The 57,671-nt window shown below is 73.2% G+C and carries 41 protein-coding genes (2 of these 41 cut by a window edge); 15 read left to right on the top strand and 26 right to left on the bottom strand.

Features of this window, described 5'->3' with window-relative positions:
• The 4 genes from WME89_RS18525 to WME89_RS18510 form a co-directional block, all read left to right on the top strand.
• On the top strand, positions 1-179 hold the 3' end of the coding sequence (locus WME89_RS18525) for a polysaccharide biosynthesis/export family protein (protein ID WP_438010442.1). The gene continues 427 nt to the left of window position 1, outside the view; 179 of the gene's 606 nt are visible here — the last part of the coding sequence; the start codon falls outside the window, past its left edge; it ends in the stop codon at positions 177-179.
• Between the two features lie 36 nt (positions 180-215).
• Positions 216-1,430 (top strand): hypothetical protein, encoded by a 1,215-nt coding sequence (locus tag WME89_RS18520; protein WP_438010441.1) that lies wholly within the window; start codon positions 216-218, stop codon positions 1,428-1,430.
• Between the two features lie 244 nt (positions 1,431-1,674).
• Positions 1,675-2,511: a hypothetical protein gene (locus WME89_RS18515; protein WP_438010440.1), complete on the top strand. Its 837-nt coding sequence runs from the start codon at positions 1,675-1,677 to the stop codon at positions 2,509-2,511.
• Positions 2,512-2,834: 323 nt separating this feature from the next.
• Complete coding sequence (locus WME89_RS18510; RefSeq protein WP_438010439.1) at positions 2,835-3,917, top strand: AraC family transcriptional regulator ligand-binding domain-containing protein; 1,083 nt, start codon at positions 2,835-2,837, stop codon at positions 3,915-3,917.
• Between the two features lie 76 nt (positions 3,918-3,993).
• Here WME89_RS18510 and dmpG read toward each other — a convergent pair whose 3' ends face one another.
• Genes dmpG through WME89_RS18485 form a run of 5 tightly spaced genes read right to left on the bottom strand, consistent with a single transcriptional unit; the run spans position 3,994 to position 8,675 of the window.
• Complete coding sequence (gene dmpG, locus WME89_RS18505) at positions 3,994-5,034, bottom strand: 4-hydroxy-2-oxovalerate aldolase (RefSeq protein ID WP_438010438.1); 1,041 nt, start codon at positions 5,032-5,034, stop codon at positions 3,994-3,996.
• 28 nt (positions 5,035-5,062) lie between these two features.
• Complete coding sequence (locus WME89_RS18500) at positions 5,063-5,962, bottom strand: acetaldehyde dehydrogenase (acetylating) (protein WP_438010437.1); 900 nt, start codon at positions 5,960-5,962, stop codon at positions 5,063-5,065.
• 28 nt (positions 5,963-5,990) lie between these two features.
• Positions 5,991-6,776, bottom strand: coding sequence for a 2-oxopent-4-enoate hydratase (dmpE, locus tag WME89_RS18495; RefSeq protein WP_438010436.1), 786 nt, complete (start codon positions 6,774-6,776; stop codon positions 5,991-5,993).
• A 50-nt stretch (positions 6,777-6,826) separates the two neighbouring features.
• A complete protein-coding gene (locus WME89_RS18490) occupies positions 6,827-7,687 on the bottom strand; it encodes an alpha/beta fold hydrolase (RefSeq protein ID WP_438010435.1) in 861 nt (286 codons plus the stop codon).
• Between the two features lie 58 nt (positions 7,688-7,745).
• Positions 7,746-8,675, bottom strand: coding sequence for a catechol 2,3-dioxygenase (locus WME89_RS18485; RefSeq protein WP_438010434.1), 930 nt, complete (start codon positions 8,673-8,675; stop codon positions 7,746-7,748).
• Between the two features lie 120 nt (positions 8,676-8,795).
• Here WME89_RS18485 and WME89_RS18480 point away from each other — a divergent pair, with 120 nt between their 5' ends.
• The gene (locus tag WME89_RS18480; RefSeq protein ID WP_438010433.1) at positions 8,796-9,728 is read left to right on the top strand and encodes a LysR family transcriptional regulator; all 933 of its coding nucleotides are present in this window, start codon (positions 8,796-8,798) and stop codon (positions 9,726-9,728) included.
• A gap of 189 nt (positions 9,729-9,917) precedes the next feature.
• Here WME89_RS18480 and WME89_RS18475 read toward each other — a convergent pair whose 3' ends face one another.
• Together WME89_RS18475 and WME89_RS18470 are read right to left on the bottom strand one after the other, a co-directional pair.
• Positions 9,918-10,637 carry a CPBP family intramembrane glutamic endopeptidase gene (locus WME89_RS18475; RefSeq protein ID WP_438010432.1) on the bottom strand — a complete coding sequence of 240 codons (720 nt, stop codon included), beginning with the start codon at positions 10,635-10,637 and terminating at the stop codon, positions 9,918-9,920.
• A 287-nt stretch (positions 10,638-10,924) separates the two neighbouring features.
• Positions 10,925-11,923, bottom strand: a complete 999-nt coding sequence (locus WME89_RS18470) for a hypothetical protein (RefSeq protein ID WP_438010431.1) — start codon at positions 11,921-11,923, stop codon at positions 10,925-10,927.
• An 868-nt stretch (positions 11,924-12,791) separates the two neighbouring features.
• Here WME89_RS18470 and WME89_RS18465 point away from each other — a divergent pair.
• On the top strand, positions 12,792-14,123 hold the full coding sequence (locus WME89_RS18465; protein ID WP_438010430.1) for a cytochrome P450: 1,332 nt from the start codon (positions 12,792-12,794) through the stop codon (positions 14,121-14,123).
• Positions 14,124-14,266: 143 nt separating this feature from the next.
• Here the strand turns inward: WME89_RS18465 and WME89_RS18460 are convergent, their stop codons facing one another.
• From WME89_RS18460 to WME89_RS18420, 9 genes are all read right to left on the bottom strand, one after another.
• Entirely contained in the window at positions 14,267-16,378 is a 2,112-nt protein-coding gene (locus tag WME89_RS18460) for an ATP-binding cassette domain-containing protein (RefSeq protein WP_438010429.1), read from the bottom strand.
• Positions 16,359-19,076 (bottom strand): ATP-binding cassette domain-containing protein, encoded by a 2,718-nt coding sequence (locus tag WME89_RS18455; RefSeq protein WP_438010428.1) that lies wholly within the window; start codon positions 19,074-19,076, stop codon positions 16,359-16,361. The genes WME89_RS18460 and WME89_RS18455 overlap by 20 nt, the downstream gene beginning before the upstream one ends.
• 7 nt (positions 19,077-19,083) lie before the next feature.
• Positions 19,084-20,970: a YcaO-like family protein gene (locus tag WME89_RS18450; RefSeq protein ID WP_438010427.1), complete on the bottom strand. Its 1,887-nt coding sequence runs from the start codon at positions 20,968-20,970 to the stop codon at positions 19,084-19,086.
• Entirely contained in the window at positions 20,967-22,157 is a 1,191-nt protein-coding gene (locus WME89_RS18445; protein WP_438010426.1) for an HlyD family efflux transporter periplasmic adaptor subunit, read from the bottom strand. The genes WME89_RS18450 and WME89_RS18445 overlap by 4 nt, the downstream gene beginning before the upstream one ends.
• A 2-nt stretch (positions 22,158-22,159) precedes the next feature.
• Positions 22,160-22,942, bottom strand: a complete 783-nt coding sequence (locus WME89_RS18440; protein WP_438010425.1) for a TfuA-like protein — start codon at positions 22,940-22,942, stop codon at positions 22,160-22,162.
• Complete coding sequence (locus WME89_RS18435; RefSeq protein ID WP_438010424.1) at positions 22,939-24,144, bottom strand: YcaO-like family protein; 1,206 nt, start codon at positions 24,142-24,144, stop codon at positions 22,939-22,941. Before WME89_RS18435 ends, WME89_RS18440 begins: the two co-directional genes overlap by 4 nt.
• Positions 24,145-24,163: 19 nt before the next feature.
• Complete coding sequence (locus WME89_RS18430; protein WP_438010423.1) at positions 24,164-25,390, bottom strand: JmjC domain-containing protein; 1,227 nt, start codon at positions 25,388-25,390, stop codon at positions 24,164-24,166.
• Positions 25,391-25,400: 10 nt separating this feature from the next.
• On the bottom strand, positions 25,401-26,600 hold the full coding sequence (locus WME89_RS18425; RefSeq protein WP_438010422.1) for a JmjC domain-containing protein: 1,200 nt from the start codon (positions 26,598-26,600) through the stop codon (positions 25,401-25,403).
• A gap of 81 nt (positions 26,601-26,681) precedes the next feature.
• Positions 26,682-26,837 carry a hypothetical protein gene (locus tag WME89_RS18420; protein WP_438010421.1) on the bottom strand — a complete coding sequence of 52 codons (156 nt, stop codon included), beginning with the start codon at positions 26,835-26,837 and terminating at the stop codon, positions 26,682-26,684.
• A gap of 569 nt (positions 26,838-27,406) precedes the next feature.
• Here WME89_RS18420 and WME89_RS18415 point away from each other — a divergent pair.
• Both WME89_RS18415 and WME89_RS18410 read left to right on the top strand, forming a co-directional pair.
• Positions 27,407-29,494, top strand: coding sequence for an alpha-amylase family glycosyl hydrolase (locus WME89_RS18415; protein ID WP_438010420.1), 2,088 nt, complete (start codon positions 27,407-27,409; stop codon positions 29,492-29,494).
• A 200-nt stretch (positions 29,495-29,694) separates the two neighbouring features.
• The gene (locus WME89_RS18410; protein WP_438010419.1) at positions 29,695-30,369 is read left to right on the top strand and encodes an O-methyltransferase; all 675 of its coding nucleotides are present in this window, start codon (positions 29,695-29,697) and stop codon (positions 30,367-30,369) included.
• A gap of 372 nt (positions 30,370-30,741) precedes the next feature.
• Here the strand turns inward: WME89_RS18410 and WME89_RS18405 are convergent, their stop codons facing one another.
• Positions 30,742-32,310, bottom strand: coding sequence for an FAD-dependent oxidoreductase (locus tag WME89_RS18405; protein ID WP_438010418.1), 1,569 nt, complete (start codon positions 32,308-32,310; stop codon positions 30,742-30,744).
• 82 nt (positions 32,311-32,392) lie between these two features.
• Here WME89_RS18405 and WME89_RS18400 point away from each other — a divergent pair, with 82 nt between their 5' ends.
• The gene (locus WME89_RS18400; protein ID WP_438010417.1) at positions 32,393-33,040 is read left to right on the top strand and encodes a TetR/AcrR family transcriptional regulator; all 648 of its coding nucleotides are present in this window, start codon (positions 32,393-32,395) and stop codon (positions 33,038-33,040) included.
• A 61-nt stretch (positions 33,041-33,101) separates the two neighbouring features.
• Here WME89_RS18400 and WME89_RS18395 read toward each other — a convergent pair whose 3' ends face one another.
• From WME89_RS18395 to WME89_RS18380, 4 genes are all read right to left on the bottom strand, one after another.
• On the bottom strand, positions 33,102-34,283 hold the full coding sequence (locus WME89_RS18395) for a PAS domain-containing protein (protein WP_438010416.1): 1,182 nt from the start codon (positions 34,281-34,283) through the stop codon (positions 33,102-33,104).
• Positions 34,284-34,790: 507 nt separating this feature from the next.
• The gene (locus WME89_RS18390; RefSeq protein WP_438010415.1) at positions 34,791-35,711 is read right to left on the bottom strand and encodes a hypothetical protein; all 921 of its coding nucleotides are present in this window, start codon (positions 35,709-35,711) and stop codon (positions 34,791-34,793) included.
• Complete coding sequence (locus WME89_RS18385) at positions 35,702-37,552, bottom strand: protein kinase domain-containing protein (protein WP_438010414.1); 1,851 nt, start codon at positions 37,550-37,552, stop codon at positions 35,702-35,704. Before WME89_RS18385 ends, WME89_RS18390 begins: the two co-directional genes overlap by 10 nt.
• 4 nt (positions 37,553-37,556) lie before the next feature.
• Positions 37,557-38,615, bottom strand: a complete 1,059-nt coding sequence (locus WME89_RS18380) for a formylglycine-generating enzyme family protein (protein ID WP_438010413.1) — start codon at positions 38,613-38,615, stop codon at positions 37,557-37,559.
• 174 nt (positions 38,616-38,789) lie between these two features.
• Here WME89_RS18380 and WME89_RS18375 point away from each other — a divergent pair, with 174 nt between their 5' ends.
• Positions 38,790-40,181: a sigma 54-interacting transcriptional regulator gene (locus tag WME89_RS18375; protein WP_438010412.1), complete on the top strand. Its 1,392-nt coding sequence runs from the start codon at positions 38,790-38,792 to the stop codon at positions 40,179-40,181.
• 107 nt (positions 40,182-40,288) lie between these two features.
• Here the strand turns inward: WME89_RS18375 and WME89_RS18370 are convergent, their stop codons facing one another.
• The 4 genes from WME89_RS18370 to WME89_RS18355 form a co-directional block, all read right to left on the bottom strand.
• Positions 40,289-41,116, bottom strand: a complete 828-nt coding sequence (locus WME89_RS18370) for a hypothetical protein (RefSeq protein ID WP_438010411.1) — start codon at positions 41,114-41,116, stop codon at positions 40,289-40,291.
• A gap of 206 nt (positions 41,117-41,322) precedes the next feature.
• Positions 41,323-43,575 (bottom strand): macro domain-containing protein, encoded by a 2,253-nt coding sequence (locus WME89_RS18365; RefSeq protein WP_438010410.1) that lies wholly within the window; start codon positions 43,573-43,575, stop codon positions 41,323-41,325.
• A gap of 269 nt (positions 43,576-43,844) precedes the next feature.
• A complete protein-coding gene (locus WME89_RS18360; protein WP_438010409.1) occupies positions 43,845-44,255 on the bottom strand; it encodes a VOC family protein in 411 nt (136 codons plus the stop codon).
• A 121-nt stretch (positions 44,256-44,376) separates the two neighbouring features.
• Positions 44,377-45,555 (bottom strand): PAS domain-containing protein, encoded by a 1,179-nt coding sequence (locus tag WME89_RS18355; protein ID WP_438010408.1) that lies wholly within the window; start codon positions 45,553-45,555, stop codon positions 44,377-44,379.
• A 441-nt stretch (positions 45,556-45,996) separates the two neighbouring features.
• Here WME89_RS18355 and WME89_RS18350 point away from each other — a divergent pair, with 441 nt between their 5' ends.
• The 5 genes from WME89_RS18350 to WME89_RS18330 all read left to right on the top strand — a co-directional run bounded on the left by WME89_RS18350 (position 45,997) and on the right by WME89_RS18330 (position 56,463).
• Positions 45,997-47,811 (top strand): TolB family protein, encoded by a 1,815-nt coding sequence (locus WME89_RS18350; protein ID WP_438010407.1) that lies wholly within the window; start codon positions 45,997-45,999, stop codon positions 47,809-47,811.
• Positions 47,808-49,961 (top strand): hypothetical protein, encoded by a 2,154-nt coding sequence (locus WME89_RS18345; RefSeq protein WP_438010406.1) that lies wholly within the window; start codon positions 47,808-47,810, stop codon positions 49,959-49,961. The genes WME89_RS18350 and WME89_RS18345 overlap by 4 nt, the downstream gene beginning before the upstream one ends.
• Before the next feature lie 206 nt (positions 49,962-50,167).
• Positions 50,168-50,977 carry a hypothetical protein gene (locus tag WME89_RS18340; protein ID WP_438010405.1) on the top strand — a complete coding sequence of 270 codons (810 nt, stop codon included), beginning with the start codon at positions 50,168-50,170 and terminating at the stop codon, positions 50,975-50,977.
• 81 nt (positions 50,978-51,058) lie between these two features.
• Positions 51,059-52,180 (top strand): hypothetical protein, encoded by a 1,122-nt coding sequence (locus WME89_RS18335; protein ID WP_438010404.1) that lies wholly within the window; start codon positions 51,059-51,061, stop codon positions 52,178-52,180.
• A 308-nt stretch (positions 52,181-52,488) separates the two neighbouring features.
• A complete protein-coding gene (locus WME89_RS18330) occupies positions 52,489-56,463 on the top strand; it encodes a protein kinase domain-containing protein (protein WP_438010403.1) in 3,975 nt (1,324 codons plus the stop codon).
• A gap of 254 nt (positions 56,464-56,717) precedes the next feature.
• Here the strand turns inward: WME89_RS18330 and WME89_RS18325 are convergent, their stop codons facing one another.
• A protein-coding gene (locus WME89_RS18325; protein ID WP_438010402.1) for a LysR family transcriptional regulator crosses the window boundary here: on the bottom strand, positions 56,718-57,671 show its 3' portion. Its footprint extends 117 nt past the window's final position; only the last 954 of its 1,071 coding nucleotides appear in the window; its start codon lies off the right edge, out of view; its stop codon occupies positions 56,718-56,720.

Below are 57,671 nucleotides of genomic sequence, written 5' to 3'. Positions count from 1 at the left end.
AGGCGCTCGCCCTCGCGGGCGGGTTCACGCGCTTCGCCGATCCCGACGAGGTGGTGATCGTCCGGCGCGACGCGCTCGGAGAGCGCCGGATTCCGTTCGCCTTCGAGCAGGTCGTCGGGAAAGGCGACCTCCGCGGCGACCTGCCGCTGCAGACGAACGATACGGTGGTCGTGCCGTAGATCGGCGCACCGTGTTCTGGCATCCTGGTGAGCAGGATGCGCCTGGACGCCGCGCTGTCGCGCCTCGCCGCGTTGACCCTCGCGTTGCCGGCGCTCGCCGCCGCGTGTGCCCCCTCCAGCCCGGGCAGCGCGCCGCCCGCCGGCAAGGCCGCGGCGCCCCCCGGCTCGCTGGCGCCCGCGGCGGCCGGCGCGCCGCTCGCGCGTCCTGGCCCGGGCGCTCCTCCACCTGCCGGCCCGGCCTCCGCAGGCGCAGCGCCGGCGGGCGGCGCCGGCGGCGAGGCCCCCTCCCCGGCCGCGGCCGAGCCGGCGCCCGTGATCGCGGCCGACGAGGCCGAGGCGATCCTGTTCCCGGAAGACGCCGCCGCGCACCAGGCCGGCATCGACGCCTGCCGGCGAGGGCTCGCCGGGACCGCCGGCGCCCCCTCGCCAGGCCCGGAGCGCGTCCGCTGCCTGCTCGCGCTCCGCTACGAGGGCGACCAGCAGGCCGCGGCGAGCGCGACAGCGCTCTTCGACCGGAGCGGCAGCGTCGCCGGGCTGGAGCGGGAGCACCTCATGGACGGCGGCTACCGCGGCACGCTCCACCTCGTCCCGGAGCTGCCGGTGCGCGCCGAGCGCCGCCACCTCGAGTGGACGGCCGCGGCCCTGGCCGACTTCGACGCCTTCGCCACGGAGCTCGCCGCCGCGGCCAGCTCGCCCGTGCGCTACCGCCACCGCGCCCTCGCCCTGCGGTACTTCCGGTCCGTGCGGGCGCGGACGCCCTCGGCGTACGCCTCCGGCTGGACGGTCGCGTACAACCTGGCCGGCTCGCTCCACCGCTCCGCGGACGAGGTGCGGGAGACGCTGTTCCACGAGATCTTCCACCTGAACGACAGCGCCCACGGCGCGTGGTCGCCGGCGGCGCTCTCGCCGATCTACGACGCGATCGTCGCGCGCTGCGGGACGCGGATCCCGTGCCTCACGCCGTACACGCCGAACGGGACGATCGTGAAGGGCGGGACGTATTACTCGTTCCAGCCGGGCAACGGCGTGGGCGAGTACGCCGCCGAGCTCGCGATCCGCTACTACCGGGAGCAGCGGGCGGCGCTCCGCGGCGAGCGGCTCGGGAAGCCGCCGTTCAAGTGCGGCCCGCCGGAGAACGCGCGGGCGTGGTCGCTGCTCGCGGGCGAGTTCTTCGGGGGCGCGGATCGGGTGGCGCCCTGCCCCTCGGCCCCGGCCGGGCGCAGCGCGCCGGGGCCCCTCACGGTCCCGTGACGAGCCGCGAGCCGTGGTTCCTCACCAGCGGCTCCGACTCCTCGGTGTAGACGACCTCGCTCGCGCCGCCGATCTCGCGGCGCACGACGAGAGCCTTGTCGTGGCATCGCACTCCGGCGCTCCGCCGCGCTCCCCGCTGCCCCTCGCCTTTACCCCTCTCCCCGATCGCCCTTCCTGCTCGCGAGGGCAGCGCTCTGTTTCGCGTTGGCGGCCGGCCCGGATATCGGCAGACTACGCCCCCTGCATGGCCTACGACCGATCCACGCAGCGCAGGAGAGGCTCCCGCGCTCACCTGATCTCCACGGCAACGAGGCGCCGTGGCGCCGCCGCGGCGGCGCTCTGGGCGGCGCTCGCGGCCTCCCCGGCCGCACGCGCCGACGAGGGCGCCGCGCGGCTCGGCGTCCCGGTCGAAGTGCCTCCGGCAGCGTGGCTCGATCCGGCGGGGCCGGCGCCCAACGCCGCCCTCGCGGGCACGTGGGACATGGCCGCGCCGCCGCTCTCGGTCCTGCTCCCATCGAAGTCCAGCGGCGGGCCGCGGGAGGAGCGATGGCGGTTCGCGCTCGGGATCCACGGGTCCGCCGACGGCGCGTCGGCCCCCGCGCTGAGCCCCGCGGTATCGCTGTTCGCCGACGTCTGGTACCGCACTGGCGAGGTCTTCTCTCCCTCGCTGCGTGTCTGGTTCTCGCATGCCCGGAGCAGCACGAGCCTTATCGGCGTCGCGCGCGCCAGCTTCCAGCTCACGAAGGGACGACTCGACGTGTGCCCGGTGGACCTGCCGCTCTTCGGCAGCGCAGGCATCACGCCCTGCGCCACGTACGAGCTCGGCGTGCTGCACGCCGAGGCCGACTACGACCCCGGCGCAGGGAGCGATTTCACCGAGCGCTCCCGTCCCTGGTCCACCCCGGGGCTCCTCGGCCGGTTCCACATCGAGCCCACCGATTGGCTCCGTATCGAGGTCCAGGGAGGAGCGATGTTCCCGACGGTGCGCGACGTCTACGAGTACATCCCGGCGGACGCGACGTTCAAGATCCCCGCGGTGGGCGGCTTCTTCGGCGCGGGCGCAGGCGTCTCGTTCCCTTGATGGCGGAGCGCAGCCGGGGCCGCGCGCGCCCGAGCACACCGGAGGCGCGCTGCATGTCCGCGCGCGCCCCGAGCATTCGAGTCCGGCTCACGGGATCGCGGCGTCTGTCGACGCGCTCGCATCGTGCGCAGTCGACGCAAGCGCGCGCATACGGACGTCGATGAGGAGCTCCAGGGGGCGCGACGAGATCGGGTGATCCCGGCATCTGCGGGGCCAGCCTCTCCGGCTCCGGCATCTGCGGGGCCAGCCTCTCCGGCTCCGGTCGTCTCCGGCCCCGGAGACCTCCGGCCCCTCACGCCCGTGCGCTATGCTCCGCGGTCGCCATGCCCGACGGCGAGCTCGTGTTCGCATCCATCCCCGCCGCGCTCATCGCCTTCGCGTCCTCGCGCGGCGTCCCGCACGGCGATCTCGTCCGCGCCGCGGGCGTGGCGCCCGAGGCGCTCGCCGCGCCCGACGAGCTCGTGCCGTACGCCTCGCTCCTCTCGCTGTGGGAGCTCCTGCTGCAGCGCCTCCCCGGCGAGCCGCTCGGGCTCCAGTACTCGCGCTGGATCCCCGTGTCGGTCGTGGGCGTCGTCGGGCACGTCCTCCGCCACAGCGAGACGTTGCGCCAGGGGATCGCCGCCTATGGCCGCTTCTGCCGGCTCATGGACCCGTACCTCCGCATCACCGTCGACGAGCGCGGCGGGGCCGCCCACCTCGCGCTCGAGCACGAGCCGCGCGTCGTCGCCATGGCCGAGCCGATCGAGCTGATGGTCGCGGCGCTCGCGCGCTTCATCGCGCTCTACCTCGACGGCGCCGCGCGGCCGATCGAGGCCGGCGCCGCGCGGCCGATCGAAGCGGTGTTCCGCCATGCCCGGCGGCACCCGCCGGCGCTCTACGAGGAGGTGCTCGGCGCCCCGGCCCGCTTCGAGGCGCCCGCCACGGGCCTCGTCTACGACGCGCGCGTGCTCGACGCGCCGGTCGTCGGCGCGGATCCCTCGGTCCGCGACTACCTCGTGCGCCACGCCGAGCAGCTCCTCGCCGCGCGCGCCGCGCCCCCCGGCAGCGACGCGCTCGCTGGCGGCGCCGCGCCCTCCGGCGGCGCCGCGCCCCTCGACGCGCGCGTGCGCGCCCGCATCGACGAGCGGCTCGACCGCGGCGAGGTGGACCAGGAGGGGATCGCGCGCTCGCTGGGCATGAGCACGCGCTCGCTCCAGCGCGCCCTCAAGGACCTCGGCACGTCGTTCACGGCGCAGCTCGACGAGGCGCGGCGGGGCAAGGCGCTCGACCTCGTCCGCCAGCGCGATCTCGCGCTCCAGGAGATCGCCTTCCTGCTCGGCTACGTCGAGACGCGCCACTTCTACCGCAGCTTCCGCCGCTGGACCGGCACCACGCCGGGCGAGTACCGGCGCACCTGGGCCCGCTAGCTCCGCGCGTCTGACGCTATGACGTTCAGCGCGCGCGTCGATGCTCATCTCTCGCGTTGCCCCGCCACATCAGGGCTCATATCAACCCGCGCTCTCGGGCCATCGTCAGCGCTGCGTCTTCGACCATGTCTTCTTGTCCGCCGACCGTGCCGCGCCTGCCCATCTCGGTCAACAGATCGCGCGCAGGGATACCGTATTTCGCCTCCGCGCGCTTCGCGAACAGAAGAAAGGACGAATAGACCCCGGCAAAGCCCAGCGTGAGAGCATCGCGATCGCAACGCACGGGGTGGTCCATCATCGGCACCACCAGGTCTTCTGCCACGTCCTGGATCTTGTAAAGGTCCACGCCTGTCTCGATGCCCATGCGCTCGCAAACGGCGATGAGCACCTCCATCGGCGTGTCGCCAGCGCCAGCGCCGAGGCCCGCGGCGGACCCGTCGATGCGGCCGGCCCCCGCCGCCACCGCAGCGATGGAGTTGGCCACGCCCATGGCCAGGTTGTGGTGCCCGTGAAAGCCAACCTCGGTCTCCGGTCGCAGCTCCCCTCGCACGGCCTTCAACTTCGAGGTGACCTCGTCCGGCAACATGTACCCGGCCGAGTCGGTGACGTAGACGCAGTTGGCGCCATGGGCCTCCATCAGCTTGGCCTGCGACGCCAGCGTCGCTGCGTCGGCGCGGTGAGCCATCATGAGGAAGCCCACCGTGTCGAGCTCCAGCTTGCGTGCCAGGCCGAGGTGCTGCTCTGAAACGTCGGCCTCGGTGCAGTGGGTAGCCACCCGGATGGTATGTACGCCCAGGTCCTTGGCCATCCTCAGGTGGTCCGTGGTCCCGATGCCCGGCAGCAGCAAAGCGGAGATCTTCGCTCGCTTCATGCGCGGGATGACGGCCGAGAGGTATTCCTCGTCGGTATGGGCTGGAAAGCCATAGTTGACGGACGACCCGCCCAGCCCATCACCGTGGGTGACTTCGATCAGGGGTACGCCCGCGGCATCCAGGCCGCTGGCAATGGCCCGCATCTGGTCGAGGGTCATCTGGTGACGCTTCGGGTGCATGCCGTCGCGCAACGTCATGTCATGGACGAGGATGCGGGCGGACGTGGCTTCCTTGATTGTATGCATGCGATCCACCTCGGACGGCGCCTTTGGGTCAGGGCTGCCGCGCGTTCAGCAGCATGTCCTCTGCGATCATCTCGGCCGCGCGCGTCGCGGCGGCGGTCATGATGTCGAGATTTCCGGAGTATTTTGGCAGGTAGTCGCCCAGCCCTTCCACCTCGAGGTAGATCGACACCCGGTGGCCGTCGAACACCGGCCCGTTGACCAGCCTGTAGCCAGGCACGTAGCGTCGGACCTCCTGCAGCATGGAGCGCACGGAGGCGGTGATGGCGGCCTCGTCGGGCGGTGTCTTCGTCAGGCAGTGCACGGTGTCCCGCATGATCAGCGGCGGGTCGGCAGGGTTGATGATGATGATGGCTTTGCCCTTGTCCGCGCCCCCCACCTCTTCGATCGCGCGGGCCGTCGTCCGCGTGAGCTCGTCGATGTTCTTCCGGGTGCCAGGGCCGGCCGAGCGCGAGCTGATGGTGGCCACGATCTCGGCGTAGCCCACGGGCTCTACGCGGCGCACGGCGGCGATCATCGGGATCGTGGCCTGGCCGCCGCAGGTCACCATGTTGACGTTGTTCGCGCGGCGGCTCAGGTGTTCCGTCAGGTTGACGGCCGGCACGCAGAACGGGCCGATGGCCGCCGGTGTGAGGTCGATCATGGTGACGCCGAGCGCGGTCAACGTGTCGGAGTTGGATCTGTGCACATGGGCGCTGGTCGCGTCGAAGGCGATGCGGATGTCGTCGGCTCGGACGTGCGGCACGAGGCCCTCGACGCCTCGGTCGGCGGTCTTGAGGCCGACATCACGGGCACGCCGCAGACCTTCCGACGATGGGTCGACGCCGACCATCCAGACCGGGTCGAGCACCGGGCTTCGCATGAGCTTGTAGAGCAGGTCGGTCCCTATGTTTCCAGGGCCGAGCACCGCGCAGCGCACCTTATCGAACATGAGAGCACTCCATGGATGGCTCGTGAGTTCAAGCGGAGAACCGGACGGAGCACGCGCCGATGCCCCCGATGCGAAGGTGGAAGACGTCGCCGGGGCGCACGGTCACCATCGCGCCCAGCGCTCCCGAGAGGATCACCTCGCCGGCTCCGAGGCAGCCGCCCCATCTGCCGAGCGTGTTGGCCAGCCAGACGACGGCATTGACGGGGGAGCTCATGGTGGCGGCGCCGGCGCCGGTCACGGCCACCTCGCCGTTGTGCTCGAGCACCATTCCGCACGTGACGAGATCGATCCCGCGGGGATCGACGAGCCGGCTCCCGAGGACGAAGGCGCCGCAGGAAGCGTTGTCTGCTACCGTATCCTGGATCTTGATCTTCCAGTCCTTGATGCGCGAGTCGACGATCTCGAAGCAGGCCATCACGCCCTCGGTGGCGCTCAGCACGTCGGCTGCCGTGATCCCCGGCCCGCGAAGATCACGCTTGAGGACAAACGCTATCTCTCCCTCGATCCTGGGCTGGATGAAGCGGCTCATGGGCAAGCATTCGCCTTCGCCATGGACCATGTCGTCCAGCAGGAGGCCGAAGTCCGGCTGCGCGACGCCCAGCATGTTCATGACAGCCCTGCTGGTGACGCCGATCTTCTTCCCGACCGTGCGCGCGCCGCAGGCGTGGCGCCTGTCGATCAACCGGCGCTGCACGGCGTAGGCCGCCTCTACGCCGATGTCAGGGTGCCTCTGGGTCAGCGGGTCGATAGCGTGACCGCCTCGTAGAGCGTCGAAGAGCTCGTCACCGAGCTGGGAGATCAGTCTGTCGTCCATGGCTTCCTTGATTGCGGGTTGGCGGGCGGTCGCGAGGCCGGCGCTGGCTGTCAGAGCGTTCGAGGCTCCTCGAGGTCGTCTTCGAGCAGGAAGTCGGCCACCAGGCGCGCGAACCTGTCCGCGTGCTCGATCTGAGTCCAGTGCCCGCACTGGCCGAGGACATGGAGCTGCGAGCGAGCGATGAGGCCGGCCAGGCGAAGGGAGCTCTGCAGCGGGATCACCCGGTCTTCCCGGCCATGCAGCACCAGCGCCTGGTGTGGGATGGCCCGGATGTCGTCCTCGCTGCTGGCCATCGCGTCGATCCAGCGTTGCCGCGGGGCGGGGAACATCGCGGAGAACGCCTCCTGGAAGCCGGGGCGGACGCTGGCCTGGTAGCGCATCCGGGTGAGCTCGTCGCCGACCAGCTTGCGGTCATAGGTGAACAGGTCGAGCAGCTCGCGCATGGCCTCGATCGACGGCGTGTAGCCCCACACCGCGTCCAGGCCGGGGGTGAGCTCGAAGCGAACGCCCACGCTGCCCATCAGCACGAGGCGGCGCACCCGCCGCGGATGGCGGATGGTGGCCGCGAGCGCCAGCGCGCCGCCGAAGGAGTTGCCAACCAGGTCCACCTGCGGCAGATCGAGCTCATCCATCAGCCCGAGCAGCTGGCTGACCCACACATCCATACCGTACTGGATGCCGGCAGGCCGGTCGGTGAAGCCGAAGCCCACCATATCTGGGGCGATGCCCCTGAACCGTGTCGCCAGGCTGGGGAGCGCCAGGCGCCAGTTGGCCCACGCGCTGACGCCGGGGCCGGAGCCGTGGATGAAGACGACCGGTCGGCCCTGGCCGAGGTCGTGGTAGTTCGTGCGGATCCCGCTCGCGACGACGCTCTTGCCGATTTCTGGGTTGGTATCCGGATTGCTGAACATGGCTTCACCTGTGCTGGGCCGGGGAGGCGCGGGCTGCGGATGATGTCGTTGGCTCGCCTCACGTCACCACGGACAGGAAGCGCTCGTTCAGCGTGCGGTCGTGGTAGTACACGGCCGCGCCGGCCTCCTCGGACGACCACGTGATGGGTCGGATGTCCGGGTAGGTTTGGTAGCCGCCGCTGAAGGTCTCGAAGCGGTTGCCGGAAGGGTCGAAGGCGTAGATCGTGGTGCCCCGAGTGGCGCCGTGGCGGCTCGGGCCGAAGTCGAGCTTGACTCGATTCATGGAGCAGATATCCGCGGCGCGCAGCACCTTCTCCCAGCTCTCGAGCAGGAAGGACACGTGGTGCAGCTTGCCGGGCTCCGGGTGCCGCACGAAGGCGATGTCGTGCGCCTTGTTCGAGCACGAGAGCCAGATGCCCAGGTCGCTCTCGCCATCTTCGAGCAGGACGTGCTCCACCAGGTAGAAGCCGAGCACTTCGCAGAAGATCTTGCGCGCGCCGTCGATGTCCGGCCCGTACAGCAGGCAATGGTCGTAGCGGATCGGGGCGATGCCTTTTTCGGCGGCGGGCGCCCAGGGGTCCGGGTTGACATAGGAGATGCCGTTGCCCACGTGGGATTTGTACGCGTAGAGCTCCACCAGGTGTCCGGTCGGGATCTCGAAGCGCACCCGCTCTCCGGTCTCCAGCAGCTCGCCGGCGCTGATGCGCTCGGTCTTCACGCCGTAGGCGTTGAGATCGGCCTCGAGCCGGTCGAGGGTCTGCGTGTCGGTGACCTTGAAGCCGATGAAGTCCACGCCGGCCTGGGCGGCGCCGCGCAGGATCAAGCTGTGGTGATCTCTCTCGTCCCAGGCCTTGAAATACACCCGGCCCTGCCTGTCCCTCCCCGTCTCGATGAGGCCGAGGACTTCTGTGTAAAAGCGGACGCTTGCTTCCAGGTCCAGGACGCGCATCTGGAAGTGACCGGGGCGCATGACTCCTTGGATTGCCATGTGAGTATCTCCTTGCGTGCTGCTGTCGATGGTGGTTCAGAGGCCCACGAAGAAGTAGCCAGGCTCCGGCGGTCGCGATAGATAGGCCGGCGGAACCGCTTCGTTTCCGTGGAGAGAACGATGTCCCTGCCCCTCGACGATCTCCCTTCGATGGCGCTGTTCGCGCAGGTGGTGCAGCTCCGCTCTTTTTCGGCGGCCGCGCGCGAGGCCGGCCTCGTCAAGTCGGCCGTCTCCAAGCGCATCGCCGCGCTCGAGGCGCGCGTCGGCGTGCGCCTCCTCGTCCGCACGTCCCGCAAGCTCGCGCTCACGACCGAGGGGCTCGCTTTTTACGAGCACTGCGCGGCCCTCTGCGCGGCCGCGCGCGCGGCCGTCGACTCGGTCGGCGAGGCGCGGTCGGCGCGCGGCGTCGTGCGCGTCAACGCCGCGGGCGTCTTCGCGGCGCTCTATCTCGCGCGCGCGGTCGGCCTCTTCCTCGCGGGCCACCCGGGGATCGACGTACACTTCGTGACGGACGACCGGCTGGTCGACCTGGCCGAGAGCGGCGCTGACATCGTGGTGCGCGTGAGCCGGAAGCTCCGCGGCTCGGCGGTGGTGCGGAGGATCGCCACCGACCGCATGCACCTGGTCGCTTCGCCCGCGTACCTGGCGCGGGCGGGCGCGCCGGAGTCCCCGGCCGATCTCGTGCGGCACAGCTGCCTGCGTTACGGGCTCATGCCCGCGGACGAAGAGTGGCAGTTCGAGGAGGACGGCCGGCGCATCGGGGTGCCTATCGCGAGCAACCTGGTCGCGTCCGACGCCGCGGTCCTGCGCGGAGCGGCCCTCGCCGGCGTTGGGCTCTCGATCTTGCCAGGCTTCCTGGTCGCGCGAGACATCGCCGCAGGAAGGCTAGTCAGCGTGCTCAAACGGCATCTCCATATCCCGCTCGGCGTCTACGTGCTCATGTCGCACCGCACTCAGCTGCCCGAGCGCACGCGGCTCCTCGTCGATTTCCTGGCGCGCCATTTCGCCACGGCAGACTGGGCCGCGCTCGCCGACCCTTCGGATGCGGGTTGAAGCGTCGAGCGCATGGCGGTAGGCATTCCAGCTCTTGCCGAGCCGCGTTTCGATCGGTAGACAGGATGGCTCGGGCCGCGGGGCGCCCTTGCGCCGCGCTGCGCCGAGCAGCAACGGGGGCGCCGACCATGGCTGTGCCGTTCGTTCCCGGACCGTGTCTGGACGCCGTGGAAGAGCGCAGGGGAAGCCTCAAACGAAGCGCAGCGCGGTCAACCCGATCAGGTTGATGCTCGCGTGCGCCACGACGCACGGCCACACGCTGTCCCGTCGCACCGCGAGCGCCCCGAGCACCAGGCCGATGGCGAAGGTCTGCACGACGCCGAGCATCGATTGATAGAAGTGCCCGGCCGCGAACAGCGCCGACGACAGCACGACGGCCAAGGCCGCGGCGGCGCGGTGCCGGGGGTCGGCGGACAGGGCGGCGCGCAGGCGTGAGAGGAAGAAGCCGCGGAACACCAGCTCTTCGTAGATGCCTGTGAAGAGCGCCAGCGGAAGGATGAGGGACGGCGGAAGCGCGGAGAAGCCGCCGAGCGCGGCGGTCTTCTCGGCGGCGAGCCGTTCAGGGGCGAGGCCGGCCGCCAGCGCGTAGACGACCGTGCCCGTACCGGCGACAAGGTAGCTGGCGATGAGCCCGAGCAGGCCCCAGGAGAGGACGGTCGTGGGAGCCTCGCGCCGGAGACCGAGCGTGCTCCAGGGCTCCCGGAACACGGCGAGCAGGACGGCGACGCTGCCGAGCAAGATGCAACCGCCGAGGCCGACGCCCTGGGCGACGTCCCGCGGCGAAAGGGCGCGCGCGCCGGAGCCGGTCGCCTCGCCGAGCCCGATGAACACCAGCACCACGGCGGCGACGAGGAGCACCTGCAGCGCCGCCCGGGGGCGGTTCGTTCCGGAGCGGGCGGTGGTGGACATCGGAGCGTCTCGGGCTCGAGGACATCGTAGTGCACCAGGCCCGCGCCGTCTCGAGCGAACCCGGACGAACGCAGCGCAACGCCGCGCCGCCGCGCCGCCGCGCCGCCGCGCCGCCGCGCCGCCGCGCCGCCGCGCCGGGCCCATCCTTGCGTCGATCCCGGCGAGGCGCCGCGACCCGCCGCGATCGAGCTCGCTGGCCACCGCCTTGGCTCAGTGCGGGGTGGCGTGGCTGTAGAGGAAGCGTTCGGAGCTGCTCGGCGCTGTGAGGGCAGGCCTCAGCGCAGGGTCTACGGAAACTCGCGCACCTTGACCGCGCGTGTCGTGCCCGGGTAGGCGTCGTTATAGTGCTCCACCCCATAAAGCAGGATCTCGCCGTCGGGATCCACATAGATCCCGGCCCCTGCATCGAACGCGCAGTAGCGCTTGTTACCCGTGGCCGAGCTGCTGCAGGACATGTGTCGGCTAGCCACCTCGGTGAAGCTCGGCACGAAGGCCTCGCTGAGGTCCACGCGCCACAGGTCGACCCAGTCCTCGTCAAACCATTTGTTCCTGTGCGTGCCAGCGACGAAGAGCTGCCCGTCGCACTGGGTCACGAGCTGCAGGCCCTGGTATTCCGCACCGCCGAAGGGCGTTGAGACGCTCGCCTGAGATACCCAGGTGGAGCTCGAGCTGCCGAAATAGGGCATCGCCGCCTCCGAGGACACGAACACCTCGACGTCGTCCGAGTTGTGGCCAAAGACGAACGCGAGGTAGCGGCCAGAGGAGAGCAGCGTGAGGCTCACCGCTCCCGCGTTGACCGTCTGACCTCGCGATCGCAGGACGAGCGGGCTCCACTGGGGGTTCAAGGGGTTCGACAGCCTGGCGACGCGAAAGCCCGCCGTCGCCTGATCGTCGTTCTTCTCGAAAGGCACGATGACGTACTCGCCGTTCACCTGAAGGCCGCCCGAGTGATCGTACGGCATCCCTGAGTCGTCGGACTTGTAGCTCACGATCGCGTCGCTGCAGGACGGGAGCCGGGAGGGATAAGCATTCCGACCGAGCAGCCACGGGTTGTTGCTCAGCGATCCGAGGCGCACGACCTCGAAGCCCGGGCGTGCGCCCCCCTGGACCGAGGTCGTCACCAGGAGATAGTTGTAGTCACGCGCGAGCCGTTGGATGCCCTGGTGGTGAATGAGCCCGGTGCCCGTCGTGGGCGCGTACGCGCTGCAGGAGTCACTACCGCTGCGGTAGGCCATGACATAGCTCGGGTCGTAGAGCGCGTTGATGCTGCTGGCGGCATCGTTCACGCAGCGGTTCGTATAGGGGTTCGCGTGGTCCGTGTGGGCCCAGCCCCAATGGGAGCTCAGCCCCTGGTAGGCCACGCCCACTTCGTCGAGCGCTGGCTCGGCTGTGCTCTCATCCGTCCCACCACAGGCGACGAGAGACAGTGCGCCGACTGCTGCTGCAGCGAGCGGCCAGATCCTGGATTGGAGATTGAGTCCATCGTTCTTCATCGCGTCCTCGGAAAGAGAGGTGTGCTGGGCATGCGAGCAGAAGGTCGGGCCACGTGGAGCCGCCGAAGTGGCTCACCGGTCGCTGCGCGTCGCCGTGAGCGCCGCGAAGGACCGGTCGGTGACGCTCACCCGTGTTTGCAGCGCTCATGCCAGGGTGGCAGCGCGCGGCGTCCGCCTGCGATTTGTGAGGCGTTGAGCCCGCTCACCCCCGGCGGGCATGCCGACGACGCGCCCCCGCCAAGCTCCACGGCTCCATCGGCTGCCCGCAACGAGCCACACCTGCGCCGATTGAGCAACAACAGCGCAACGCGCTTGCGACCATCCGCCGGCCATCGCGGCTCCGCTGGATGCATGGCGATGGCGCGTGACCGCGAGCCGTCCCGCGGTGGGACCGCGGGGCCGGAGGGGCCACGAGAGCCAGATGCGATCCGAGAATCAAGCTCCTCGTGGCGGCCGTCCCACCGTACAGCCACGCTGCACGGTGGGACCGGGCTGCCCCGGGCCGCGCGCCCGCGTGCGCCGGCCTCGCGCCCGCCTGGCGCGATCCGTCGCAACGTTGGCGCCCGGCGCCGCTGCCGCGCCGCCGCGCCGGACCCATCCTTGCGTCGATCCCGGCGAGGCGCCGCGCCCCGCCGCGATCGAGCTGCTGCCGAGGTACGCCATGAGCCACCTACCCCGAGGCCCGCAGGGCCGACTTCTCACGACCTACCAGTTCCTCACGCGCCCGCTCGAGTTCCTGTCTCGCTGCGCCGCCACCTACGGCGACGTCTTCAACATGCCGATGTACAACGGCGACGTCGTGATCGCCGGCAGCCCCGCGTCGGTGCAGGACGTGATGACCGCGCCGCCGGAGACGTTCGTCCCCTACGCGGTCAAGTCGATCGCTCCCCTCCTGGGGGAGCACTCGCTCCTCATGCTCTCCGGCGAGCGCCACCGGCGCGAGCGCAAGCTGCTGACGCCGCCCTTCCACGGCGATCGCATGCGCGCCTATGCGGCGGCCATGGCGGACGTCGCCGCCCGCCGCTTCGCCGAGGCGGCGCGCGCGCCCCGCGCCGTCGCCCAGGAGGTCACGCAGGCGATCTCGCTCGACGTCATCATCCGCGCCGTCTTCGGGGTGGAGGAGCCGCACCGCACCCGCGCTTTCGCCCGCGCGGTCGTCGCCATGGGCGACGCGGTGACCCCGGCGCTGGCCTTCCTGCCGATCCTCCAGCGCGAGCTCGGCGGCTTCGGCCCCTACGCGCGCTTCCGCCGGCGCGTCGGCGATCTGGAGGCGCTCCTCCGCGGGCAGATCGAGCGGGCGCGCGCGGCGCCGGGGGACGACATCCTGAGCCTCCTCGTCTCGGCCCGCTACGACGACGGGTCGGCCATGAGCGAGCGGGCCATCTTCGACGAGCTCCGGACGCTGCTGTTCGCCGGGCACGAGACGACGGCGCTCGCCCTCGCGTGGGCCCTGGATCACGCGCACCGCGACCCCGCCGTCCTCGCCCGGCTGCGCGACGAGATCGACGCCCTCGGCCCGGAGCCCGACCCGGAGCGCCTCGCCGCGCTCCCCTACCTGGAGGCGGTGTGCAAGGAGGCGCTGCGCCTCTACCCGATCGCCACCGAGGTCCCGCGCCTCGTGGCGCGGCCGTTCCGCCTCGGCGAGCACGAGCTCCAGCCGGGGACGGGGGTGGCGCCGTGCATCCTGCTCGTGCACCACCGCCCCGATCTCTACCCGGAGCCGCTCCGGTTCAGGCCCGAGCGCTTCCTGGAGCGCAAGTTCTCCCCGTTCGAGTACCTGCCGTTCGGCGGCGGCAACCGCCGCTGCATCGGCGCCGCCTTCGCGCTGTTCGAGATGAAGATCGTGCTCGGCGTGGCGCTCTCCGCGTGGCAGTTCCAGCTGCTCGACCAGAGGCCACCCCGCCCCGTGCGGCGCAACGTAACGCTGGGCCCCTCGGGCGGCGTCCCGGTCGCCCTGCGCCCCCGCGCCCGCAGCGCCCTCCGCGCCGCGTAGCGCGGCGTCCGCCCAGGCGCGTCACGGGCTCCCCGACGCGCGCGGCAGCTGTCCCTCGATCGGCCGCGCGGCTGACCCCGGTGAGCGGCCAGCTACATGGAAGAAGCGGGCGCTTCCACCGCAGCTGACGCGATGAAGAGAGATCACGGGTGCGCCACCGTCACCACGGTCCGCGCCCTGCGCTGCACGCATCGCATCACCACGTTGACCGTCTCCGGATCCAGCGCGGCGAAGCTCTCGTCGAAGATCGCGATGCTCGACCCGCGGAGGAGCGTGCGCGCGATGAAGATGCGGCTCCGCTCGCCGTGCGACAGCCGCCAGCCGGACTCGCCCACCATCTCCTGGAGGCCGAGCGGCATCGCGCGGAGCAGCGGGCCGAGGTTGAGCTCGTGGCACACGTCCTCGGCGAGCTCGAGATCGCGCGGCGTCGGCGGCCAGCGGCGCGACATGAGCAGGTTGAACGCGAGCGTGTCGGAGAACAGGAAGTTCTCGTGGAACTGCGGGCAGTAGCCGATCGAGCGCCGCCACTCGGAGAGCGGCAAGCTGCGGCGATCGACGCCGCCGTACAGGAGGACGCCGCGCCCGGGCACCCGAAGGCCGGCCATGACGCTCGCCAGCGTCGACTTGCCCCCGCCCGACGGCCCCTCGAGCAGCACCCAGTCGCCCGGCGCGACCCGCAGGCTCACGCCCGACAGCGCGCTCGCCGCCCGGCCCTCGTAGCGGAAGCCCACGTCGACGATCTCGAGCGCGGCGCCGCCGCCGTCGGCGCCGCCGCCGCCGGCGAGCAGGCGCTGATCGGCGGCGGCGCCGTCGAGGCGGATCAGCGGCCGCAGCTTCTCCCAGGCCACGAGCGCCGTGCCGATGCTCCGCAGCGAGTCGAGCACCTCGCTCAGCGCGGAGAACCCGACGAGCAGGCCGGCGACGCACGCGAGGTCGTCCGCCGGCGAGCGCGGACCGGCCCCCGCGGACGTGAGGACGAGCAGCGCGATGCCGCCCAGCATGAAGACGCACGCGATGGTGGAGCTCGCGATCGAGAGCGCGTCCACGCGCCGGAGCTCGCCGCCGTAGACCTCGAGCCCCGCCGCCTCCCGGTCGTGCCACCGCTCGGGGCGCTGCTGCACGAGGCGGGTGCGGTGCCCCACCATGGCGGAGACGAGCTCGCTCGTGACGTCGAGCCGCGCGTCGGTCCAGCCGCGGATGCGCCGGGTGTACTCGCGCCCCACGAGCACCACGACCGCCATCGAGAGCAGGAGCCACCCGACGAGCCACGGGTGCGGCGCGAGCAGGACGACCGCGGCGAGGAGCTCGAGCGCGCCGACCACCGCGCGCAGGCCGCCCGCGAGCGCGGCGCCCTCGAGGCGGTCGACGTCGATCGCGCGCGCGAGGAACGTGCCCGAGCCCTGCCGGCGCGCGGCGTCGATGTCGAGCGAGAGCGCGCCGTCGAGCACCGCCCGCCGGAGCCACAGCCCCGCGCGGATCGCGATCGAGTAACGCAGCGAGCCCGACGCGACGTCGAGCACCGTCTCGGTCGCGAACGCGAGCGCCCAGGCGGCGAGCAGGCCCGCCGACATGGAGTCGCGATCGACCGCGGACGCGAGGAGCGACCACTTCGCGATCGCGAGGCCGATCACGACCGCGCGCAGCGCGAGGAAGCCGATGGCGGGCGACAGCAGCCGGGCGCGGGAGAGCTGCGCCCGGAGCCCGCCGCCGCGGGCGTCCCGCAGCAGCCAGCCGTGGCCGACCCGCATGTCCGACGTGGCCTCGGACCGGAGCAGCCGCTCGACCGCCCGGCCCCGCGCGGGCTCGGCGCCGCAGCCGAGCTCCTCGAGCATCCCCTCCACCGCCGCGACCCACGGCGACAGCGGCGCGGCCAGCGCGCGCCGGACCACCTCGTCCGGCACCTCGCGCCGCTCGCCCCGCGCGTCGATCGCGACGAGCGCCCCCTCGCCCCGGCGCGCCACGACGAGGAACCGCTCGCGCGCGGGGTGGCCAAGCGGCAGCACACACGGGGCTCCGCGCGCCATCAAGGCGTCGAGCTCGGCGTACTCCGCGTCCACCTCGATCACCTCGCGCCCCATGACCGACGCGGCGCGGCTCAGCCACACGTCGAACGCGTCCGCGTCGCCCGGGGCGCCGCCGAGCAGCTCCAGCGCTGGCGCGCTCGCCGCCGCGCCGAGGTGGAGCGACAGGTGCGCGAGCGCGGCGTGGAGCTCCACGCGCGGGACCGCGGCCCGATCAAGCGCCGAGCTGCTCATCGACCAGCGCCCCGCCTTTCTCGTCGACCAGCGCGCCCCCGTCGAGGCGCGCCCGCCGCCAGCGCGCCGCGCCCCAGACAGCGCGCGTCGCGAGCTCCTCGGCGGCGAGGAGCTGCGCGAACCGGGAGCCGCTCAGGGCGGCCAGCGCGCGCGGATCGCCGTCCTCGACGAGGCGCCCCTCGTGCACCACGAGCACGCGCGAGAACGAGAGCGTCTCGTCGATGTCGTGCGTGACGCAGAGGAGCGTGGCGCGGCGCCAGCGCTCGCGCGCCCGGCGGAGCAGCCGGCTGCGCTGCGCGCGGTCGAGGCCGCGGAACGGCTCGTCGAGCAGCACGAGCGAGGGCTCGCCCCGCCCGAGCGCGCGCGCGAGCCGGATGCGCTGCCCCTGCCCTCCCGAGACGCTGCCGCCCGACTCGCCCGCGACCGTCTCCATCCCGTCGGGGAGGTGCCGCAGGAGGTCGACGAGGTCCGCCGCGCTGATGGCCGCGGAGAGATCGCGCTGCTCCTCGGGCGTGAGGCCGTACGTGACGTTGGCCATCACCGTGTCGTTCCAGAGGTGGACCGTGGGATCGACCCACGCCGTCCGCTGCCGCAGGAGCGCGAAGCGCCGGGCATCCATGGGCGCGCCGTCGATCGCGATCTCGCCCCGCGCCGGCGGCTGGAGGCCGAGCAGGAGCGCGAGGAGCGTCGACTTCCCTGCCCCCGAAGACCCGACCACGGCGACGTGCTCGCCCGGGGCGACGTCGAGCGCGCCCACGTGGAGCATCGTGTTGCCGCGCTCGGCCGCGTCGACGTCGCGCAGCGACACGGCGACCGGCCGCCGGAAGGTGTCCGCCTCCGCCGCGGGCGGCGCCGCCGGCTCGGCCTCCCGCGCGCGCAGCGGCTCGAGGACGCGCAGGATCGAGGTCTTCACGGCCGGCAGATCGAGCCAGGTCTGCGTGAGGTAACGGACCGCGCCCGTCAGCCGCATCAGCCAGAAGGCGACGACGGCGGCGTGGAGCGCGCTGCCGGTCGAGGCCCAGGCGCCGCGCACGACCGCCGCAGTGCCCGCGAGGCCGAGGAGCGACTGGGCGGCGTAGAGGCCGAGGCTGGAGGTCCGGTGGCCGGCCATCGCCTGCGCCCACGCCACGAGCACCGACTCGTGCTGCGACGCGAGCGCGCGCTCGGCGCCGTGCGTGCGCAGGGGCATGCGGCCGAGGAGCGCGTCGAGGAAGGTGCGCCCCATGGCCGCCGCCTGCGTCCGCACGCGCCCCTCGCGCTCGGCGAGCCGGCCGCTCGCGAGCAGGGAGAGCGCCGCGGCGGACGCGGCCATGGCGGCGGCGACGAGCCCGTAGGAGGCGTCGAGGCGCGCCAGCATGGCGAGGACGAGCAGCGCTTCGGCGACGCGGAGGACCACCTCGAAGGCGAGCGCGGGCAGCTCCCGGATGAGGTGGATCTGGTGGGCGCGCTCGGCCATGTCGGAGGCCAGCCGGGTCTTGAAGTACCGGTCGCCGAGCCGCGGGATCTTCATCGCGAGCGCGACGCGGAAGCGCATCTCGAGCACGCGGCCGAGGCGGCGCAGCGCGACCACGGCCGCCGTCTCGACGCCGAGGAGGCCGAGGATGAGCACCCCCGCGGACGCGAGCGCCGACAGCCGCTGCCGCGGAACGCTGAGCGCGGAGAGCACGGTGACCGACGAGCTGATGACGAACGCCTCCACGAAGACGATGGCGCCGAGCAGCAGCGCGAGGGCCGCGAGCGCCGGGACCCCCCGGCGCGCGTGCTCGCCCAGGAGGTCCCAGAGGACGCGCGCGATGCCCTTGCCCGTCCCGGACGAGGACGATGACACGAGCGCCAGCCAGCCCTCCGGCGCCGCCGCGGCGTCGCCCCCGCCGCCCTCGTCGCGCGGCGCTGCCACGGCGGGCCCGGTCATGCGCAGGATGACCGCGCCGCGCAGCGCGACCGTCCCTTCCGCCTCGTCCACGAGGGCGTAGCGGAAGGCCCGCGGGATCGCGGCCGCGGCCTCCTCGCTCGCGGCGAGGCGCCGGACGAGCGCGCACACCCGGGCGGGCAGCGGGCCCCCGGCGGCCTCGGCGAGGGCGCGCGCGAAGCGGGTCGCGGCGTCGAGGCGCGCCACCGCCGCCGCCGAGGGGTCGGCCAGCGCCTCGGCCAGCAGCGCCTCGCCGCCCGGGCCGAGGCGGAGCTTGCGGAGCCGCTCGCGGAGCGGCAGCAGCACGAGATCGGTGCGCGCGAGCGCGCGCCACGACGCGAGGTCGATGGTGTGCTCGTGCGTGCTGCAGACCGACCGGAGCTCGGCCGCGCGGAGCCACGCGCGGCCGTCGGCCGGGTCCATGACCTGGGCGAGCCGCGCGGTGCGGCCCCAGAACACCGCGAAGTGCTGGTTGCCGTTCGCCAGGCGGCGCACGAACAGGCACGGGCAGAACAGCCGCCAGTGCTCGACCAGGGTGTCGGCGGGGAGCACCAGCTGGCCCATCGGGCAGCCCAGATCCGAGGCGACCTGCTCCAGGTCGTCGATCGAGGTGCCGTCGACGTCCGTGCGGCAGAGGTCGCGCAGGAACGTCGTGTCCGCCGGGATGCCCACGCCCTGGAGCAGGCAGCTCAGCGCGGCGGGGCCGCAGTCCATGGCCGACGTCTGCAGCACGTCCGGGGCGAGCCAGGCGCGGTGCGGGCGGCGTCGGTCGCGCGCGGGTGAGCTCACGGCAGCCTCATACGGGCACCGGGTGGCGGAACGCGGCGCCGAGGAGCCGCCGTCCGCCGGCGCTGTCGGACGCGCTGCCGTGGCACGTGGCGCCGGGGATGAGGACGCGCACCGCGCTGAAGCCCACGACCGGGCAGGGGAAATCCTTGACGAGCAGCGCGCCCACGCGCGCCCGGAGCCGCGCGTAGAGCGCGTCGTCGTCCGGGAGATCGTCGAGGCGGCCCGCGGGCCCGAGCCGCTCCAGGTAGGCGCGGATCTCGCCGATGACCTCCGGCGTCGACCAGGCCTCGTAGCCCGCGTCCGCGGGGCTCGACGGGCCCTCCTCGGCGAGGAGCGCAAACTGCTCGCGCAGCTGCACGGCCTCCAGGAGCGCCTTCACCGCCGCCGTCGCCCAGCTGTGGGCCGAGCCCACGCCGCGGCTCATGGCGGCCCCCGCCGCGTCGAGCAGGAACGCGTGGACGATCGGCAGCTCGCGCTCGTCCGGGTACCGCACGAGCCACCACGTCATGCCGAGGCCGCGCAGCGCGCCGGCGAGGTCGCGGAGATCGCCGGACCGGGGGGCCCCGGGGAGGTCGTCGAGCGCGATCCGCTCCCCCGGGCGCAGGTGGAGGAAATTCGGGTAGAAGTTGTCGCGCTCGAGCGTCTCCAGCGCGCCGCGCAGCACCGCGCCGCGGCGGCTCGTGTACGCGGCGAGCCCGCAGCTCGTCGATCCGGTGGTCGCCGCAAACGGCGGGGCCGGGGTGTACGGCTCGTGCACGAGGGCGGCCGGGGCCCAGACGTCGCGGCCGGAGATCTCGTCGCGCACCTGCGTCATCGCGTCGGCGGGCTCGCCGCGGGCGCAGTACGCGTCGTACGCGGGCCCGAACGGGTGGAAGCAGCGCAGCGGGTACTGCTCCGCGCCCGCGGGCGCCTCGCCCACGGCCTCGCTCCGCACGCCGAGGAACGCGCCGAAGCGCTCGATGGCCTCGCCGACGGCCGTGGTGCGCGCCTCCTCCGGGGACGTGCCCTTACCGAAGTTGCCCTCGAGGTAGGCGTCGGCGCCCGCCGGCGAGCGGCACGACGCGACCCACACCGGGCCGACGTCGACCGACCTCTCGAGCCGGAGATCCGCGAGCATGCCCTTCGACCACGTCTGCGCGGACAGGAGCGCCTCGCGCGCCTCCGGGGCGGACTCGAGGGCGGTCCAGAGCCGCACCTCCCGCATGCCGTCCACGAGCACGCAGGTGCCAGCGGGGGCGCGGAGCACACGCGCCGCCGCGGCCGCCGCGGCCGCCGCGTCGCGGCGGATCGCGGGCACCAGGGAGAGCGGCCAGCCCTCCGCGAAGCCCATGCGCTGGAGCTCCACCGCGAACGCCCAGCCGTGCGTCGCCTCGAGGTAGGCGTCGAGGTCGCGCGGCGAGCGCAGCAGCGGGCCGACGTGCAGCCCCTCGCTGCACTCGCCGGCCCAGAGGATCGCGACCCCGGCGGAGAGCAGCGCCCGCGCGGCGTCGGGGCGCCGCGGCTCGACGGCCTGGAGCACCAGCGCGAGCGCGCCGGGCGCGCGCGGCGGCTCGTCGACGACCTCCCACGCGCGCTCGGGCGCGAGCGCGTCGAGCTGCCGGGCGAGGGCGTGCGCCTCGCCGGCGAACTCGCGCGCGACGAGGGCGCCGGTCGCCGTGCCCGGCGCGATCCGCGCGAACGACGCGGTCGGCGCCGGGCGCTCGTCGCGCGGGCCCTCGCGCGGGGGCTCGTCGGCGAACCCCATGGCGCGGAGCTCGTCCCACGCCCCGGGGGCGATCGTGTCGAGCCGCATCGAGGAGAGCTGGACGACGCTCAGCCGCGGCCCGAGCACGAGGGTGCCGTCCGCCGCGGCGCGCGCGACGGTCCACGGCGCGAGGCGCCTCGCTGTGCTCATCGCTCACCTCCGCGCCGCGGCTCGGCCGGGCCCGCGCCGGGCTTCGACAGGCCCGCGTACGCCTGGCCGGCGAGCCGCAGGGCGAGCTCGACCGGCGAGGTCCGCGCGACCTCGACCTCGACCACGCCGGTCTGCCCGTGGACGAGCGCGAGCGCGCCCCGGTCGCCGTCGAGCTCGACGCGCAGCCGGCCTTCGCGGGCCACCTCGGCGACGCTCGTCACCTGGAGCGGGACCGTGGCCCGGCCCGCCGCCGCGGCGCTGTCGAGGCGCATGACCGCCGGCTGGCCCGGGCGCACGACGCCCGCCGCGCCCTCGGCCGCGAACTCCGCCACGACGCGCAGCGGCCCCTCCGGGACCACCGTCCCGAGCCGCTGGGCCGCGGTCACGTAGTCGCCCGCGGGCGCGGGCACGACGTCCCCGAGCACGCCCGAGGCGGGGGCGCGCACCGTGTGCCGGTCCACGTCGTGCTCGAGCCGCGCGATGAGGGCGCGCGCGAGCTCGAGCCGGCCGTCGAGATCGACGATCTCCCGCTCGAGCTCCTGCACCCTCGCCTTGCCGCCCCGATCGGCCGCCTTGATCTCGGCCGCCGCCCGCTGGGCCGCCGCGGCCTCGCGCGCGACGCTCGCGGCACGCTCGACGTGGCTCATCTCGCGCTCGATGCGCTGGAGCGTGGGCAGGAGCGCGGCGTCGTTGAGCGACCGGACGCGGGAGAGCTCGTCGTCGCTGAGCGACAGCAGGCTCTTCGCCGCGTCCCGCTGCACGCTCGCCGTCCTCGCGTTCGCGGCGGCGACGGCGACGTTCGCGTTCGTCAGCTCCTCCTCGAGGCGGAGCGCGAGGCGCGCCGAGCCGAGCGCGCTGGCCACGGCGTCCCGGCGCGCCTTCTCCTCGGCGAGCTGGAGGCGCGCGGACGTGGGGTCGAGCTCGAGGAGCACGTCGCCTTCGGCCACGCTCCGGCCGAGGACGAGGCCGCTCGTCACCACGCGCCCGGCCGCCTCTGCGACGAGGGGCCGCGGCACCACCGACACCTCCACGCGGGCGGCGTCGCTCCCGCGGAACACGGCCACCTCGCCGCCGAAGAACCAGGCGGCCCACCCGGCCAGGAGCGCGCCGGCCAGCGCCGACGACAGGTGGCGCGCGCGGCCGCGCGGCTCGATCGACTCGAGGCAGCGGGCGAAGGCGGCGGGCACGGCTACCCTCCCCTCGCGGCGCGCTCCGCGCGCTCCAGGAGGGCTCGCCGGCGCAGCGGCACCTCCCGCTCCATCATGCGCTCGAAGAGCGTGGTCCTCTCGAACGCGAAGTCGACGGCCGGCGCCGGCAGCTCGGGGAGCGCCGCGACGGTCCGCAGCAGCGCGCGCGCGTCGCGCGCCTTGAGATCGACGTCCTCGCCCGCGACGAAGGCCGCGAGCGCCCGGCGCGCGCCCTCGCCGAGGCCCGCCCGCGCGGCGCGCTCGAGGATCGCCGGCCAGATCCGGTCGGGGTAGAAGAGGCGGCGGGCGGCCTCGAGCGTCGCCGCCGCGGCGGGCGGTCCGACGACCCCGCGCTCGACGGCGAGATCGAGCGCGAAGCGCACGTTCACGAGGGCCTGGGAGAGGGGGCGGTAGCCGAGCTCCGCGGGGGCGTGCGCCACCGCGACCTCGTCGTCGTCGTTCAGCGCGCCGGCGGCGAAGCGCTCGTAGATGCTGCCGACGCCGACCATGCCGAAGCGGCGCAGCTCCACGGCGCGCAGCGCGCCCATGCTGGCCGCGCCCCACACGGGGATACCGCGGCTCAGGGCGAAGAGGATCTCCTTGTGCCAGACGGCGGGGCGCGAGTCGAAGTACCCGTCGATGATCAGGATGCCCCGCGGCGGCTCGGGGAGCGTGGCCAGCGCGCAGACGTCGCCCATCTCGGCGGGCGGGAGGACCTGCGCGTCGAGCAGCGCGCGCGCGTCGTGGGCGCGCAGCGTCGGTCCGAGGAACATGTAGAGCGTCATGCCGCCCCCGTCGCGCGGAGGAGCCGCTCGCCCGGCGCGGCGACGTCCGCGCCGGCCTCGAGCCCGGGCACGACGACCCGCACGACGGGGATCCCGAGCTCCGGCTTGCTGAGGTCGACGGCGACCGCCTGCGCGATCCCGGCGGCGCGGAGGGCCCCGAGCAGCACGTCGAGGTCCTGCTCGAAGGTCTCGTGGCGCCGCGTCGGCGCGGTGGGCCACGCGAGCCGCCCGGCGGGCGCGCGGCACGCAGCCCAGGTCTCCTCGAGGACCGCGAGGTCCCGGGCCTCGTCGTACCCCGCCCGGAACAGGTCGTCGCGGCTGCCGGCGATGAACGTGAGCCGCGTCTGCACGGCCTCGGTGATCGCCCGCGAGAGGGCGATCGCCGGATCGAGGTGCGCGCCTGCGCCCCCGTGGATGCCGGGCACGCGCAGGCCCTCGGACGGCGGATCCATGACGAGGGCGGTGAAGGTCGGCACGCCGACGTCCGAGGTGATGTCGAAGGCGAAGCAGCCGACCTCCGCGCGCTCGAGGGCGCCGAGCACCTCGCGCAGGTACGGCTCGCGCACCGTGGACAGGTCGATCTGCCGCACCTCGCCCGCGGCGTCCCAGAGCGCCTCGGCGTCCCGCTCGATCGCCTCGCAGAGCGCGTGGACGACGGCCTCGACGGGCTCGTTGCCCGAGGCGAGCCCGATGCTCGACTGCGCGTAGGGGCTCCTCTGGTCCGACGCGACGTAGAGCGACGTCACCACGTCGAACGGGACCCAGCAGGCGGCGTCGCGGAACAGGTCCACGCCGGAGACCCAGAGCTGCGGCGCGTCGAGGCGGAGCGCGGCCCCGGGGCGCCGCGGGAGCCTCGTCATGTCGGCCACCGCCGCGCGCCGCCGCAGCGACTCGTACGTGTCCCAGCGGAGGGGCAGATCGATCCACTCGGCGTGCCAGCTCTCGATGGCCTCCATCATGGCGGACGCGCGCGCCGTCGCGTGATCGATGCCCTTGCCCTGCGCGGTGGAGATCGAGCGCGCGGCCGGCCGGATGGCGGTGTAGACGGGGATGCCGATGTGATCGAGCCCGGTGATGTTCGCGATCCGGGTGATGCCCATCCGCTCGAGGTGCGGGGCGTGCCGCGCCAGCGTCTGCTCGGGCGGCAGCGCCCGGTGGGTGCCGGCAAAGAACTGCTTCGGGGTGTGTCGCGTGCGGTCCATGGCTCTCCTCGCGATCTCGCTAGGCCTGCGGCTCCCGCGGGGCAGCCTCGGCCCGGGGCGCGCGCGCGGGCGCGAGCACGCCGACGTCGAGCAGGGTCGAGAGCAACGTGCCCACGTCGACCCGCTGGAGCCCCGCCGCGTGCCGGAGCACCTCGCGCTCGCTCACGGCGCCGCGCTGGGCGAGCAGCCACCCGCAGAGCGGCTCGAAATCGGGGGAGAGGTCGAGCTCGACCTCTCCGTGCGGCGCGGCCGCGACGCGGACGCGGTAGACGGCGTGCTCGCCCGTCCCGGCGCGCGCGCCCTCGGCCCGCGCGCCGGTCCTCTCGAAGCGGCGCCCCGCGCGGGGCACGAGGCTCGGGTTGATCGACGCGACGGCCCGCTCGGGGCTCGCGCGCAGCGCGTCGACGATGCGCGCGAGGTCGTCGATCATCGCGGCGAGCTCGCGCGCCGGCGCGGCCGGGTCGTCGCCGCCGAGGCCCGGCGCGAGGCGTCGCCAGCGCGCGTGCTGGTTCAGCTCGCGCGCCACGTGGGCGCGGACCACGTCGCACCACGTGGGCATGACGAAGTCGAACGTGATGGCGAACGAGTGCGCGTGGGACTCCGTCTGGTGCAGGAAGCCGCGGGGCACGAACAGCACCGACCCGGGCGCCGCCGTGATCTCCCGCGCGTCCTCCGGCATGGCCTGCGGCAGCGGGCCGTCGTAGTACGCCGCGAGCTGCACGCGGTGCGAGCCGCAGGCGTAGTTGTGCAGCGGCTCCGGCACGGCGGGTGAGCGGGCGAGGCGCCACGTCTTCTCGCCGCGCAGCTGCACGGTGAAGGCGGGGTCGTTGTCCCAGTGCGGCACCGCCCCGGCGCCCACGGTCGACGCGAACAGCTGGCACGTGGCCGTCCCGGCGGGCAGGGCGAGCTCCTCCTCCAGCGACCGGAGCAGCGGGTCGAGCGCCGGGACCCAGCGCTCGACGCTGTTGAACTGGAGGAGCGCGCCCGCCTCGTACCCCGCCAGGCTCTCCGGCGCGCGGACCAGCTCCCCGGTGGAGCTCTGCCCGGACGGGTCGTTCCGGAAGTAGACGGTCACCGGATCGTGGAAGACCCGGGCGAGCGCGTGCACGCTCGCGAGCTCGGGCATCTCGAGCAGCGGCGCGAACCGCGAGAGATCGCCGTGCGTCACGCGCGCCTCTCCGGGGAAGGTCGCGAGGAAGTCCGGGCGGGACAGCGGCGCGATGAGCGCGTCGAGCAGCGAGGCCACGCGATCCTCCTCAGGCGACCAGGGCCGGCGCGCCGGCCGCGTTCGACTCCAGCGCTCCGCTCTCGAGGAACGCCTCCACGATGGCCTGCACGTCGAGCCGCTGCAGGCCCGCGGCGTTCGCGAGCAGGTCGCGGTCCTCGAACGGCGCGCGCTGCGCGGCGATCCACCGGCAGAGCGGGACGAGCTCGGGCGGGACCTCGATCTCGGTGCGGCCTCGCCGCGGGTCGGTCACCGCGACGTGCCAGCCCGGATCCGCGCCGGAGGCGCGCGACCGCACGTCCACGGCGGCCTCGCCCCGCCGGTAACGCCGCCGAGGGCCGGGCAGGAGCGGCGGCTCGAGCACCTCGAGGATCGCCGCCGGATCGCGCGCGAGCCGGTCGATCACGCGGCGGGCGTCGGCGAGCAGGCTGTCCAGGTCCTCGGCGCGCGCGCGCTGGCCGAGGAGCGGTCGCCGGAAGCGGGGGCTCCGGTGGAGCTCCGCGGAGAGGAGCTGCGCGAGCCCCTGCGCGTACGACGAGAACTGCAGATCGAAGGTGACGGCGAGCGAGTCGGCGTGCGACCGCGTCGCGTGCAGGGTGCCGCGCGGGAGGAAGAGCACCGATCCCGGCCGCATCTCGATCTCCTGCGCGTCCGCGGGCATCCCCTCGGGCAGCGGCCCGTCGTGGTAAGCCCCGATGAGGCTCGCGGGGGTCCCGCAGACGAAGTTGTGCAGCGGCTGCTCGACCTGGGTCTGGGGCGCCACCCACCAGCGCTTGCTCCCCCGGAGCTGCACGCTGAAGGCGGGGTCGGTGTCGAAGTGCGGCAGCACGCGCCCGCCCACGGTGGACGCGAACAGGCTGCATGTCGCGGCGCCGCTCGGGATCCCGAGCTCCCGCTCGAGGGTGCGGAGGACGGGCTCGAGCGCGGAGACCCAGCGCTCGACCTTGTTGAACTGCAGCAGCGCGCCGCGCTCGTAGTAGTCAATCGTGTCGGGCGCCCGGAGCAGCTTGCCGTAGGTGCGCTGCTCGAGCGCCTCGTCGTCCGGATACCACACGCTCACGGGGTCGTTGAACGCGCGGACGAGCGCGCGCACGTCGCCGAGCTCGGGGATGTCCGCGAGCTCGCCGAGCCGGCCGAGGGGCCCGTGATGCACGAAGAATTGGTCAGGGAAGCTCTTCAGGAAGCTGTCGCTCTGCAGGGGTGGCACGAGCGCCGCGAGCACCGAGTCCATACCGTCTCCTTGCGCAGTCCTATCTCGACGAACGACGGAGAAAAACGGCGCCACGAGGTGACCCTCGTGGCGCCGCTCAGCTCACGTGGCCGTGGCGTACCTGTTCTTGCCCTGGCCCGCGCGGATCGCGGTCTTGATCACGATCTTGCGGACCTCGGCGGCCTCCTGCTTCGGCTCGCTCTGGACGGCGGGCTCGCTCGGCTGCTGCGCGACACAAGCGTTGTTGATGTCCGACATGAGATACCTCCTTGAATGGATGTTGCTGACTCGCCACGTCCAAACGGATGCGGCATCACCATATATGGCGACGCCCGGTCGACCCGCCATCGATTTCCGAGATCCCTGATGCCGTGCTCAACCGGTCGAGGCGACCGATGCCCGGGATCCCTGATGCCGTGTTCAACCGGTCGAGGCGACCGATGCCCGGGATCCCTGATGCCGTGTTCAACCGGTCGAGGCGGTCGTTCGCCCGCGCCATCCGCGCAAGTTGCGCCGACAGCTATCGAGTCGAAATGCGGCGCTCCGCCCCGCGCCTTCCGGGCTTCGGCAGCACCCCGGGCTCGGGGCGGTTGGCGAGCTGGCGCGGCTGACGGCGATGGTCCTCGTGGAGCGCAGTCCTCGCTGACGAGGCACGGAGCAGCGCAGGGGCGGCGTTCGACACGACAGAACGGAGTCGATCTCCTTGCTCCGGCGATAGCCGGCGGATGGAGAAAATCGCGACATAAAACCACCACGCCTCCCGCGCCGCGGCGATCCGGCGGGGCGGTTCCGGAATACAAGGGCTCCCCCGCTCCCCGGGCTGACCCATGCTGAGACGCCTCGCCGATCGATCGACCGCCTTCTCCCCGTGCAACCCCCCATCCACGCCGGTCGTCCTGCTCGACGCGAGGACGGGTATCCGGCCCCAGCCCCCCCGCGGCTCGACCCTGCGCCCGCGGCCGCTCGCCTGGCTCGCCTGGACTGCCGCGCTGCTCTCGGCGGCGTCGTCCTGCGAATCGGTCTCGACCTCTGCGCCCCCGCGCCCGGCCCGGGCGACGCAAGCCCGGCTGGAGCTGCACGCGGCCGACGCCGACGTCTGGGCCTGGAGCGCGCGCATCCAGGGCGCCCTCGCCGGACCGGGGACGCTGGTGGACTGCGTGGTCCGGGTGGGCAGCGACGAGATCCCCGCCGCGATCGAGCAACAGCAGCGGTTCTTCGCGGACGTCCCCCTGCGCGAAGGCGAGAACGAGATCGCCGCGCGCTGCCGGGAGACGACCTCGGGCGACCTCTACCCTCCGCCCGTCACCTACCACGTCCGGCTGCGGGACACGCCGAGGGCCCGCGCCCGCTCGACGTGGGCCGGCGGCAAGCTCGTCCTCGACGCGTCGAGCAGCGAGCCCAGCGAGCGCTCGCGCGCCGAGATCGTCGCCTTCGAGTGGCTCCGGCTGCGCGACCGCGCGACGCCCGAGCGGCTCGGGCTGGGCCGTCACCTCGAGCTGCCCGCGCCGGACGCCGGCGACGACGCGCTGTACGAGCTCCGGGTGCGCGACGAGCACGGCCGCAGCGACACCGCGCGCGTCGCGCCGCCAGACGAGGCTCATCCGGAGGCGACCGCGCGGGCCTGGGTCGACGACGCCGTCGTCTACGGCGTCGTGCCGCCCTTCTTCGGCGCTCCGCCGCTCGACAGCGTCCGCGCCGCCCTCCCCGCCCTCGAGGAGCTCGGCGTCACCGCGCTCTGGCTATCCCCGCTCTTCGGCGCGCCCCCGGGCGACTTCGGGTATGCCGTCACGGACTACTTCGCCGTGCGGCCCGACTACGGAACAGCACGGGATCTCCGCGAGCTCGTCGACGAGGCGCACCGGCGCGACATCCGGGTGCTGCTCGATCTCGTGCCGAACCACACCTCGGCCGAGCACCCTTATTTCCATGAGGCCGAGCAGCGCAAAGGCAGCTCCCACTCGTTCGCGTTCTACGATCGCGACGCCGACGGGGAGCCCACTCATTACTTCGACTGGGAGCACCTGCCGAACCTGAACTACGACAACGCCGAGGTCGAGCGATGGATGCTCGAGGTGTCGCTCCACTGGGTCCGGCAGTTCCACATCGACGGCTATCGCGTCGACGCCGCGTGGGGCATCAAGGACCGGCGGAGCGCGCTCTGGTCCACCTGGGCTGCAGAGCTCCGGCGCGTCAATCCGGAGCTTGCGCTGATCGCCGAGGCCTCCGCGCGCGATCCGTACTATCTGCAGCACGGGTTCGACGCGGCCTACGACTGGACCGAGGAGCTCGGGCACTGGGCCTGGGAGGGGGTGTTCGGCGCGCCGCGCGGCATCGCGGCGCGGCTCGCCGCGGCGCTCTCCGCGACCGCGGCGCGCGCCGCGCGCCCCGAGCGCACGCTCAGGTTCATCAACAACAACGACACAGGCGCTCGCTTCATCACGCGACACGGGCCAGGGCTGACGCGCGTCGCGGCGGCGGCGCTGCTGACGCTGCCGGGCATCCCGTGCATCTATTCGTTCGACGAGATCGGCGCCGAGTACGAGCCCTACGGCGGGCTCGGGCCGGTCTCGCGCCCCGCGCGCGAGCCGCTCGCCCGGCATTACGAGCGGCTGATCCGGCTCAGGCGCTCCACTGCGGCGCTCCGGGCGCCGGGGCTCCTCACGCTGCACGCCGGGCCGGACGACGAGGTGCTGGCCTACCTCAGGCACGGCGACGACGCGTCGCGCTTCGCCCTCGTGGTCCTCAATTTCAGCGATCGACCGGCGACGAGGACGCTCGCCGTCCCGGGGCCGTTCGCCGCCCACGCGCGAGGCGGCCTGCGCGACGGCCTGAGCGGCGCCGTCACGCGCCTGCAGGCCGGCTCTCTCGCGCTGGACCTCGCGCCCTGGGACGTCCGGGTCCTCGTGCCGCGGTAGGACGATCCCAGACCGCAGCGGACGGTAGGCCACACCGCGTTCGTCTGTTATAACGGAAGCACGTCCAACGAACAGCCAGGCGGGGAGCCGTCCGTCCGGACGCTCGCGGCCCACCGCAGGACGCGCTCTCCCTGTCACGCCAGGCGTTCAGCTCACCCGTACGAGGCGGCCGTGGTCGCCGCTGTGAAGGAGAACGATTCATGGCTCAGGAGCAATGGTCCGCCGTCGATCGTTACATCACCGATCTGCTCGTGCCTTCCGACGCCGCGCTGGACGCGGCGCTCGGGGCCAGCGCCGCGGCCGACCTGCCGCCGATCAACGTCGCGCCGAACCAGGGCAAGCTGCTGCACCTCCTGGCGCGGATCCAGGGGGCGCGCTCCATCCTGGAGATCGGCACGCTCGGCGGGTACAGCACGATATGGCTCGCGCGGGCGCTGCCCCCCGGCGGCCGCCTGGTCACGCTGGAGCTGGACCCGAAGCACGCCGAGGTCGCCCGCGCGAACATCGCGCGCGCCGGCCTGGCCGACGTCGTCGAGCTGCGGCTGGGTCGAGCGCTGGACACGCTGCCCGCGCTCGCCGCCGAGGGCCGCGGTCCGTTCGACTTCATCTTCATCGACGCTGACAAGCCGAGCAATCCCGACTACTTCGCGTGGGCGCTCAAGCTCTCCCGCCGCGGCAGCGTGATCGTCGTCGACAACGTCGTGCGCAAGGGCGCGGTGGCCGACCCCGAGAGCGCCGATCCCAACGTGCAGGGGGTGCAGCGCCTCAACAAGCTGCTCGCCGCCGAGCCGCGCGTGAGCGCCACGGCGGTCCAGACCGTGGGCAGCAAGGGGTACGACGGCTTCGCCATCGCCCTCGTCACCGCGGACCCGTAGCCGCCTGTCGGGGGACCAGCCGGGGGCTCCCCGGCGCCCGCTTGCCGGAGGCATGCCGGGAGCCAGCCGGGCTCCCCGGCGCCTGCCTTGCCGGAGGCATGCCGGGAGCCAGCCGGGCTCCCCGGCGCCTGCCTTGCCGGACCACAAAAAAAAGAGCGCCCATTCGACGGCGGGGGGGGGAAGCCGTCACGGGCGCTCGGCTATACGACTTTGCAGGACGCGGGCCAGGCACTTTCTCTACTGCATTCGCGGGGTTACCCGTCAGGATCGCCCCGAGGCTTTCGATCCTGAGATCGCTACTTGCAAACCTGACAGCTGCTCAGGCTCCAGCTGGACCGCGGCGAGCCAGACGGCCGAGCGCGACCGGCCTCGTCACGCTTCCCCCGCGGGCGACAGCGTCCCCGCGACAAGCGGGCGGAGGTAGTCGTCGAGCTGTCCGGGCGTGCCCGGCGCGGCGAGCCATCCGATGTGGCCGTCCGGGCGGACCAGCACGAGCGCGTCGCCATCGACGTCGTACCCGGCGCGCGCGTGCCCGCCGGCGTCGACGAGGGAGCGCTGCGCGACCGGCTCCCCCGGCCGCACCACGGCGCGCGCGCGCACCGCCTGCCCGTACCGGGCGTTCACCCGGGCGACCGTGTCCGCGTGGGCCGCGCCGAAGGCCAGCAGCGTGAAGTGCGGGCCCCGGAACACATCGAACAGGCGGACCGGGGCGCCCTCGCGGTCCTGGCAGGGCGCGTCGGGCGCGCGATCTCCCGGGAGGACGCGCGCCGCCGCCCCGCCCCCGCGCTCGTCGCGGGCGAGCGAGCTGCCCCGGTAGGTGATGTCGAGCTGCTGCGTCTCGGCGCCGCGCCGCAGCGCCCCCGGCTTCGCGTCCGCGGCCTGGTGGTGCAGCTTCGCCGTCAGCCCGAGCACCGCCCGGGCGACGGGCAGCCGCTCCTCCTCGTAGGTGTCGAGCAGCGCCTCGGGGGCTCCGGCCAGCACCTGGCCGAGCTTCCAGCCGAGGTTGTAGGCGTCCTGGATGCCCGTGTTGAGGCCCTGCCCGCCCGTCGCGGGGTGCACGTGCGCGGCGTCGCCGGCCAGGAACACCCGGCCGACCCGGTACCGATCGGCCATCCGCACGTTGGGCCGGTACAGCGAGAGCCAGCTCGCGTCGCGCAGCCGGACGTCGGAGCGCCCGGTGCGCGCCTCGAACAGCCGCTGGACGGCCTCGACCGTGAGCTCGACCGCCTCCTCGCCGGGGAGCGGCACCATGATCTGGAAGCGGTCCGTGCCGGGCAGCGGGCACAGCGCCACCGGCCCACCGCTCGCCTTCGGCCACACGTGCCACCGATCGCGGTCGAGCCCGTCGGCGCGGACGTCCCCCACCAGCGCCCGGTGCGCCTCCAGCGTCTCCCCCTCGAAGCCGACGCCGAGCGCGCGGCGCACGAAGCTGCGCCCCCCGTCCGCGCCGATCAGGTACGCGGCGCGGACCCGCTCGGCCCCGCCCGCGCGCGCCAGCGTGGCGGTCACGCCGTCGCGGTCCTGCTCGAAGCCGATCAGCTCGGTCGCGAGCTCGACGCGGACGCCGTGCTCGGCCAGCCGGGCGCGCAGGAGCTCCTCCGCCCGCCACTGCCCGAGGAGCAGGATGTTGGGATACGGCACGTCCGGCGTCGGGTCGCGGCGCTCGAACATGACGTGATCGCCCAGCACCGTCGCGCCGTCATACGCGCGCATGGGTGGGTAGGACGCGCCGGCGGCCATCACCGCGTCCAGCACGCCGAGATCGTCGAGCACCTCCAGGGTGCGCGGCTGCAGCCCCTTGCCCCGGGAGCCGGCGAAATGGGCAGGTGTCCTGTCGATGATCCGGCACCCCACGCCCCGGCGGGCGAGGTCGCACGCGAGGGTCAGGCCGGTGGGCCCCGCGCCCACGATGAGGACTTGCGTGCTCAGCGACTGATTCATGGCTGTCTCCTGTCAGGTGAAGTCACCTGATCTTGGAGGCTGTCGCTTGCCTCGTCAGCTCGCGTTCTGCGAGCATGGTTCCATGCGCAAGCGGGCCGCCATCGCGCCTCGGAAACAGCCCACGCAGGACCGCTCGCGCGCGACGGTCGAGGCGATCCTCCAGGCGACCGCTTACATTCTGGTCCGCGACGGGTACGGGCGGCTGACGACGAACCGCGTGGCCCAGCGGGCCGGGGTGAACGTCGCCTCGCTGTACCAGTTCTTTCCGGGCAAGGAGGCGCTGGTCGCCGAGCTCCACCGCCGGCACGTCGAGCAGGGGCGCGAGGCCGCGCGCGCGGTGCTCGTCGCGCACCAGGGGACCTCGCTCGATCGGCTGCTCCGGACCCTGGTGGAGGCAGGCATCGCCGCCCACGCCGTCCAGCCCGAGCTCCATCGCGTGTTCTCGGAGCAGATGCCGCGGCTCAAGGAGCACCGGTCCGCGGCGAGCGAGGGGTTCCTGCTCGAGGAGGCCAGGCAGCTCCTCTCGGGCTGGGGGTGCGCCCCGCCGGACGTGGAGCTCGCGTGGTGGCTGATGCAGACCGTCGCGCACGCGGTCGTGCACCAGGCGATCGTCGAGCGGCCCGGCGACCTGCGCTCCGGGGCGCTGGCCGAGGAGCTCGTGCTGCTGCTCGAGCGCTACCTGCTCGCGAAGAAGGAGGCGGGCGCGGGCGCCGGGCGCGAGATCGCGTGATCTCGGCGCCGTACTCGCCGGCCCGCGGCGCATCGCCCCGGCGCCCGCGCCGGCGCCGGCGTCAGGACATGGATGTGCCGCGCTCGGCGCGGGTCGCATAGGCGATGCCGGACTGGAGCGTCCCGCGCATCACGATGTTGCCCCAGGGGACATCCAGCTTCACCAGGGTCCTGGCCACCTCGGGGCGAAGGCCCGTGAGGACGATCTGGGCCCCGAGGAGCCCTACCGCCTTCGCCGCGTTGACGAGGACCGACGCGACATGCGAGTCGATGAGGCTCACCCCGGTGACGTCGAGGATCGCCACGCTCGCCTGGGCCCGGCCGAGGCCCTCCAGCAGCGTGGCGAGCACCTGGTCCGCGCGCTGCGCGTCGACGATCCCGACGAGCGGCATCACCACGACCTTGTCGGTGATCGGGATCAGCGGGGTCGACAGATCCCTGAGCCGCCTGGACTGCTCCTCGATCACGAGCTCGGCCTCCCGCCGCGCGGTGATGTCGATCTCCATCCCGACCATGCGCGTCGGCTTTCCGCTCGCGTCCCGGGCGACGATCCTGCCGCGATCGATGTTCCAACGGTATTTCCCGTCCTTCATCCTGAGCCGGGTCTCGCAATGGTAGCTCGGGGATCTCCCCTCGAGATAGGCGTTCACGGCCTCCATCACGCGCGACACGTCGTCCGGATGGAGCAGCTTCACCCATCCGCCCACGTTCGGCTCGAGCTCGCCCCGAGCGTACCCGAGCGACTCGCACCACCGGCCGCTGTAATAGACCTCATCGGTCGCGATGTCCCAGTCCCAGTAGCCCTCGGGCAGCATCTCGAGCACGTACTTCAGGTGCTCTTCGGCCTTGCGACACGCCGCCGCGATCCGCTCCCGGTCGGAGACATCGCGATGCAGGAGCAGCGCGCCGATCCCCTCGTCGGCCGGGAGCGCGCTCGCGACGAGCTCGAAATGACGCGGAGGCGCCGCGCGGTCGCAGGCGTATTCCAGCATGAACGACTGCGACCGTCCGGCGAGGACGTCGCGCACCCCTCGCGCGAGCACCTCGACGAGCTCCACGCCGCGGACCTCCGCGCAGCGCGTCAGGTAGTCGCACGCGGGCCCGAAGCGCCCGCCCGCGAGCGCCTGCTCCGCGCCGAGCCGCGACCATGCCGCGTTCACGGCGCAGACGTGTCCCTCGTGATCGAGAATCGCTGCAGGCTCCGTGAGCGAGCTCAGGAACGCTTCCGGTGAGACGACGGGCATGGGCACCTCTCGTGTCATGGTATCCCCCTCAGGGCGCCTCGTCCATGGTTCGTATACCAAGGATACAGAACCTTCGCTCGGGGATCTGCTGGCCTGCGCTTCGATGTACGGATGTGTTCGCCAGCTCGTCCGGCCTCGGCCGCGCCATCCGGGCTCGAACGCGTGAACGCGGGAAATCCGGCGCTCCGTGAGCTCTCCCGCGAGAGCAGCGCTTCTCCACAGCCACTGTCCCCATGTGGTCTGTTCGGGCGCCAGGCAGCCGGAGACCGCCCGAGAGAGAGGCTCGGCAAGCATGCCGCCACCCTCCAGGCCGCGAGAGCGCCCGGGCTGCGGAGGCAGCCAGATGGAACCACCTCGCACCAGCGTTCCAGCGGAGACGGTCTGGCGGCCGGGCTTCGACTCCATCGAAGGGGCGCGCGCGTCCATCGATACCGCGGTTCACCTCGATCACCGCCTCGACGGCGAGGTGGCTGCTGGCGCGGCGACGCGGCGGCGCGCCGCCGTCCCTCAGAGCCCGAGCGGCACCGCGAGCCGAACGAAGCCGCCGTCGGGGCCGACGCCCGCCGAGACCCGGGGGCCGGCAGCGGCGGGCTCCACGGAGCCGTCCATGAGCCAAAGCACCGCGGCGGCCGCCAGGGCGGCGCCCCCGACGCCGAGCATCACGCCGGAGGCGACGAACTTCGTGCGCGTGGGCGAGACCTCGGCCTCGGTGCATGAGCTCGTCCTGCCGCAGCCGTCCTCGAGGTCGGCGTACTCGGCCTGCGCGAGGCCCTGGAGCACGCCGAAGGCCGCGAGCCCGGCGGCGCCGACCCCGAGCGAGATCCACGGGGCGGCGGAGACGCGGCGCTCACCGGGCGCGGCGGAGGCGCCGGGCGCGGCGCCGGGCGCGGCGTCGGGCAGGCGGGGCGCCGCCCGCCCAGGAGGGGCGGCGACCGGCCCGGACGCGGGCGGCGCGCCGCCCATGACCACCTCGACGAGCCGTGATTTCTGGCCCTCCAGGACGACGATCGTCCGCTCCACCGGCGGCAACCCCGCGGACTCGAACCGGAGGTGGAGCTGGCCCGGATCGACGCTGACGGCGGAGCCGTCAAGGCGATCGGCCAGCGGGCGGCCGTCCGCGGAGACGCGCACGTCCGTGAGGTCGCTGCCGCGGGGATCCCTGGCGCCGAAGACGAGCGACGGGCGCCGCGCATCCACCTCGCCGAGCCACCTCGCGCAGTCGTCGCGCACGACCGCAGGACAGCCCTGCTGCGCGCACGTGAGGAGCTTCTCGCGGGAGAGACCGAGCTTGCCCGCATCGCGGAGCGCCTGGGCCTCCTCCGCCGCGGCCGCGCACTGCGCCTTGTCGAGCGCGCGGGCCGCGCCGGCGGGCAAGGAGACGCCGAGCGCGACGCCGAGGCCAAGGCCGATGGCGCGTCTCACAGACATTCTCGCTTGTAGATCTTCCGTCCCTGCGCGTCGACGGTGTACGGCACAGAGCAGTCGACGGCCGGGAGCTTCGGCGCGGCGCCGCGCCTGGAGGTCACGCCGGCGCTGGAGCGAGGCGGGGCAGCGCGCGACGAGCCGGCGACCGCGGCGGCGGAGGCCGCAGAGGCCGCGGAAGCGGCGACCGGCGCGGCGGGGGTGGACGATCCCTCGGCGGCCGGAGGGGCGATCGTCGGAGAGGGCAGCGGCGCCGGCGGCCCGGAGGCGGGGGCGGCGCCGCTCGATGCGGGCACGACGCGGGCAGCCGCAGGCGCGCCGGCTGACGCGGGCGCAGCGCCGGCGCTGGACGGGTCCGCCGCGACGGACGGCTCCGGCGCGGGCAGCGCGGCCCCGGGCCGCAGCCCGAGCCAGACGGCCGGTACGCCCACGGCGAGCCCGGCGGCGACCAGCCAGGGCCACATCCGGCGCGGCCTCGGCGCCGTGGCGGTCTGGCTCGTCGGAACCACGGCGGTCTGGCTCGTCGGGCCGACCGGCGCGGGCGTGGCGTCGAGCGCGCGCTCCGGGCGAGCCACCGGCGCCCCCTCGACGGCGACCGCGCCGGCTCCCCACGCGTGCGGCGGCGCGGCCGGCGTCTCCCCGGGCGGCGTCGAGGAGGCGCCTGGCCGCGGGGGCCGAGACGAAGGCCCGGCCTCCGGACCCCGCCCGCCGGCCTCCGGACCCCGCCCGCCGGCCTCCGGACCCCGCCCGCCGGTCTCCAGACCCCGCCCGCCGGCCTCCGGACCCCGCCCGCCGGCCTCCGGACCCCGCCCGCCGGCCTCCGGACCCCGCGCATCGGCGCCGCGCCGCACCACCCCGGACGCGATCGACGCCGGGAGATCGTCCGGGAGCGCCAGCCGATCGAGCACGGCCGTCTCGAGCTGCGCGAGCTGCTCCTCCTGCCGGGCGAGCGCCTCGCCCACGAGGCCGTTGAGCCACGCGGACACCTGCGACGTGAGCGCCGGGGTCACCGCCGCCTCGATGGCGCGCGCCATCTCGGCGGCCGTGGCGAAGCGCCTCCGGGGATCGCGCTCGAGCGCCCGCATCGCGACGTCATCGAGCGCCGCGGGGACCCCGGCGACGTACCGGCCCGGCGGCTCGACGGTCGTGAAGAGGAGCTGCTCGAGGACCTCGGCCTCGCTCGTGCCGTCGAAGAGCCGCCGGCCGACGAGCGCCTCCCAGAGCACCGCCCCCGCCGCATAGATATCGGTCCTCCGCGAGACCTCGCCCCCGCGGAGCTGCTCGGGCGCCATGTACGGCAGCTTGCCCTTGATCTTCCCCTCTTCCGTCGTGTGAAAGCGCCCGGCCGCCTTGGCGACGCCGAAGTCGACGACGAGCGCGGTCCCGTCGCTGCGGACCATGAGGTTGTGGGGTGTCACGTCGCGGTGCACGAGGCCGAGCGGCTCGCCGCGATCGCCCCGGACCTCGTGCGCGGCGTGGAGCCCCGCGAGCGCGTTGACGAGGATGGCCGCGCAGAGCGGCGGCGCGATCCGCCCCGCCGCGCTGACCTTCTGCAAGCGCACGAGCGTCTCGCCGTGGACGTACTCCATGACGAGGAAGAGCTCGCGCTCGGTGGCGACCACGTCGAGCATCGCGACGACGTTCGGGTGCCGGATGCGCCCCGCGAGCCGCGCCTCGTCGAGGAGCATGGCGACGAACTCCGGATCCCTGGCGAGGTGCGGGTGCAGTCGCTTGATCGCCACGGTGCGGGTGAAGCCGCCGGCGCCGAGGAGGCGGCCGAGGTGCACCGAGGCCATGCCGCCGCGGGCGAGCTCGTCGAACAGGGCGTATCGACCGATGACCTGCATGGCGTCAGGGCGCGTCCCAGCAGCACCGGAGCCCGACGAACTCGTACCCCGTGCCCCGGGCGTGCGGCTGACCGGGGTAGGCACAGTAGGTGTACTCCGTTCCCAGCTCGCAGGCGCCGCCGCGCGGGAAGCACTCGTCGTCGTCGAAGACGTCCGGCGTGCCCCGATCGACGCAGTTGTCGACCCACTCGTACGCGTTGCCGCTCATGTTGTAGAGGCCCTCGACGCCGCCCTCGCAGCGCGGGTTCTCCGCCGCCGGGTCGAGCGCCTGATAGCCACCCGCCTCGGCGCAGCCGTCGACCTTGCACATGGACGCGTCCGGCGCGTCGCTCCGGTACGAATAGACGTACTCGTCGTTGTTCGAGCACGCCGCCACCCACCGGGAAGAGCGCCAGTCCGAGCCCTCGGCGCCCGCGCCGTCGAGGTTGCCGCAGAGCTCCTTTCCGGCCCAGCGGCAATGCATCCGCGCCTCGCACCAGGTCATGCCGATCGCCGGCAGCTCGCGGTGCGGGAACACCGGGTCCGAGTAGGCCTGGTATGTCGCGTAATACCGGAGCAGGCCGTCGCGATCGAGCGTGAGCGGGATGTCCGCGCACTCGGCGCCGAGGAGCGGCGCGAGGTCCCCGGCGGGGATCGAGGAGACCGCGACCAGAAAGTCGGTGTACCGCGCGAAGCTCACCTCGACGGCATCGATGCAGAACGGAGGCTGGCCCTCGTCCGGGGGCTCCACGAGCACGCCGTCGGCGCCGCGGCCTAGGGGATCGGCGCAGCGCGCCGCCATCGAGCCGCCCTCGCCCGCGCCGCCGCCGCCCTCGCTGGCGCCGCCGCCGCCCCCGCTCGCGCCGCCCGCCGCGCCGCCGCCGCTCGCGCCGCCGCCGCCCCCGCTCGCGCCGCCGCCCCCGCCCGCGCTGCTCGAGGCCTCCATCCCGCCGGACGACGAGGAGACGTCCATCGCGCCGCCACAGCCTTGCTCGCACCGGGTGAGCGGGTCGAACGACGGGAAGAGGCAACCCTGGCAGAGCCCGGCGCCGGCCAGGACCCCGAAAGCGAGCACGAAGCGCATGCAAGTGCACGATATCACGGGCGCACGATCGCGGGCGCGCGGCGGGCGGCGGCGCGGCAGGGGCGCTGGCCGGGCGGTCGCCGTGCCCGCGCGGCGGACGCGGCAGGGGCGCTCGTCCGGCCGAGGTTCCAGCCGTGATTCGGCCGTGATTCAGGCGTGATAGGTTTCGCGCGCATGTCGAACCGCCTCGACCTCACCGGCGCCACGTCGGTCCGGGGGCTCGTCGCCGATCTGCCGGACGGGACGTTCGCGATCACGGTCGCGGACGGGCCCGGCGCCGGGCAGCGCCTGGAGCTCGACGGATCGAGCCCCTCCCGCTTGCTCGTCGGAAAGTCGTCCACCTGCGATCTCCGGCTCGACGACCCGGAGGTGTCGCGGCGGCACTGCGCCCTCGAGATCACGGGCGCGCGGCTGCGGGTGACCGATCTCGGCTCGACCAACGGGACGTTCGTCGATCACGTGGCCATCCGGGACGCGTGGCTCTCGGGCGGCGAGACGCTCCGGGTCGGGGCGACGCGGCTGCGGGTCGAGCGGCACGCCGGCGGCCAGAACCCGCCGGTGCCGCCCGGCTCGTCGTTCGGGCGGATGCTCGGCGCGAGCCGCGCGATGCGACGGCTGTACCCGCTCTGCCGCAAGCTCGCTGTCGCGCGTGTTTCGGTGCTCATCGAGGGCGAGACGGGCACCGGCAAGGAGGTGCTCGCCGAGGCGCTCCACGAGGAGGGGCCGCTCGCGGCGCGGCCGTTCGTGGTGTTCGACTGCACGGCGGTCCCGCCGAGCCTCGTCGAGTCCGAGCTGTTCGGCCACGAGCGCGGCGCGTTCACCGGCGCGACGGCCGCGCGCCGGGGCGTCTTCGAGCAAGCCGACGGGGGGACGCTCTTCATCGACGAGATCGGCGACCTCGACCCCGCGCTCCAGCCGAAGCTCCTGCGCGCCATCGAGCGGGGCGAGATCCGCCGGGTCGGCGGCGACCGGTGGATCCGCGTGGACGCGCGCATCCTCAGCGCGACGCGGCGGGACCTGGATCACGAGGTGCAAGCCGGGAGGTTCCGCGACGACCTCTTCCACCGCCTCGCGGTGGCGCGGATCGAGCTGCCGCCGCTGCGCGCGCGGGCCGGCGACGTCGCGCTGCTGGCGGCGCACTTCTGGCGGCTGGCCGGCGCGGACGGGGCGCCGCCCCCGGCGCTGATCGCGCGCTGGAGCGACGACGCCTGGCCCGGCAACCTGCGCGAGCTCAGGAACGCCGTGCTGCGCGCCGTGGCGCTCGGGGACGCGACGCTGCCGCCGGAGGAGCCGGCCGAGCCGGAGGCGGCGCCGGCGAGCGCGTCGCGCGGCGGCGCGGCGCCGGAGGTCGCGCCGGCCGACGCGCTCGCCGGCGCGGACTTCATGGACGAGACGCTGCGCGCGCGGCTGCCGCTCGCCGCGGCGCGGGCGCGGGTGGTCGAGGAGTTCGAGCGGCGGTACGTCGAGCAGGTGCTCGCGGATCACGACGGCGTGGTCTCGCGGGCGGCGGCGGCGAGCGGGATCGCGCGGCGGCATTTCCAGCGGATCAAGGCGCGGTCGCGCTGAGGCTTCCGCGCGGGCAGCGCCGCGAGGGCCGCGACGCGCCGCCCGGTCGGCTGGTCTCCTGGAGCGGGTGTGCGGCCGGCGCGCGGTGATCGCGCCGGGTCAGGCGGTCACCCCGGGGCTGCCGCGCCGCCGCCCGGGGCCGAGGCTCTCGCAGCCCAGCAGGCGAGCAGGTGGGCGAGCAGGTCGGCGTTCGGATCCGGCGAGGGCGAGCCGTTGCCCGAGAACGGGATCTGCCGCCGCGCGCCGGTCAGCCGCTCGTCGTAGACGGCGCCCGGAGCGCGCTGGCGGAGCAGCGCGACGGTGGCCGTGAAGTTCTGGAGGCTGGAGGGGGCCATCGTCCCGCCGAGCCAGCCGTAGCTCGCGCCGCGCTCGCGCAGGAGCCAGGGGCGCTCGCCGCTCTTGCGGAAGAGGTAGAGGACCTCCGAGCGCTCGTCGCTGACGCGGGTCTCCTCCCGGGTGACGGTCTTCGACATCACGAGCCCGCCGGTCATCATCGTGCTCCCCGGCGCGAATTTGCGCTCCTTCACCTCGACCTTCGACGTGACGCGCTGCCGCTGGGTGGCCCGGATCAGCGCGAGGATGTCGTCGAACGGCAGCCGCTCCGCCGCGGCCGCCGGCTCCACGGCGACGCCCGACGCCGTCGGGTCCTCGGCGGCGAGGCCGCCCGGTTCGAGGCGGCCGCGCCGGAGCAGGAGCATGTCGCCGCTCGACACGACCGCGGCGGCGTCGACGGCGAGGGCGCCGTGGCCGCGGGCGCGGAGCGAGCGGAGCAGCGCGCGCGCCGGCGCCGGATCGGCGGTGGTGAGCACGACGGCCGGCAGGCCGGCGACGAGGTGCAGCCGCTGCTCGTACGCGGTCGACCCGAGGTCCGCGGCCAGCGCCGCCGCCTCGGCCTCGACCGAGGTGGCCAGCTCGAGGATCGCGACGACGAACATCGTCCGAGGCTATCACGCCGCGAGGACGTGGTCCTCGGGGCGGTCGCGACCGCCCCGGACGAGCCGGCGGGCTCGCAGCCCACGGCGCCGTCGCGGGCGCGGTGTGGACGAACCCGCGCTCTTTCGTGGTGCTCGATTGCACGGCGGTCTCACCGTGCCTTGTCGAGCCGGAGCTGTTCAGCCGCCAGCGCGGCGCGCTCACCGGCTCAAGCCATCCTTACTGTGTAGCGGGGCAGCGGGTCCTTGCCGCGATCCGTGGTCCACCGCGCGTCCGGCTTCCAGGTGCCGCCCGGCTCCTCCCGGCGGCGGGTCTCGACTGTCAGGCTGTCTCCTTTCAGACGCAGTAGCTGGTACTGAAGCGGATAGCCAGGTACCCATTCCCGGGTCGGCGCGCCGAAGGTGCCGGCGGAGAGGAGCTCCATCCGCCGACCAGAGGCAGCCCGATCGTAGCGGAACAGAGCGCTATCGGCCCTGTGGATGTGGCCGTGCAGGCCCAGGCGGAAGCCGGCCTGAGTGAGGCGCTCGAGGAATCCATGTTCGGTGATCCGGTCGGGGAAGGGACTGGCGACCGGGTGGTGCCAGACCGCGATCTTGACGTACGGAGCATACGCCGCGGTGCTCCGGATCTGGTCAAGCGCGCGGCTCAAGGCGAGCGGGTGGATGGAGGCGCGGTCCCTGAAATGGTGGTCGAGGTTCCATGCGGAATTCAGACCGAGGACGAGGAGGTCCTGGGAGGGCAACGCATAGACCAGCGCCTGCGCTTCGGGTGCGAGCGGATAAGGCTCCTTCCTGATGTCCTCGTAGAACCGCGCGAAGTGCTCAAAACGCCTCGGGTAGAGCGCCTCGTCGCGGATCCGGAGGGCACCGCTACCGATGTCGATGAAGCTTCCTTCCGTCGGAGGCGCCGAGAGGTCCTCGCGTTCGACGAGCTTGTAAGACTTCTTGGCGAGGCCCCAGTGAAGGTCGTGGTTGCCCGGTACGAGGATCACCTGCTGAGGTGAGAGCTGGAACGCGGCCGAGAGGTAGTCCAGGAAGCTACGGGCTGCGGCGTACTCCTCTGGGGTGGATCGGTTGGCGATGTCGCCGGAGAGGATGACCGCGTCCAGGCGAGCGCAGCCGAGCTCGACCTGCAGGTCTTCTGCGAGCTGGCTGGACCAGAGCCTGGCGTCCTCGGAATCACCGAAGTGCAGATCAGAGAGGTGGAGGAGGTGCGTCGCTGTACCGTCCGTGGGCGCGACCTTGGAGGAGCCTCGCGCGGACTTCGACGCGCGCTTCTTCTGCCGGGCCGCCGCGGCCCGATCGCGGGGCAGCTCCTGCGAGCCCCTGAGCTCCGCCTCGAGGTCTCGAAGCTGATCCTTCAACCACTGCAGCCGAGATGAAGCCGAGGCGATCAGGGCGCCGCTCTCGACGTCCAGCCCCTCCGGCTTGCCTGGGTCGCCGAGCCCGTGCATCGCGGCACGGAGCTCGAGCTCGGTGACGTATTTCTCTCGTATGGCTATGAGAGCGCGCAGGGCGCCGCGCCGCTCCTCCTTGTACTGCCGCTCGATCGCCAGCCATTCTGTCGCGCGAGCGCTCAGGGCGCCTTGCTGACCGAGCGATTCATGCACCCCGCTCGGCAGGTGTTGCCGATCCACCGCCGCGGACACACGCTCAAGCTCCGACTCGACGTCTTCGAGAGGGCCGAGCCACGCCGTCGATCCATTGCTGCCGTCAGGCTCAGTAAAAGAGAACGCGTCCTCCAGGCGATCTCTACGGCTACCGAGGATCCTCCGCGAGTCAGCCGTGGCCACCGCAGCCTTCTCCGAGCCGAGCTCTCTGTAGACCTGCTCGAGCTTCGCGAGGGCGAGGCTCGTGCTCTCGAGGTGCCGCGCCAGCTCCACGAAATCCGCGATCTTCGCGTAGAACAGCGTCGCGACGTCGTGATCTGGGGCGAACCTCGGAAACAGCGCGATCGTGATGGTTCGTATTTGAGTGACACCGCTCAGATAATCGGCGATCGCCATCAGCATGGCGGCGGCGGAGCGCTCCGGCGATAACGATGCTGCGCCCGTGGCGAGCGCCGGGAAGGCGATCGACGCGAAACCTTGGGCGTCGCACAGCGCCAGGCACTTCCGCGTGACCGCCCTCACGATCTCGAGGCTTGTAGAGCTCGGGCTGGAGTAGTCGATCACAGCACAATGGAAGATCTTCTTCGCGTTGAGGCGCCCTGCTCCGGTGAGCACGACATCACCGAGGGAGATCGGGGTCGTTCTCTGTGCCTCGTGAAAGATCTCGTGCCCGCCGCGGGTAAGCAGAGAAAGCGACACACCGCCGCCCATGGATAGATTTATATCGTCAGAGCTTACGAGAACATCCGCCGAGATCGTCGTAAGATCGCGGTACTCAACCCGGAACACCGCTCCGTTGATGGTGTACTCGAAGGGCTTCAACGTCACGAGGGCAGGGTCGTCGTTCTCCATCAACATCCGAGAATGAGACCGGCAACGTGGGGCGTTGTCAACGGAGGGGAGCCGCTCAAGCCTCCAGCTCGCTGGAGCGGCGTCGCGCCGAGCCGGGCGCTGTGCGTGACGGCATCGCCCGGGGTAGGTCCGGAGATGCGGCTCGTCTCCACCTCTCGTGCGGGTGGCCGCGGCCGTGGCGCTCCGCTCCCGATCGATCGCCTCGCCGTGAGCTGCCGCGACGCGCTCCATCCGCACCTCCGATCGCCGTTGCCCGCGCCCTCGAGCGCTCAGCCGGGCGTGGCGATCTCGTCGTAGCCGCGGCCGCTGAACTGAAGAAGGCAGACGCCATGGCCGAACGGATCGGCGAGGCGGAGCATTCTCCCCCACGCGGCGACCTCTATATCGGCTTCGGGGACCGCCCCTGCGTCCTGCGCGCGGCGCGCGGCGGCCTCGAGATCGTCGACGACGAAATCGAGGTGGACCGGCGTCCAGTGGCGCCCGTAGTCGCGCGCGGACGCACCGGCCGCGGGCTGGCTGCCGGCCGGCTTCACGAGGAGGTAGATCGGGGCCGCCGCGCCGAGGAGCTCGACGAACGAAGGGCCAAAGCGCCGCCCGACGCGCAGGCCGAACGCGCGGGTATAGAACGCGATGGCCGGGTCGAGCTCCGGGACGTCGATGTTGACGAGCAGGTCGGACATGCAGTGAGCCTAGCTGGCGGGCACGTCACGACGCAACGCGGGCTCGGCGGCGGCGACGCCCACGGAAGGGCGGCCTCCGCTCAGACCGCCATCGATATTCGTAGTGGCCAGTCCCTCGCCGTCACGCCTTCGCGGCGCGGCTCTTCGCGCGGATGCAGTCGAGCAGCGCGTCCCGCAGGCCGTTGCGCGTGGGCACGCGCGAGAGATCCACGCCGAGCGCGACGAGCGTCCGCGCCACCTCGGGCCGGATGCCCGCCAGCACCCCCTGCGCGCCGAGCATGCGCACGGCGTCGAGCATCCTCATCAGGTGGCTGGCGACCGCGCTGTCGATGATGTCGACCCCGGTCAGGTCGACGATCACATGGCTGGAGCCGCTCCTCACCACCGCGTCGAGCAGCGCCTCCATCATCTGACCGGCCCGCTCCCGGTCGATCGAGCCCACGATCGGCATGGTGAGCACCCCCTCCCACACCTCGATGATCGGCGTGGAGAGGTGGCGGATCGCCTCGGCCTGCGCCTCGATGACGCGCAGCTTCTCGGCGAGCATCCGCTCGGCGTTCACGCGCTCGGTGACGTCGGTCACGTACCCCTCGAGCGCGAGCAGCGCGCCGTCCTCGGCGTGGACGCCGCACCCCTGCTCGTAGACCCACCTCTCCTCGCCGCTGGCGGTCCTGATCCGGTAACGCAGCGTGAACGGCTGGCGCACCGCGAGCGCGGCCTGCACCTCGTCCCATACCCGCCCCTGATCCTCGGGGTGGATCAGGTGCCCGAACATCACCCGGTGCTGGACGTACTCCTCCGACGGGTAGCCGGTGAGCTGCTCGCACCCGGCGGTGATGAAATCCAGGGGCCAGTCCGGCTCGTTCCGGCACCGGTACACCATCCCGATCAGGTTGCCGAACACCGACGAGAGGAAGCGCTCCCGCTCGCGCGACGCGCGCTCGGCCTCACGGAGCTCGTGTACGTCGTGCAGGACCACGTGGACGATCCCCTCGCCCGCGGGCGCCGCCGCGCTCCAGTCCATCCAGCGCGCCCCTGCGCCCGCCGGCTGGAGGCGCGCGCGCCACGAGCGCGCCTGCTCGCCCTGCCCGAGCTCCACGAGGCACGCCTCGACCTGCCGACGATCGTCGAGGTGCACCAGCTCGGCGATGTGGACGTCCTGTACACGCTCGCGGCCGACGCCCGCCGCGCGCGCCAGCGCGGGGTTGGCCGTGGCGATCGAGCCGTCGGGACGCAGGAGCGCCTGCGGCGCGGGATGAAGCGTGAAGCAACGTTCGGCAAACCCTTGGAAGTACACCATGCGAACGTTAACCCATCACGCGCCGGCTGAGAGCCCCCTGTCGACGGCGCCCGCGCGCGTCGCGCCGTCCTCCGGAGCTGTCTGCCCACAGCCGCGCCCGCGTCACCGAACAGCTGTCCAGGTCTCATCCGGTGGGAAAGAGCCTTTGCTTGCAGCAATCGCAGCGCACGTGATTCGCCAGCGGGGCAGAACCAACAGCGATGGTCCGGCTCCTCAAACCCACATCGTCGGCGCGCCGTCCGTCCCGCCGCACCAAGCCATGTTGTCCGCGGACGCGCGTCGTCTCAACACATCAATCGACGGCGCTCTCCGCCTCTCGCCGCCTCGCGCGAGGCCGCGCGCGTCGTCGCCGCCGCCAGGGGCAGCGCGGGCCCGCGGCCACGCCACCGCCTCGTCCATGCGGCTTTACGCCCTGGCGCGGATAGGGCACGTCGCTGTTGCATGGAGGAACATCGCCCCCCGACCGACGCGCAGCCGCCCGCCCCCGAGGCCGATCCGCCGGAGTCGCCGGCCTCGATCGAGGCGCTCGTGCCGAAGCGCAGGCTCTGGCCGGTCTTCGCGGTCATCGGGCTCGCGATCGCGGCGGCGGGCCTCGCCGCCTTCCGCTCGCTCACGGCGACCGATCCGCTGCGCGTCCTCGTGGCGATCGATCTCGACGGGTACTGGTGGGAAGGGTCGCAGCCGGCGGCGAGGCTCGCCGACGAGCTCGGCGCGCAGCTCGCGGAGCTCGGGTTCGATCCGGTGAAGGGCGGCGACCCGGAGGTGGTGAAGGCGCTGGAGAGCGCCGGCGACCCGAAGGAGGCCGGAAGGGCCCTCGGCGCCGCGTTCGTCATCGAGGCGCACCTCTCGCCCGAGGTGGTGGAGCACCCGGTGAAGGAGGGGTATTTCGAGCTCCGGGCGGACGCGCCGGTGACGCTCACGGCGCTCGACAAGGGCACGTCGACCGAGGGGCGCATCAGCGGCTACTCCGGAGCGACGAAGAAGGATCGGGCCATGGCGCTGCTCGCCGACTTCATGGCCTCCCAGGCGCTCGACGCCGTGATCGCGCAGCTCATGGACCACCCGTCGGTGCGCGCTATCACGGAGGGGACGGACATCAAGCTGCTGGAGCGGCTCGCGCCGGCGCGGAGGTTCGCGAAGGAGCGCGCCGCGGAGGCCGCGCGGGCCGCCGAGGCGTACGCCGCGCAGGCGAAGGCGTCCGAGGCCGAGGAGCAGGGGCGCGTGACGTTCCTGTCCCCGCCGTCGGCCGAGGACCTGCTCGTGGGCACCGCCGAGGGCGGCTATTTCGTGAAGACCGCCGACGTGTCGGTGTTCTTCTCGCCGCGATCGAGGAGCCTCGTGCGCAGCGAGGCGCTGGAGACGGTCGCGTGGCGGCCGCTCGACCAGCAGGCCCCCCCGACCACGGATCCCGGCGCCCCGAGGCCGATGTGGCGGGGCTACCACGTGTACTCGTACCCATCGTCGCAGCGCGACGGCGACCGCGTCGCGCTCGTGGAGGACTTCTACGGCTGGGCGAAGACGATCACGATCGTCGACAGGTCCGGGCAGAGCCGGCGCGTGCGCATCGACCCCGAGCACCGCTTCGTCGATCCGCGGCTCGCCCCGGGCGGCAGGTTCGTGGCGGTCTACGATCGCCCGGAGGCGGATGCGGACGCCGATCTGATGGTGCTCGACACGGAAAGCGGCAAGGAGGTGTTCGGCCTCCACACCGAGAACGAGTCGCTCGGCGGGTTCACGTGGCTCGACGAGAAGCGGCTCGTGTTCGTCTACGTGCCCGACACCTCGACCGACGAGGTGCGGCACCTCGCGGTGGTCGACGTCACCAGGCAGCCGATGACGATCGAGCGCCCTTTCCGCGCGAGCCCCGGGGAGGACCTGCGCAGCCCGGCCCCGTCGAGGGACGGCACGAAGATCGTGTGTGTCGTGCGCGGCGCGGAGCCGGGGATCGCGGTCATCGACACGGCGACGTGGCGCCGGAAGGTGTACGCCACGCCCGGCGGCGCGGCGTGGCCCACGTTCTCGCCCGACGGCGCGCGCGTCGCGTTCGAGGCGCCGGGCGCGGGCGGCACGGACATCGCGGTGCTGGCGCTCGCCACGGGCGAGGTGAAGAAGATCACCCAGGGCTCCGCCGAGGAGCGGGTGCCGCGGTTCTCCGCCGACGGCAGGCGCGTGCTCTTCGAGGTGCGGTACCGCGACCCGGTGTTCCCGCGCAAGCGGTGGATCTCGCGCATCGCGAGCGCGGCGGTCGAGCCGTGAGCGCGCCCTCCCACGGCGAGAGCGCCGCGACCGCGATGTTCTACCGCATGTCGGCCGAGCGCCTGCGCGCGCGCTGCCTCTGGAGCGGCCTCGCGCTCGCGCTGTCGGTGCTCGTGCCGTACGAGGTCGCCTACGGGCACGGCATCTTCGTGTGGAGCGTGCTCCCCGAGCTCGCGCCCGCCGCGCGGCTCGCCGCGCTCGCGCCAGCGGCCGCCGGCCTGTGGCTGCTCTTCCTCGGCGCGCGCACGAAGCAGCGCGCCGGCCTGCTGATCGAGCGGCCGACGTCGCGCGCCATCGCCGTGCTCGCCGCGCTCGTGGCCGTGAACGTCGCCGTGTGGATCGGCCGCCGGAGCTCCGCGTGGGACATGCTGCCGCTGCCGGACAGCCTGATCACGCGGCCGGCGCCGTTCCTCGCGGTCTTCGCGCTCACCGCGGCGGGCGTGGTGCTGCGCTTCCACGCGCGGGCGCGCCGGGGCGGCAGCGCCTTGCTCATCGCGTCGGTCGCCGCGGCGCTCGTGTTCTACCTGTGGCCGTCCCGCGGCGAGATCCCCGCGCAGACGGTCGCACGCGCGGTCGTGCTCGTGGCGACCCTGCCCGATGTCCGCTTCCAGCTCGGGTACGGCATGGTCCTGCTCTTCGTGCTCGGTCCGCTCGCGATCGCGCTGCTGGGCCTCGCCCACGTCCGCCGCGTGCCCGCGCGCGAGCACCCGGGCCTCGCCATCGCGGCGGTGTGGGCCATGCCCGGCCTGATGCTGCTCTCCGTGTACCGCGCGTTCCTCTCGGGCGGCCTCGGCGTCGAGGCGGGCATGGTCGCCTTCTTCGCCCTCCTGCTCGTCGCGGTCGTGGCGGTGCTCGCCTCCGCGCTCGAGGTGCTCGTGCTCGGCGTGATGGTGCCCGACGCCGAGCTGGAGTCAGGCCACGCCGCCGGCAGCGCGCGCGGCGCCCGGCCGATCGCGGCGGCGGGCGCCGCCGCGGCCCTGGTGGCCGCGCTGCTCGGCGCGCTGCTCGTGCTCGGCCGCCCCGCGCCGAAGGGCGTCGACTGGCGGCTCGGCGCGCCCACGACCGAGTGGGACCGGGTGTTCGGCGAGCTCGTGCCCGGCTGGGAGCGAGCGCGCCTCGCCCGCGACGCGCACGCGCGCGACGCGCGGGGCACGGGCGCGGAGGCGCAGGTGCTCACGAAGGCGCGCGGCCGCGAGATGCTCGCGGCCGCGAGGGCGCAGCCCGACGGCAAGGACTTCGCCGCGGCGCTCGCGGCGCTGGCCGGCCAGGTGGACGACCTCGAGCTCTCCGGCCGCGCCTTCGGCCGCCTCGTCGCCGAGGCGAACGACGCCGCGAGGCGCGCCGCGCTGCCGTATTACCTCGACGCATCCGTCATCCTCGGCGTCTCGGCCGAGGGCACGATGCGCCGGTTCACCACGACCCCTTACCGCGTGAAGGAGGTCCACGTCTTCCGGGTCGGCGAGGACCGCTTCGCGACGCTCCTGGTCGAGCCGATGACGGAGGGTGGCCGCGTCCATCTCGGCTTCTCGCGCGATCAGGACCCGTTCGCGCTCGTCCTCGGCTCCGAGGTCCGGTCGTATGCCGAGCGCGCCGGCCAGGAGGGCGGCACGTGCCACGCGGCGGCCGGGGGCGCGCCCGGCGCGAGCGCCGGCGCCCTGGCGCGGTGCGACGCCGCGCTCGCGGCGCTGCGCGGCCGCCTGGGCGCCGCGCTGGAGCAGGCAGTGCTCGCCGGCACCGAGCGGCACGAGCTCCAGCACCAGGTCGACGGCCCTCACCTGCCCCTCTCGCCGGCGGTGGCGGAGCTGCTCGCCGGCTTCTCCGACGAGGCGCAGGACCGCGCGAGCCGCGAGCTCTCCGCGTACATCGCCGAGATGACGGCCAGGGACGCGCCGCCGCAGCTCACGCTCGTGCACCTCTTCCCCTTCGGGGTCGCGGCGCGCGGCGGCGCCGAGCACCGCGTCGCCACGATCCTCCTGGAGACGCTCGCCGGGAAGAAGCTGCGCTTCGGGGCGCGCGAGGTCGACCCGGAGACGTACGCGCAGGCGTTCGAGGCGCAGGTGAGCCGCGGCGACGACGAGCTGCGCGAGGCTGCGCGGCGGGCGTACCGCGAGCAATTCGGGGTCGACCTGGTGGAGCCGGTGCGGGAGTGACGCGCTCCGGGCGCCGCGCTCACGGGGCGAGCGCGAGGCCGGGGCGGAGCAGCGCGCCGGCCCCGACGGGCTCTACCGGGCTCATCCCCGCTGCCGGTCTCCTCGGATGGACCTCCTCGGCGCGACGATCCCGCTGGATCAGGGTCTCCTGGGGGCTCGCGCTCGCGCTCGCGCTCGGAGGGGCGGCGTGTGAGGATCAGCGGGTCGTGATCGGCGCGTTCGTGCCGGAGCGGCCGCGGTTCACGGCGCCGGAGAAGGTCGCCGCGCTGAACGACGATGTCGCCAGGGACGAGGACCCGACGCTCACGGGCGATCTGCTCGAGATCCACTTCATGTCCGACCGCGGCGGGAGCAAGGATATCTGGGTGTCGCGCCGGGCGGACCTGGGCTCACCCTGGGAGACGCCGACCGTCGAGCTCCTCGAGAAGCTCAACAGCGCGGGCAACGAGGACACGCCCGCCGTCTCGAACGATGGGCTCCGGCTCTGGTTCTTCCGCGGCGCCGAGCAGCAGACGGGTACCTGGATGTCGGAGCGCGCGAGTCGAGGCGACCCGTGGGGAGACCCTTCCTTCGTCGAGGCGCTCAACCCCGGCCACGAGGACGGCACGCAGGCGATGAACGCTCACGTCGACCTGCCCGAGCTCCGCGCCGTGGTCGGCCTCAACGGGCCCGAGACCCAGGGCTGGGATCTCGCGATCGCGTCCCGCGAGAGCCCGGAGGACGCGTGGGGCGAGTTCGTCCCGATCGCCGAGCTGAACGACGCGGGCGACCAGCTGGCGCCCTTCCTGTTCGATGAAGGAAGGCAGCTCTTCTACCGCTCCGGCGACGACCTGTTCTGGGCCCGGCGGCAGGGGCCGGACGCAGCCTTCGAGGCGCCCGAGGCGCTCGAGGAGCTGAACTCTCCGGACGCGCGCGAGAACGATCCTTACCTGTCCCCGGACGGGTCCGTCGTGTTCTTCTCCTCGGAGCGGAGCGGCGGGACCGACATCTACGAAGCGCGCCGCATCGCGCCATGATCGACCGGGCCGGCCGGGTGGAGGGCTTCCTCGCTATTTTGGAGCTCCAGCCAGGCGCGGGGAGTGATAGTCTCATGGCCCATGACAGGACTTCAGCTCGCGACTCGTCTCTGCGCTGTGCTCGCGGCCCTCTGGCTGCCCGTCATCGCCTGTTCGGGGGGCGGCGATGGCGAGAAGGGCAACACCACGGGGAATGGCGACGGCGGCCAGAGCGCTGGCGGCACCGGCAGCAACAACAGCAGCAGCAGCGGCGACGATTTTGGCGGCGATATCGGGCTGACCAGCTCGGTTTCGAGCGGCCCGCAGGCTGACGCCGGTCACCAGACGACCTGCGATGACGCAGGCAACTGCACCTGCATCAACATCGCCTCCATCGGCCGCGAAGGTGTCTGGGGTCCGTGCAGCAGCGACAGCACCACGGCGCTTCAGAACTGGTTGAACACGCAGAGCACGGCCCAGGTCGACAACTACAACACGGAGAAGCCCACGCTCACGCCAGAGTTTCTCGCCAGGTACGACGTGATACTCCTTCAGTGGATGGTGACGAAGGGCGCCCAGAACGACGACGGGGCGCCGTGGCAGTTCACGGCTGACGAGGTGAGCGCGCTCAAGGACTGGGTCAACAACGGCGGTGGCCTCATCGCGCTGAGCGGCTATCAGTGCAGCGGACAGGGATGCACCGTCCACGACGTCACGGCGACCAACCAGCTCCTTTCCTTCACCGACATCCAGTTCAACACCAACGGCATGCTGGATCCTGCGCAGAGCGGCTGCCCGAACTGCAACTGCTGGGGCGGGTCGTTGCCGCTCGGCGGCCCCCTCCCCGGGAGCGTGGGCACCTGGAACCAGGACACACCCATCGGCAAGGACATCCAGAGCGTGGGCGCATACATCGCGCGACCGATCAAATCGACGACCGCGACCGTCGATTGCACCGACGGCACCAACAATTTCGCGGTGCACGAGGAGGTCGGCAAGGGCCATGTCGTCGCGTACGGCGACGAGTGGGTGACCTATTCGGGCCAGTGGCTCGGGACGGCGGCGTGCCTCGATCCCCGGCTGTACACGGACCCGAACAGCGGCTGCTATGAGAAATCAGCGGCGCACGTCTTTCAGATCTCGCAGTTCTGGTACAACGTGATCAAGTATACGGCGTCGTCGGTGGAGTGTTTCACGATCGAGGATCCGGCCATCATCAAGTGATACCTGGCGGTCGCACGGCAGAGCACGCGCCTTGGCTGCGAGCGCGCGCGCTCCGCGAGCTCCATCCTTGCCGCGCGACAGGCCTCGTGTAGCCCTGGTCCGGCCCGCTGGTTGGACGCCCGCCTTCTCGATCAGCGCGTATCTCCGCCGCCTGATGCCCGCCGCGCTCCCGCTCGAGCAGCGCCCGGTTCACGCCTGCCCTATCGAGCGAGCGCGCTCGGCACGTCCGGGAGCCTGATACCTCTCCGTCATCAGACGCCCGAAATCTCGCCGTGTGTGCAGGACGCTTGCAGCGGTACCATCGGGGCGTGCACAGGGCGGCTCCGGAGAAGGTCCTCGCCGGTCGGTTCGAGCTCGAGCGCATCGCCGGCAGCGGGGGCATGGGCGACGTCTACCGCGCGCGCGACCGGCACGACGGCAAGCCTGTCGCGCTCAAGCTCCTGAGGAGCTCGGACGTGCAGCTCGTCGCGCGCTTCCAGCGGGAGGCGCGGCTCCTGGCCGAGCTGCGGCACCCGGCGATCGCGCGCCACATCGCCCACGGCGTCTCGGAGCAGGGCCAGCACTATCTCGCGATGGAGTGGCTCGAGGGCGAGGACCTCGCCGCGCGGCTCGCGCGCGGGCCGCTCGGCGTCGACGAGGCGCTCGCCCTCGTCCAGCGCGTGGCCGAGGCGCTCTCGCTCGTGCACGCGCGCGGCGTGGTCCACCGCGATCTCAAGCCGGCAAACCTGTTCCTGCAAGGCGGCCAGCTCGATCAGGTGAAGATCCTCGATTTCGGGATCGCGCGCGACGCGGCCGCGACAGGCGGGCTGACCGAGCCTGGCGTGGCCATCGGCACGCCGGCCTACATGGCGCCGGAGCAGGTCCGCGGCGAGCTGGACATCGACGCGCGCGCGGACGTGTACGCGCTCGGGTGCCTCCTGTTCGAGTGCCTCACCGGCAAGGCCCCCTTCTGGGCGGAGCACGCGTTCGCGGTGCTCGTGAAGGTGCTCTTCGAGGACGCGCCGCGGCCGAGCGCGCTGCGCGTCGAGGTCCCCGAGGCCATCGACCTGCTCACGGAGCGGCTCATGGCGAAGGATCGCGCCGTCCGCCCGGCGGACGCCGCGGCCGCCGCGCGCGCGCTCGCGGCGCGCTCGCCGGAGCACGCCACCGCGGAGCTGTCTCCGCCCTCGCTCACGCGCCGCGAGCGAGGTCTCGTGAGCGTGGTCCTGGCCCGGCTGGAGGCCCCGCCCCTTGCCGCCTCTCTCCCTGCGCTGCGCGCCGAAGCCGCCACGCTCGAGGTGGGCGGGAGGATCGCGGTGCCGACAGGGCTCGGGCCGACGTTGCCGGACCTGCGCCGCGCCGCCGCAGAGCACGGCGGCCGCCTCGAGCCGCTGCACGAGGGCGGGGTCGCGGCGATCCTCACGGGCGCGGCGACGCCGACCGATCTGGCCGCCCGCGCCGTGCGCTGCGGCCTTGCGCTGCAGAAGCTCCTGTCCGGCGCCCGCCTGGCGGTCGCGACCGGCTGGGACGCGCTGGACGGCGGGCGACCCCTCGGCCCGGTCATCGACCGCGCCTCCGCGATCCTCGTCGGCGGCGACGGCGGCGACGCTGGGTCGCCTGGTGGCGGCGCCGGCGCCGGCGCGCCGGAAACTCCGGCCCCGGTGCTCGTGGACGCGATCACGGCGGGCCTCCTCGGGCGGGTGTTCGAGATCGCGCCGGGGTCCCGGGCGGCCGCTGTCGTCGGCGAGCGGGAGCCGTTCGACGAGGAGCGCATGCTGCTCGGCAGGCCCACCCCGTTCGTCGGGCGCGACCGGGAGCTGCGCGCCCTGGAGGACCTGTTCGACGAGTGCGCCGGCGAGCCCTGCGCGCGGGCGGGGCTCGTGATCGCGGCGGCGGGGATGGGCAAGTCGCGGCTGCGCCTCGAGTTCGTGCGGCGGCTCAGGGGGCGCAGCGAGCCGGCCGAGATCTGGATCGCGCAGGCGGATCCGGCGCGCGTGGGGGCGCCCCTCGGCCTGCTCGGGCAGGTGGTGCGCCGCGCGGCGCACCTCGTCGACGGCGAGCCCCTCGAGCGCCGCCGCGAGCAGCTCGCCGCGCGCGTGGCCCGGCACGTGGCGCCGGACCTCCGGGAGCGGGTGACCGAGTTCCTGGGCGAGATGGTCGGCACGCCGTTCCCGGACGCGGCGCGAGTGCAGCTGCGCGCGGCGCGGCGCGATCCGCTGCTCATGGGCGACCAGATCCGCCGGGCGTGGGTGGACTTCGTCGACGCCGAGTGCCGGGCGGGCCCGGTGCTGCTCGTGCTGGAGGACCTGCACTGGGGGGACCTCCCGACCGTGCAGTACGTCGACGCGGCGCTGCGCCTGCTGGCAGAGCGCCCGCTGATGGTGCTCGCCGTGGCGAGGCCGGAGGTGCGCGCGACGTTTCCCACCCTCTGGACCGAGCGGGGGACGATGGAGCTCGGGCTCGGCGAGCTGCCTCGCCGCGCGTGCGAGCGGATGGTCCAGGCCGCGCTGGGCGAGCGCGCCTCCGCGGATCACGTGACGGAGATCGTCCGGCGCGCCGCGGGCAATCCGTTCTTCGTGGAGGAGCTCGTGCGCGCGACCGTCGAGGGCCGGGACGCGCGCGAGGCGCCGGAGACGGTGCTGGCGATGGTGCAGGCGCGGTTCAAGGATCTCGACGCCGAGGAGCGGCGGCTGCTGCGCGCCGGCAGCGTGCTCGGCGAGGTGTTCTGGCAGGGCGCGGCGGCGCGCCTGCTCGGGCTCGGGCAGGACGGAGGCGCGGCGCTCGGCGCGCGGCTCGCGGAGCTGGAGCGGCGCGAGTGGATCGTGCGGCGGCCCGAGCCACGGTTCGCCGGCGAGGCGGAGTTCGCCTTCCGGCACGGGCTCGTGCGCGAGGCGGCGTACACCATGCTGACCGAGGTGGATCGGCGGCTCGGCCACCGCCTCGCCGGCGCCTGGCTGGAGGAGGCCGGCGAGCGCGACGCGCTGGTGCTGGCCGAGCACTTCGAGCGCGGCGAGGAGCTCGCGGCGGCAGCGCGGTGCTACGAGCACGCGGCGGAGCAGGCGCTGGAGGCGAGCGATCTCGACGGCGCGCTCGCGCGGGTGGACCGGGCGTTCGCCTGCGCGCCGGGAGAGGACGCGGCGGGGCGGCTCCACGCGCTCGCGGCGACCGCGCACAACTGGCGGGGGGCGTTCATCGAGGCGGAGCGCGCGGCGAAGGCGGCGGTGGCCCTGGCGCCCGCCGGGGGCAAGGCTGCCTACACCGCGCTGGCGATGCTCGCCTGGGCGAGCGGGGCGCTCGGGAAAGCGGAGCAGCTCGAGGCGGTGGCGTCGTCGCTGCCGCTCGACCTGAAGGATACGGCGCTGGACCGGGAGTTCGTTCTCGCCTGGTACAGCACCGCGGTGTCGCTGCGGGAGCTCGGGCGCCACACCACGGCCGCGGCCCTCGAGCGGGTCATGGATGGGGTGCAGCCCGAGCATCTGGAGCCTGGCCTGGCGGGGCACGTCTACGTGACAAGAAGCGTTGCGGCATGCTACCCGCCCCGCCGACTCGGCCTCGCCCTGCGCCTCATGGAGGCTGGGTGCCAAGCCTACGAGCGCGACGGTGCGTTGCGGGACGCGTGCCTGATGCGGGTCAATTTGAGCGTGCTCCAGCAGCAACTGGGCGCTTACGGACCAGCGGAGTCCGCGCTCCACGAAGCGAAGCGGGTCGCGGTTGAGCTCAACTTGCCGTATGTGGCGATTTCATCCGACATCCAGCTGGCGCGCATCAGCCTGGCGCGGGGGCAGAGCACCACGGCCAAGGCGTTAACGGCTGCGGTCGTCGAGGAAGTGCGAGCATCTGGCAATGGCAGGCAGATGGGCCACGCCTTGGTGTTGCTCACGCAAGCTCTGCTCGATCTTGGAGAGCTCGCAGAGGCGCGCGCACAGGTAACGACCGCCATCGACGAGACGCAGGCGTATCCCGGCCCGCAGGCCCTGGCACAAGCCGCCCTCGCCCACACCCTGCTCCGACAAGGGCACGCGCTCGAGGCGCTCGCAGCGGCGCGTACAGCGATTGAGCTCCTGGAGCGCATCGAAGGTCTCGAAGAGAATGATGCGTTCGTGCACCTCGCCTGGATCGAGGCGCTTCACGCCTGCGGCGACGGCGATGCGGCCCGAGCAGCGCTCACCGCTGCCCGGGATCAGCTGCGCGCCGAGGCGGACGCCATCGAGTCCCCCGCCCTGCGCCGCAGCTTCCTCGAAGCCGTGCCGGAGCACGCCCGTATCCTTGCGCTTGCAACGGAATGGGGGTTGGCGGACGGGTGATGCCTCGGACCGCCGCGGCACCCCGAAGGCAAACGCGGGCCGCGTGAATCCCGTAATCGCGCGGTGCGCAGAGATCAGGGAGCGAGGCCCGCGGCCAGGCTCTCGCTCCCAGGGTCTGCCCCTCGCCCTACGACACCACCCCGGGAGCATTCGAGATCTCGGGCCACAAGCTCTGGAGCTGAGCGGAGCGCAAGCTGCACATCCGCGACGCCGCCGAGGTGCGCGGCGCTCGCGGGAGCTCTTGCCGAAGCGCATCACACCGATGCGAACAGCTCGAGCAGGAAATCCAGGACCACACGGGTGCGGCGCGGCAAGAGCCGCGCTGAGCGCGATACGACGAACACCGGCTGCCGCTCGACCACGGCGAGCGGATCGAGCAGCGTCAGCAGCGCCCCCGTTTGCAGGAGCACCTCCACCGTACGGTCGAAGGTCCGGACGATACCGACGCCTCTGACCGCCGCGTCGATGAGAGCGTCCTTGCTCGTCGACGCGAAGGGGCCACACGGCACGAGGCGTAGGGCGCCCCCCTCCGTTGCGAACGTCCACGGCTCAACGCCGCTTCGACCGATGAACCCGAGGCAAGCGTGCGTCCGGAGATCGTCGATATTTCGCGGCGCGCCTGCGGCCGCGACATAGGCCGGTGACGCGCATAGAAGCGCGCGACCCACCAGCGTGCCCGCCCTCCGCACCATGAGCTCTTGCTCTCCTGGCGAGCTGGTGCGCACGGCGAGATCGACGCGCTCGCCGAGGGCGCCCTTCGATTCGCCCCGCAGCGCCAGGTGGACCACGAGGCCGGGATGCCGACGAAGCAGCGCGGGTAGCGCAGGCGCGACGATGGACCGACCGATGAAGGGCGGCGCCTCGAGGTGCACGGTGCCCTCCGCCGCGCTTTGCGATCGGGACAGGCGCGCGCGCGCGGCCCCGAGCTCGCCGAGGGCGCGGCGGCCGTATTCCAGGAGCGTCGCTCCTTCAGGCGTGAGTGACACATGGCGTGTGCTCCTCTCGAAGAGCTTCACGCCAAGGCGCTGCTCGAGGCGACTGATCGCTTTGCTCACCGCTGACGGCGTGAGCCCGAGCGTGGAAGCGGCGCGACGGAAGCTCCGGAGCTCGGCGGCGCGCACGTAGATGTCGATCGAGGCAGCGATGGTCCGGTCCAGGTCCATGAAGCGGAGATGGCCGATTGATGACTGAGTGTCAACAACATGGTG

Source organism: Sorangium sp. So ce321 (assembly GCF_051530195.1).
Lineage (GTDB): Bacteria > Myxococcota_A > Polyangia > Polyangiales > Polyangiaceae > Sorangium.
This window is presented reverse-complemented; position numbering and strand designations above follow the sequence as displayed.

What these genes read in the sequence shown, in the direction of transcription:
- WME89_RS18520 (WP_438010441.1), top strand. Translation starts at nt 216, where the DNA reads ATGCGCCTGGACGCCGCGCTGTCGCGCCTCGCCGCGTTGACCCTCGCG.
- WME89_RS18515 (WP_438010440.1), top strand. Translation starts at nt 1,675, where the DNA reads ATGGCCTACGACCGATCCACGCAGCGCAGGAGAGGCTCCCGCGCTCAC.
- WME89_RS18510 (WP_438010439.1), top strand. Translation starts at nt 2,835, where the DNA reads ATGCCCGACGGCGAGCTCGTGTTCGCATCCATCCCCGCCGCGCTCATC.
- dmpG (WP_438010438.1), bottom strand. Translation starts at nt 5,034, where the DNA reads ATGCATACAATCAAGGAAGCCACGTCCGCCCGCATCCTCGTCCATGAC.
- WME89_RS18500 (WP_438010437.1), bottom strand. Translation starts at nt 5,962, where the DNA reads ATGTTCGATAAGGTGCGCTGCGCGGTGCTCGGCCCTGGAAACATAGGG.
- dmpE (WP_438010436.1), bottom strand. Translation starts at nt 6,776, where the DNA reads ATGGACGACAGACTGATCTCCCAGCTCGGTGACGAGCTCTTCGACGCT.
- WME89_RS18490 (WP_438010435.1), bottom strand. Translation starts at nt 7,687, where the DNA reads ATGTTCAGCAATCCGGATACCAACCCAGAAATCGGCAAGAGCGTCGTC.
- WME89_RS18485 (WP_438010434.1), bottom strand. Translation starts at nt 8,675, where the DNA reads ATGGCAATCCAAGGAGTCATGCGCCCCGGTCACTTCCAGATGCGCGTC.
- WME89_RS18480 (WP_438010433.1), top strand. Translation starts at nt 8,796, where the DNA reads ATGTCCCTGCCCCTCGACGATCTCCCTTCGATGGCGCTGTTCGCGCAG.
- WME89_RS18475 (WP_438010432.1), bottom strand. Translation starts at nt 10,637, where the DNA reads ATGTCCACCACCGCCCGCTCCGGAACGAACCGCCCCCGGGCGGCGCTG.
- WME89_RS18465 (WP_438010430.1), top strand. Translation starts at nt 12,792, where the DNA reads ATGAGCCACCTACCCCGAGGCCCGCAGGGCCGACTTCTCACGACCTAC.
- WME89_RS18460 (WP_438010429.1), bottom strand. Translation starts at nt 16,378, where the DNA reads ATGAGCAGCTCGGCGCTTGATCGGGCCGCGGTCCCGCGCGTGGAGCTC.
- WME89_RS18450 (WP_438010427.1), bottom strand. Translation starts at nt 20,970, where the DNA reads ATGAGCACAGCGAGGCGCCTCGCGCCGTGGACCGTCGCGCGCGCCGCG.
- WME89_RS18440 (WP_438010425.1), bottom strand. Translation starts at nt 22,942, where the DNA reads ATGACGCTCTACATGTTCCTCGGACCGACGCTGCGCGCCCACGACGCG.
- WME89_RS18435 (WP_438010424.1), bottom strand. Translation starts at nt 24,144, where the DNA reads ATGGACCGCACGCGACACACCCCGAAGCAGTTCTTTGCCGGCACCCAC.
- WME89_RS18425 (WP_438010422.1), bottom strand. Translation starts at nt 26,600, where the DNA reads ATGGACTCGGTGCTCGCGGCGCTCGTGCCACCCCTGCAGAGCGACAGC.
- WME89_RS18420 (WP_438010421.1), bottom strand. Translation starts at nt 26,837, where the DNA reads ATGTCGGACATCAACAACGCTTGTGTCGCGCAGCAGCCGAGCGAGCCC.
- WME89_RS18415 (WP_438010420.1), top strand. Translation starts at nt 27,407, where the DNA reads ATGCTGAGACGCCTCGCCGATCGATCGACCGCCTTCTCCCCGTGCAAC.
- WME89_RS18410 (WP_438010419.1), top strand. Translation starts at nt 29,695, where the DNA reads ATGGCTCAGGAGCAATGGTCCGCCGTCGATCGTTACATCACCGATCTG.
- WME89_RS18405 (WP_438010418.1), bottom strand. Translation starts at nt 32,310, where the DNA reads ATGAATCAGTCGCTGAGCACGCAAGTCCTCATCGTGGGCGCGGGGCCC.
- WME89_RS18400 (WP_438010417.1), top strand. Translation starts at nt 32,393, where the DNA reads ATGCGCAAGCGGGCCGCCATCGCGCCTCGGAAACAGCCCACGCAGGAC.
- WME89_RS18395 (WP_438010416.1), bottom strand. Translation starts at nt 34,283, where the DNA reads ATGCCCGTCGTCTCACCGGAAGCGTTCCTGAGCTCGCTCACGGAGCCT.
- WME89_RS18390 (WP_438010415.1), bottom strand. Translation starts at nt 35,711, where the DNA reads ATGTCTGTGAGACGCGCCATCGGCCTTGGCCTCGGCGTCGCGCTCGGC.
- WME89_RS18385 (WP_438010414.1), bottom strand. Translation starts at nt 37,552, where the DNA reads ATGCAGGTCATCGGTCGATACGCCCTGTTCGACGAGCTCGCCCGCGGC.
- WME89_RS18380 (WP_438010413.1), bottom strand. Translation starts at nt 38,615, where the DNA reads ATGCGCTTCGTGCTCGCTTTCGGGGTCCTGGCCGGCGCCGGGCTCTGC.
- WME89_RS18375 (WP_438010412.1), top strand. Translation starts at nt 38,790, where the DNA reads ATGTCGAACCGCCTCGACCTCACCGGCGCCACGTCGGTCCGGGGGCTC.
- WME89_RS18370 (WP_438010411.1), bottom strand. Translation starts at nt 41,116, where the DNA reads ATGTTCGTCGTCGCGATCCTCGAGCTGGCCACCTCGGTCGAGGCCGAG.
- WME89_RS18365 (WP_438010410.1), bottom strand. Translation starts at nt 43,575, where the DNA reads ATGGAGAACGACGACCCTGCCCTCGTGACGTTGAAGCCCTTCGAGTAC.
- WME89_RS18360 (WP_438010409.1), bottom strand. Translation starts at nt 44,255, where the DNA reads ATGTCCGACCTGCTCGTCAACATCGACGTCCCGGAGCTCGACCCGGCC.
- WME89_RS18355 (WP_438010408.1), bottom strand. Translation starts at nt 45,555, where the DNA reads ATGGTGTACTTCCAAGGGTTTGCCGAACGTTGCTTCACGCTTCATCCC.
- WME89_RS18350 (WP_438010407.1), top strand. Translation starts at nt 45,997, where the DNA reads ATGGAGGAACATCGCCCCCCGACCGACGCGCAGCCGCCCGCCCCCGAG.
- WME89_RS18335 (WP_438010404.1), top strand. Translation starts at nt 51,059, where the DNA reads ATGACAGGACTTCAGCTCGCGACTCGTCTCTGCGCTGTGCTCGCGGCC.